This window comes from Saccharopolyspora sp. ID03-671, from assembly GCF_045278815.1.
In the GTDB taxonomy this organism is placed as follows: domain Bacteria; phylum Actinomycetota; class Actinomycetes; order Mycobacteriales; family Pseudonocardiaceae; genus Saccharopolyspora; species Saccharopolyspora ipomoeae.
This window is the reverse complement of record NZ_CP134054.1, coordinates 3,549,778-3,606,735: the sequence shown is the minus strand read 5'-3', so window position 1 is coordinate 3,606,735 and position 56,958 is coordinate 3,549,778. Positions and strand designations below refer to the sequence as shown.

At 71.2% G+C, this 56,958-nt stretch carries 50 protein-coding genes, 1 tRNA gene and 3 pseudogenes (1 of these 54 only partly in view); 27 read left to right on the top strand and 27 right to left on the bottom strand.

Features of this window, described 5'->3' with window-relative positions; translation table 11 throughout:
- Positions 1–147 precede the first annotated feature (147 nt).
- The 6 genes from REH65_RS16510 (at position 148) to REH65_RS16485 (ending at position 6,221) form a co-directional block, all read left to right on the top strand.
- Complete coding sequence (locus REH65_RS16510) at positions 148–1,800, top strand: ABC transporter substrate-binding protein (protein ID WP_406688226.1); 1,653 nt, start codon at positions 148–150, stop codon at positions 1,798–1,800.
- An 82-nt stretch (positions 1,801–1,882) separates the two neighbouring features.
- Positions 1,883–2,893, top strand: a complete 1,011-nt coding sequence (locus REH65_RS16505; protein ID WP_281458639.1) for an ABC transporter permease — start codon at positions 1,883–1,885, stop codon at positions 2,891–2,893.
- A gap of 6 nt (positions 2,894–2,899) precedes the next feature.
- Entirely contained in the window at positions 2,900–3,832 is a 933-nt protein-coding gene (locus REH65_RS16500; RefSeq protein WP_406688225.1) for an ABC transporter permease, read from the top strand.
- Positions 3,833–3,844: 12 nt separating this feature from the next.
- Positions 3,845–4,843, top strand: a complete 999-nt coding sequence (locus tag REH65_RS16495) for an ABC transporter ATP-binding protein (protein WP_406688224.1) — start codon at positions 3,845–3,847, stop codon at positions 4,841–4,843.
- 70 nt (positions 4,844–4,913) lie between these two features.
- Positions 4,914–5,963 carry an ABC transporter ATP-binding protein gene (locus tag REH65_RS16490; protein ID WP_406688223.1) on the top strand — a complete coding sequence of 350 codons (1,050 nt, stop codon included), beginning with the start codon at positions 4,914–4,916 and terminating at the stop codon, positions 5,961–5,963.
- Positions 5,964–6,041: 78 nt separating this feature from the next.
- A complete protein-coding gene (locus REH65_RS16485) occupies positions 6,042–6,221 on the top strand; it encodes a hypothetical protein (protein ID WP_281458643.1) in 180 nt (59 codons plus the stop codon).
- 5 nt (positions 6,222–6,226) lie between these two features.
- On the opposite strand, the gene REH65_RS16480 is transcribed toward REH65_RS16485, so the two are convergent.
- The gene (locus tag REH65_RS16480; protein ID WP_281458644.1) at positions 6,227–7,126 is read right to left on the bottom strand and encodes an EamA family transporter; all 900 of its coding nucleotides are present in this window, start codon (positions 7,124–7,126) and stop codon (positions 6,227–6,229) included.
- Between the two features lie 72 nt (positions 7,127–7,198).
- Here REH65_RS16480 and REH65_RS16475 point away from each other — a divergent pair, with 72 nt between their 5' ends.
- The gene (locus tag REH65_RS16475) at positions 7,199–8,143 is read left to right on the top strand and encodes a LysR family transcriptional regulator (RefSeq protein WP_406688222.1); all 945 of its coding nucleotides are present in this window, start codon (positions 7,199–7,201) and stop codon (positions 8,141–8,143) included.
- Here the strand turns inward: REH65_RS16475 and REH65_RS16470 are convergent.
- Entirely contained in the window at positions 8,133–9,791 is a 1,659-nt protein-coding gene (locus REH65_RS16470; RefSeq protein WP_406688221.1) for a hypothetical protein, read from the bottom strand. The genes REH65_RS16475 and REH65_RS16470 overlap by 11 nt on opposite strands.
- A complete protein-coding gene (locus REH65_RS16465) occupies positions 9,788–9,997 on the bottom strand; it encodes a hypothetical protein (protein WP_281458647.1) in 210 nt (69 codons plus the stop codon). Before REH65_RS16465 ends, REH65_RS16470 begins: the two co-directional genes overlap by 4 nt.
- A gap of 659 nt (positions 9,998–10,656) precedes the next feature.
- On the opposite strand from REH65_RS16465, the gene REH65_RS16460 reads away from it, so the two are divergent.
- Positions 10,657–11,289, top strand: a complete 633-nt coding sequence (locus REH65_RS16460) for a DedA family protein (protein ID WP_406688220.1) — start codon at positions 10,657–10,659, stop codon at positions 11,287–11,289.
- A 52-nt stretch (positions 11,290–11,341) separates the two neighbouring features.
- Here the strand turns inward: REH65_RS16460 and leuA are convergent, their stop codons facing one another.
- Positions 11,342–13,135 carry a 2-isopropylmalate synthase gene (gene leuA / locus REH65_RS16455; RefSeq protein ID WP_281458649.1) on the bottom strand — a complete coding sequence of 598 codons (1,794 nt, stop codon included), beginning with the start codon at positions 13,133–13,135 and terminating at the stop codon, positions 11,342–11,344.
- Between the two features lie 252 nt (positions 13,136–13,387).
- On the opposite strand from leuA, the gene REH65_RS16450 reads away from it, so the two are divergent.
- Entirely contained in the window at positions 13,388–13,738 is a 351-nt protein-coding gene (locus REH65_RS16450; protein WP_406688219.1) for a hypothetical protein, read from the top strand.
- Between the two features lie 375 nt (positions 13,739–14,113).
- Positions 14,114–15,916 carry an FUSC family protein gene (locus tag REH65_RS16445; RefSeq protein WP_406688218.1) on the top strand — a complete coding sequence of 601 codons (1,803 nt, stop codon included), beginning with the start codon at positions 14,114–14,116 and terminating at the stop codon, positions 15,914–15,916.
- A gap of 11 nt (positions 15,917–15,927) precedes the next feature.
- Here REH65_RS16445 and REH65_RS16440 read toward each other — a convergent pair whose 3' ends face one another.
- The 5 genes and pseudogenes from REH65_RS16440 to REH65_RS16420 form a co-directional block, all read right to left on the bottom strand.
- A complete protein-coding gene (locus REH65_RS16440; protein WP_406688217.1) occupies positions 15,928–17,022 on the bottom strand; it encodes an aminotransferase class V-fold PLP-dependent enzyme in 1,095 nt (364 codons plus the stop codon).
- A gap of 214 nt (positions 17,023–17,236) precedes the next feature.
- Positions 17,237–17,860, bottom strand: a complete 624-nt coding sequence (locus REH65_RS16435; protein WP_406688216.1) for a permease prefix domain 1-containing protein — start codon at positions 17,858–17,860, stop codon at positions 17,237–17,239.
- A complete protein-coding gene (locus REH65_RS16430) occupies positions 17,857–18,189 on the bottom strand; it encodes a PadR family transcriptional regulator (protein WP_406688215.1) in 333 nt (110 codons plus the stop codon). The genes REH65_RS16435 and REH65_RS16430 overlap by 4 nt, the downstream gene beginning before the upstream one ends.
- Before the next feature lie 131 nt (positions 18,190–18,320).
- A pseudogene (locus REH65_RS16425) lies at positions 18,321–18,913 on the bottom strand (nitroreductase family protein).
- Between the two features lie 28 nt (positions 18,914–18,941).
- Positions 18,942–20,054: a hypothetical protein gene (locus REH65_RS16420; protein ID WP_406688214.1), complete on the bottom strand. Its 1,113-nt coding sequence runs from the start codon at positions 20,052–20,054 to the stop codon at positions 18,942–18,944.
- A gap of 404 nt (positions 20,055–20,458) precedes the next feature.
- Here REH65_RS16420 and REH65_RS16415 point away from each other — a divergent pair, with 404 nt between their 5' ends.
- The 4 genes and pseudogenes from REH65_RS16415 (at position 20,459) to REH65_RS16400 (ending at position 24,679) form a co-directional block, all read left to right on the top strand.
- The gene (locus REH65_RS16415; protein WP_281458656.1) at positions 20,459–21,724 is read left to right on the top strand and encodes an aspartate kinase; all 1,266 of its coding nucleotides are present in this window, start codon (positions 20,459–20,461) and stop codon (positions 21,722–21,724) included.
- Positions 21,724–22,793, top strand: a pseudogene (locus tag REH65_RS16410) (aspartate-semialdehyde dehydrogenase). Before REH65_RS16415 ends, REH65_RS16410 begins: the two are co-directional and overlap by 1 nt.
- 102 nt (positions 22,794–22,895) lie before the next feature.
- Positions 22,896–23,135, top strand: a complete 240-nt coding sequence (locus REH65_RS16405) for a Uma2 family endonuclease (protein WP_406688213.1) — start codon at positions 22,896–22,898, stop codon at positions 23,133–23,135.
- Positions 23,136–23,191: 56 nt separating this feature from the next.
- A complete protein-coding gene (locus REH65_RS16400) occupies positions 23,192–24,679 on the top strand; it encodes a gluconokinase (protein ID WP_406688212.1) in 1,488 nt (495 codons plus the stop codon).
- A 31-nt stretch (positions 24,680–24,710) separates the two neighbouring features.
- Here the strand turns inward: REH65_RS16400 and REH65_RS16395 are convergent, their stop codons facing one another.
- From REH65_RS16395 to REH65_RS16385, 3 genes are all read right to left on the bottom strand, one after another.
- Positions 24,711–26,792 (bottom strand): dynamin family protein, encoded by a 2,082-nt coding sequence (locus REH65_RS16395; protein ID WP_406688211.1) that lies wholly within the window; start codon positions 26,790–26,792, stop codon positions 24,711–24,713.
- Positions 26,789–28,609, bottom strand: coding sequence for a dynamin family protein (locus REH65_RS16390; RefSeq protein ID WP_406688210.1), 1,821 nt, complete (start codon positions 28,607–28,609; stop codon positions 26,789–26,791). The genes REH65_RS16395 and REH65_RS16390 overlap by 4 nt, the downstream gene beginning before the upstream one ends.
- 165 nt (positions 28,610–28,774) lie before the next feature.
- Positions 28,775–30,787 (bottom strand): IniB N-terminal domain-containing protein, encoded by a 2,013-nt coding sequence (locus tag REH65_RS16385; RefSeq protein ID WP_406688209.1) that lies wholly within the window; start codon positions 30,785–30,787, stop codon positions 28,775–28,777.
- 297 nt (positions 30,788–31,084) lie between these two features.
- Between REH65_RS16385 and REH65_RS16380 the strand changes: the two genes are divergently transcribed.
- Positions 31,085–32,440 (top strand): Hsp70 family protein, encoded by a 1,356-nt coding sequence (locus tag REH65_RS16380; protein WP_406688208.1) that lies wholly within the window; start codon positions 31,085–31,087, stop codon positions 32,438–32,440.
- A gap of 148 nt (positions 32,441–32,588) precedes the next feature.
- Positions 32,589–35,060 carry a LuxR C-terminal-related transcriptional regulator gene (locus REH65_RS16375; protein ID WP_406688207.1) on the top strand — a complete coding sequence of 824 codons (2,472 nt, stop codon included), beginning with the start codon at positions 32,589–32,591 and terminating at the stop codon, positions 35,058–35,060.
- Between the two features lie 87 nt (positions 35,061–35,147).
- Here the strand turns inward: REH65_RS16375 and REH65_RS16370 are convergent, their stop codons facing one another.
- Positions 35,148–36,215, bottom strand: coding sequence for an alpha/beta hydrolase (locus REH65_RS16370; protein ID WP_406688206.1), 1,068 nt, complete (start codon positions 36,213–36,215; stop codon positions 35,148–35,150).
- Between the two features lie 161 nt (positions 36,216–36,376).
- On the opposite strand from REH65_RS16370, the gene REH65_RS16365 reads away from it, so the two are divergent.
- Together REH65_RS16365 and REH65_RS16360 are read left to right on the top strand one after the other, a co-directional pair.
- Positions 36,377–36,934, top strand: a complete 558-nt coding sequence (locus REH65_RS16365; RefSeq protein WP_281458667.1) for an NAD(P)H-dependent oxidoreductase — start codon at positions 36,377–36,379, stop codon at positions 36,932–36,934.
- Positions 36,935–37,012: 78 nt separating this feature from the next.
- Positions 37,013–37,555, top strand: coding sequence for a Dps family protein (locus tag REH65_RS16360; protein ID WP_406688205.1), 543 nt, complete (start codon positions 37,013–37,015; stop codon positions 37,553–37,555).
- Positions 37,556–37,615: 60 nt separating this feature from the next.
- Here the strand turns inward: REH65_RS16360 and REH65_RS16355 are convergent, their stop codons facing one another.
- Positions 37,616–38,683, bottom strand: coding sequence for an NADH:flavin oxidoreductase/NADH oxidase (locus REH65_RS16355; protein ID WP_406693182.1), 1,068 nt, complete (start codon positions 38,681–38,683; stop codon positions 37,616–37,618).
- A gap of 424 nt (positions 38,684–39,107) precedes the next feature.
- Here REH65_RS16355 and REH65_RS16350 point away from each other — a divergent pair, with 424 nt between their 5' ends.
- Positions 39,108–40,931 carry an ABC transporter ATP-binding protein gene (locus tag REH65_RS16350; protein ID WP_406688204.1) on the top strand — a complete coding sequence of 608 codons (1,824 nt, stop codon included), beginning with the start codon at positions 39,108–39,110 and terminating at the stop codon, positions 40,929–40,931.
- Positions 40,932–41,029: 98 nt separating this feature from the next.
- On the opposite strand, the gene REH65_RS16345 is transcribed toward REH65_RS16350, so the two are convergent.
- Together REH65_RS16345 and REH65_RS16340 are read right to left on the bottom strand one after the other, a co-directional pair.
- A complete protein-coding gene (locus REH65_RS16345; RefSeq protein ID WP_406688203.1) occupies positions 41,030–42,862 on the bottom strand; it encodes a prolyl oligopeptidase family serine peptidase in 1,833 nt (610 codons plus the stop codon).
- A 46-nt stretch (positions 42,863–42,908) separates the two neighbouring features.
- Entirely contained in the window at positions 42,909–43,442 is a 534-nt protein-coding gene (locus tag REH65_RS16340; RefSeq protein WP_406693054.1) for a CGNR zinc finger domain-containing protein, read from the bottom strand.
- A 141-nt stretch (positions 43,443–43,583) separates the two neighbouring features.
- Here REH65_RS16340 and REH65_RS16335 point away from each other — a divergent pair, with 141 nt between their 5' ends.
- Positions 43,584–44,495: an EamA family transporter gene (locus REH65_RS16335; protein WP_406693053.1), complete on the top strand. Its 912-nt coding sequence runs from the start codon at positions 43,584–43,586 to the stop codon at positions 44,493–44,495.
- Here REH65_RS16335 and REH65_RS16330 read toward each other — a convergent pair whose 3' ends face one another.
- The 3 genes and pseudogenes from REH65_RS16330 to REH65_RS16320 form a co-directional block, all read right to left on the bottom strand.
- A complete protein-coding gene (locus tag REH65_RS16330) occupies positions 44,496–44,702 on the bottom strand; it encodes a DUF1203 domain-containing protein (protein ID WP_406693181.1) in 207 nt (68 codons plus the stop codon).
- 5 nt (positions 44,703–44,707) lie between these two features.
- Positions 44,708–44,944, bottom strand: a pseudogene (locus REH65_RS16325) (DUF1203 domain-containing protein); the annotation flags it as partial.
- A 44-nt stretch (positions 44,945–44,988) separates the two neighbouring features.
- A complete protein-coding gene (locus REH65_RS16320) occupies positions 44,989–45,495 on the bottom strand; it encodes a TspO/MBR family protein (protein ID WP_406693052.1) in 507 nt (168 codons plus the stop codon).
- A gap of 168 nt (positions 45,496–45,663) precedes the next feature.
- Between REH65_RS16320 and REH65_RS16315 the strand changes: the two genes are divergently transcribed.
- Positions 45,664–45,831, top strand: coding sequence for a hypothetical protein (locus REH65_RS16315; protein WP_406693051.1), 168 nt, complete (start codon positions 45,664–45,666; stop codon positions 45,829–45,831).
- Between the two features lie 70 nt (positions 45,832–45,901).
- Positions 45,902–46,495 (top strand): GrpB family protein, encoded by a 594-nt coding sequence (locus REH65_RS16310; protein ID WP_406693050.1) that lies wholly within the window; start codon positions 45,902–45,904, stop codon positions 46,493–46,495.
- Positions 46,496–46,566: 71 nt separating this feature from the next.
- Here REH65_RS16310 and REH65_RS16305 read toward each other — a convergent pair whose 3' ends face one another.
- The 4 genes from REH65_RS16305 to REH65_RS16290 all read right to left on the bottom strand — a co-directional run bounded on the left by REH65_RS16305 (position 46,567) and on the right by REH65_RS16290 (position 48,790).
- On the bottom strand, positions 46,567–46,752 hold the full coding sequence (locus tag REH65_RS16305) for a hypothetical protein (protein WP_281458680.1): 186 nt from the start codon (positions 46,750–46,752) through the stop codon (positions 46,567–46,569).
- Positions 46,753–47,032: 280 nt separating this feature from the next.
- On the bottom strand, positions 47,033–47,236 hold the full coding sequence (locus REH65_RS16300) for a cold-shock protein (RefSeq protein WP_406693049.1): 204 nt from the start codon (positions 47,234–47,236) through the stop codon (positions 47,033–47,035).
- Between the two features lie 467 nt (positions 47,237–47,703).
- A tRNA-Pro gene (locus REH65_RS16295) sits at positions 47,704–47,777 on the bottom strand.
- Positions 47,778–47,827: 50 nt separating this feature from the next.
- The gene (locus tag REH65_RS16290; RefSeq protein WP_281458683.1) at positions 47,828–48,790 is read right to left on the bottom strand and encodes a metallophosphoesterase; all 963 of its coding nucleotides are present in this window, start codon (positions 48,788–48,790) and stop codon (positions 47,828–47,830) included.
- Positions 48,791–48,859: 69 nt separating this feature from the next.
- Between REH65_RS16290 and REH65_RS16285 the strand changes: the two genes are divergently transcribed.
- Entirely contained in the window at positions 48,860–49,330 is a 471-nt protein-coding gene (locus REH65_RS16285; RefSeq protein WP_406693048.1) for a GatB/YqeY domain-containing protein, read from the top strand.
- Positions 49,331–49,365: 35 nt separating this feature from the next.
- On the opposite strand, the gene REH65_RS16280 is transcribed toward REH65_RS16285, so the two are convergent.
- Positions 49,366–50,151, bottom strand: coding sequence for a siderophore-interacting protein (locus REH65_RS16280; RefSeq protein WP_406693047.1), 786 nt, complete (start codon positions 50,149–50,151; stop codon positions 49,366–49,368).
- A gap of 42 nt (positions 50,152–50,193) precedes the next feature.
- A complete protein-coding gene (locus REH65_RS16275) occupies positions 50,194–52,437 on the bottom strand; it encodes a transglycosylase domain-containing protein (protein WP_406693046.1) in 2,244 nt (747 codons plus the stop codon).
- Between the two features lie 425 nt (positions 52,438–52,862).
- Between REH65_RS16275 and REH65_RS16270 the strand changes: the two genes are divergently transcribed.
- Positions 52,863–53,162, top strand: coding sequence for a WhiB family transcriptional regulator (locus tag REH65_RS16270; RefSeq protein WP_093422866.1), 300 nt, complete (start codon positions 52,863–52,865; stop codon positions 53,160–53,162).
- A 65-nt stretch (positions 53,163–53,227) separates the two neighbouring features.
- Here the strand turns inward: REH65_RS16270 and REH65_RS16265 are convergent, their stop codons facing one another.
- Positions 53,228–54,367 (bottom strand): ArsA family ATPase, encoded by a 1,140-nt coding sequence (locus REH65_RS16265; RefSeq protein ID WP_406693045.1) that lies wholly within the window; start codon positions 54,365–54,367, stop codon positions 53,228–53,230.
- Entirely contained in the window at positions 54,364–55,365 is a 1,002-nt protein-coding gene (locus REH65_RS16260; RefSeq protein WP_406693044.1) for an ArsA-related P-loop ATPase, read from the bottom strand. Before REH65_RS16260 ends, REH65_RS16265 begins: the two co-directional genes overlap by 4 nt.
- A gap of 118 nt (positions 55,366–55,483) precedes the next feature.
- Here REH65_RS16260 and REH65_RS16255 point away from each other — a divergent pair, with 118 nt between their 5' ends.
- From REH65_RS16255 to REH65_RS16245, 3 genes are all read left to right on the top strand, one after another.
- Positions 55,484–55,642: a DUF4177 domain-containing protein gene (locus REH65_RS16255; RefSeq protein WP_132623662.1), complete on the top strand. Its 159-nt coding sequence runs from the start codon at positions 55,484–55,486 to the stop codon at positions 55,640–55,642.
- A gap of 1 nt (position 55,643) precedes the next feature.
- A complete protein-coding gene (locus tag REH65_RS16250; protein ID WP_281458689.1) occupies positions 55,644–56,102 on the top strand; it encodes a RidA family protein in 459 nt (152 codons plus the stop codon).
- 346 nt (positions 56,103–56,448) lie between these two features.
- Positions 56,449–56,958, top strand: the 5' portion of a protein-coding gene (locus tag REH65_RS16245; protein ID WP_281458690.1) for a hypothetical protein. 105 nt of this gene lie beyond the right edge of the window; only the first 510 of its 615 coding nucleotides appear in the window; its start codon is at positions 56,449–56,451; its stop codon lies beyond the right edge, outside the window.

Sequence of the window (56,958 nt, the reverse complement as noted above, 5' to 3'; positions counted from 1 at the left end):
GCCTAAGTAGCGAGATCGTAACCTTGAATGTTCCATTCCCCTCCTTTCGAGGGTTACTCTCACGGAACTCTGCTGCCTATGGACACAAACGGGTGGGTAAATCCAATGAGTAGAGCTCCATCGGCGCGACGCGGCGGAACCCGCGGAATGCGTCGGATCCTCACGGTCGGCATCGCGTTGACGACGGCTGCGTCGCTGGCGGGCTGCGCGCAATCCGAGCGCGGCGCCGGAGGCGGCGAAGGCGGCACCCTCACCTTCGGCGCGGCGGGTGCCCCGGACCTGTTCGACCCTTTCTACGCCTCCGACGGGGAGACCTTCCGCGTCACCCGGCAGATGATGGACGGCCTGGTCGGCTTCAAGCCGGGCTCGGTCGAGGTCGAACCGGCGCTGGCCGAGAGCTGGGAGCACTCCCCGGACGGCAAGACCTGGACGTTCAAGCTGCGCAGCGGCGTGAAGTTCCACGACGGCACGGACTTCAACTCCGACGCGGTCTGCAAGAACTTCCAGCGCTGGTACAACCAGACCGGGGCCGGGCAGAACAACGCGCTGTCCTACTACTGGATCGAGAACTTCGGCGGCTTCGCCGACGGCAAGGCCCCCTCGCTGTTCCAGAACTGCGAGAACCCGGACCCGACGACCGCGGTCGTGCACCTGACCCGCGCGACGTCGAAGTTCCCCGACCTGCTGGGGCTCCCGTCGTTCAGCATGCAGTCGCCGACGGCGATGGACCAGTACAAGGCCAACGACGTCCAGGCCCAGGGCGACAGCTTCGTCTACCCGGAGTACGCCAAGGCCCACCCGACCGGCACCGGCGCGTTCAAGTTCGACTCGTACGACCAGTCCAACGGCACCATCAAGCTGGTCCGCAACGACCAGTACTGGGGCGAGAAGGCCAAGGTCAACGAGCTGATCTTCCGGATCATCCCGGACGAGACGGTCCGCAAGCAGGAGCTCGAATCCGGGTCGATCGACGCCTACGACTTCCCGAACGCCGCCGACCTCAAGGCGCTGCGCGACGCGGGCAACAAGGTCGAGGTCCGCGACCCGTTCAACATCATGTACCTGGGCATCACCCAGAAGAACAACCCGGCGCTGCAGAACCTGAAGGTGCGGCAGGCGCTGGCGCACGCGGTGGACCGGGAGACGCTGGTCAAGGCCAACCTGCCGGAAGGCGCCTCGGTCGCGACCCAGTTCTACCCGGACAACGTCGACGGCTACGCGCCCGACGTGCAGCAGTACCCGCACGACCCGGCGAAGGCCAAGCAGCTGCTCGCCGAGGCGGGCGCGTCGAACCTGACGCTGAACTTCTACTGGCCGACCGAGGTCACCCGGCCCTACATGCCGGACCCGCAGGGCATCTACAACGCCCTCGCCGAGGACCTGCGCGAAGCCGGCATCACCGTCAACCCGGTGAGCAAGCCGTGGAACGGCGGCTACATCGACGACGTCGACAACGCCAAGGCCGACATCTTCCTGCTCGGCTGGACCGGTGACTACAACACGCCGGACAACTTCATCGGCACCTTCTTCGGCACCCCGACCAACCGCTTCTACACGGCGGGTTCGCCGTGGGGCGTGCAGCTGGCGGACCAGCTGAAGGCGGCCGACTCGCAACCGGACGAGGCCAAGCGCACCACGATGTACCAGGACATCAACCGCAAGCTGATGTCGGAGTACCTGCCCGCGGTTCCGCTGTCGCACTCGCCGCCGGCGATCGTGACCAGCCCGCGCGTGCAGGGCCTGGTGACGTCCCCGCTGACCGCCGAAGAGTTCGCCTCGGTGAGCGTCTCCGATCAGTGATCACTCCCAGCGTCGCGCGCGAGACCGGCGAGGTCTCGCGCGCGACGCTGCGGATCGCTGACTTGAACACGGGGGTTTTCGCGTGCTCCGCTTCACTGTCCGACGGCTGGCGCAGCTGGTGCTGGTCGTCTTCGTCCTGTCGATGCTGCTGTTCGCCTGGCTGCGGATGCTGCCGGGCGGGCCGGTGTCGGCCCTGCTGGGCGACCGCGCCACACCGGCCGCGCGGGCGCAGCTCGAGAAGGACCTCGGGCTGGACCAGCCGATCTTCGTGCAGTACTTCAAGTTCCTGGGCCGTGCCGTCACCGGCGATTTCGGCACGTCGACCGGGGTGCAGCGCGGTGACTCCGCGCTGGAGGTGTTCCTGACCCGCTTCCCGGCGACGCTGGAGCTGTCCGTGCTGGCGCTGGTGCTCGCGGTCGCCATCGGCATCCCGATGGGATATCTGGCGGCCCGCAAGCGCGGGGGCTGGCTGGACAACCTGAGCATCACCTGGTCGCTGGTGGGCGTCGCGGTGCCGGTGTTCTTCCTGGCGTTCCTGCTGAAGTTCGTCTTCGCCATCGAGCTCGGCGCGCTGCCCGCGTCCGGGCGGCAGGACTCGGCGATCAACGCCACCCGGGTCACCGGCTTCTACATCCTCGACGGGCTGCTGACCCGCGAGTGGGACGCCTCCTGGAACGCGTTCGTGCACCTCATCCTGCCCGCGATCGCGCTGTCGACGATCCCGTTCGCGGTGATCTTCCGGATCACCCGGGCCGCGGTGCTCGACGTGATGGACGAGGACTACGTGCGCACCGCGCGCGCGAAGGGCCTGGGCCAGATGGTGATCCGGCGCCGCCACATCCTGCACAACGCCATGCTGCCGGTGGTCACCACGATCGGCCTGCAGACGGGAGCGCTGCTGGCGGGGGCGGTGCTGACCGAGCGGGTGTTCAACATCGCCGGCATCGGCCAAGCCGTGGCGATCGGCTTCGAGCGCAAGGACTTCCCGGTGCTGCAGGTGGTGATCCTGGCGTCGGCGATGGTCTACGTGCTGGTCAACCTGGTCGTCGACCTCTCGTACGCGTTGATCGACCCCCGACTGCGGACACGGTGAGGGACGATGGTGCTGAACACGCAGCGCAAGGACAAGCTCGACGCGCTGGCGGACACGGCCTCCGACGCCGGGGTCAGCCTCGCCGCGTCCGCGTGGCGACGACTGCGCCGCAACCCGGTCTTCATCGTCGGCGCGCTCGTCATCGCGGGGTTCGTGCTGCTGGCCCTGCTGGCTCCGCTGCTCGCCCCGCACGACCCGGCGCAACGCCTGCTGGAATCCCAGGTCTCGCGCGCGGAGAACGCGATTCCCCCGGCGCAGCCCGGTTTTCCGCTCGGCGGTGACCAGTACGGTCGCGACCTGCTGTCCCGGTTGCTGCTCGGTTCGCAGCAGACGCTGCTGGTGGCGGTGCTGGCCACGGTCATCGGGCTCGGCGGCGGGCTGGTGCTCGGCCTGCTCGCGGGTGCGTTCGGCGGCTGGGTGGACGCGGTGGTGATGCGCATCGCCGACGTGATGCTGTCGGTGCCGTCGCTGCTGCTGGCGGTGTCGATCGGCGCGCTGTTCGCCGAGCAGACCCAGTTCACCGTGATCCTGGCGGTGGCGATCGTGCAGATCCCCATCTTCGGGCGCCTGCTGCGCGGCACGATGCTGGCGCAGCGGGCCAGCGACCACGTGCTGGCGGCGCGGGCGCTCGGGGTGAAGGAGAGCGCGATCGTGTTCCGGCACATGCTGCCCAACGCGCTGGGGCCGGTGATCGTGCAGGCCACGCTGGTGCTGGCGGTGGCGATCATCGACGCGGCGGCGCTGTCCTTCCTGGGTCTGGGCGCGGCTGACGACTCGGTGCCGGAGTGGGGCCAGATGCTCGGCGGCGCGCAGGACATCATCGACTCGCATCCGCAGCTGGCGTTCTGGCCCGCGGGGTGCATCATCCTGGTCGCCTTCGGGTTCACGCTGGTCGGCGAGTCGCTGCGCGACGCGCTCGACCCGAAGCGGCGCCGGTGAGGGGAGAAGGCAATGGCACTGCTGGAAGTTCGCGACCTCTCCGTGGTCTTCGCCCGCAAGGGCGAGCCGCCGGTGACCGCCGTGGACGGGATCTCCTTCGACGTCGAGCCGGGCAGGACCGTGGGCCTGGTCGGCGAGTCCGGCTGCGGCAAGTCGGTGACCTCGCTGGCGATCATGGGTCTGCTGCCGGCGCGCGGCGCGGAGGTGTCGGGGTCGGTGACCTTCGACGGCACGGATCTGCTGACGCTGCCGAAGAAGGAGCTCGACGCCCGGCGCGGCAAGGACCTGAGCATGGTGTTCCAGGACCCGCTGACCTCGCTGAACCCGGTGGTGCCCATCGGGTTGCAGGTCTCCGAGGTCATCGAGCGGCACCGGGGTCTGCCCCGCAAGGAGGCGATGCCGGAGGCTGAGGAGCTGCTGCGCAAGGTCGGCATCCCGGACCCGGGGCGGCGGTTGAAGGAGTACCCGCACCAGCTCTCGGGCGGGATGCGGCAGCGGGCGCTGATCGCGATGGCGCTGGCCTGCAAGCCGCGGCTGCTCATCGCCGACGAGCCGACGACGGCGCTGGACGTGACGATCCAGGCGCAGATCCTGCAGCTGCTCTCGGACCTGGTGGCCGAGACCGACACCGCGCTGATCATGATCACGCACGATCTCGGCGTGGTGGCGGGGTTGTGCGACGAGGTGAACGTGCTCTACGCCGGTCGCGTGGTGGAGCGCGCGGCGCGGCACGAGCTGTTCGCCCGCCCCAAGCACCCCTACACCTCGGGCCTGCTGTCCTCCATCCCTCGGCTGGATTCGCCTCGCGGGCAACGGCTTTCGCCGATCGCCGGGTCGGTGTCCGACAACATCCCGTGGGACACCGGGTGCGCGTTCTGCCCGCGCTGCCCGAACGCGATCCAGGTGTGCGAGCAGGAGACCCCGGAGGTGAGCATCGACGCGGGGGCGAGGCTCCTGCGCTGCCACAACCCGGTCCGCGAGCCGATCTCGAACAGCGTGGAGGCGTCATGAGCGACAATCTCTCCCCCGGCGCTCGTGCAAGCCGACCGGGTGCGGGTGTCCCGCGGAACACGGAGGCGTCATGAGCGAGGACGTGCTCGTCGATCTCGACGACGTGCAGGTGCACTTCCCCATCAAGAAGGGGGTCGTGCTCGACCGGACCGTGGGGCACGTGTACGCCGTCGACGGCGTCTCGCTGACGATCCACCGCGGTGAGACCTACGGTCTCGTCGGCGAATCCGGTTGCGGGAAGTCGACGTTGGGGCGCGCGGTGCTGCGGCTGGAGAAGCCGACCGGCGGGAAGGTCGTCTTCGACGGCACCGACCTGTCCGGCATGAAGGGCGAGAAGCTGCGCACCATGCGACGGCGGATGCAGATGGTGTTCCAGGACCCGCTGTCCTCGCTCGACCCGCGCCAGTCCGTCGAATCGCTGCTGGTGGAAGGCATGCGGGCGCACGGCCTGGCGGGGGACAAGGCGGCGACCGACGAGCGGCTGCGGGAACTGCTGGACGCGGTCGGCCTGCCGCCGACCGCGCTGCGCAAGTACCCGCACGAGTTCTCCGGAGGCCAGCGCCAGCGCATCGGGATCGCCCGGGCGCTGTCCGTCGGCCCGGACCTGGTCGTCGCCGACGAGCCGGTGTCTGCGCTGGACGTGTCGGTGCAGGCGCAGGTGCTCAACCTGCTGGAGGACCTGCAGGAGGAGTTCGGGCTGACCTACCTGGTCATCGCGCACGACCTCGCCGTGGTGCGGCACATCGCCGACCGGGTCGGCGTGATGTACCTGGGCGGCATCGTCGAGGAGTCCACATCGGACTCGCTCTACGCGCAGCCGCTGCACCCGTACTCCAAGGCGCTGCTGTCGGCGGTGCCGGTGCCGGACCCGCGGGTCGAGGACGGCCGCGAGCAGATCCTGCTCACCGGCGACCTGCCCTCGCCCGCGAACCCGCCGTCGGGCTGCCGCTTCCACACCCGCTGCCCGTGGCGGCAGGCGGAGCGCTGCGACACCGAGCGCCCGGCGCTGCGCGAGCTCGAACCGGGGCACCGGGTCGCCTGCCACTTCGCCGAGCAGATCCGCGACGGCGAGATCCAGCCGCACGCGGTGTCACCTGAAGAGGCCGTCGCCACGGCCTGAGAACCAGGGGTTTCCCGCGAACCGTTTCCCCCGCGGCCGACGTCCACTTAGGATGCTCCGCTGGGGAAGGGAGGTCCCGTGGTGCGGTACAGCAGCGCGCTCCGCTGTTCGGCCTGCGAGCAGCGGGCGATCCTGGAGCGAGCCGTGGCGGCCAAGCTGGTCGCCGAGTCCCACCAGGCGCTGGTGCTCTACGACTGCCCGGTCGGCAACGGCGTCCACGTCAGGAACCCGGGGTTCGAGAAGAGCCCCACGGCCTGAGGGCCTCACACCGGCACGGGTTCCGGTTCCGGTCGTCGCCGGGCGATCCGCATGCTGCCCAGCAGCACCCCGGCGACGACCACCGCGCCCGCGGCGAGCTCGAACGGGTGCGGCCGCTCGCCGAGGAGCAGCCACGCCGTGCTGAACCCGACCACCGGCACCAGCAGCGAGAACGGAGCGACCGTGCTGGCCGGGTAGCGGCCGAGCAGCGTCGTCCACAGCCCCGATCCGATGATCGTGGACAGCAGCGACGTGTAGGCGAGGCCGCTGAGCGCGGCGAGCCCGGTGGGGGAGTCGAGCACGCCGGCGAGCGCGCTCCAGCCGGTCGTCGGCCCCTCGAACAGCGCGGAGGCGGCGAACATCGGGACCGGCGGGACGATCGAGATCCACAGCGACAGGTGCAGCGGGTTCGGCGCCTCTGCCTTGCGGCTGCACAGGTTGCCCAGCGCCCACGAGAACGCGCCGCACAGGGTGATCAGCATCGGCAGCAGCGTCGCGGTCTGCGCGCGGTGGAAGCCGATGGCGATCATGCCCAGCACGGCGGTGGTGATGCCCAGCACCTGGACCGGTGTGAGCTTCTCCCGCAGCAGCAGCGCGCCGAGCAGCACGGTGAACGGCGCCGAGCTCTGCTGCACCAGCGAGGCGAGGCCGGTGGGCATGCCGATCTTCATCGCGACGAACAGGAACGCGAACTGCAGGGTCCCGAAGAACAGGCCGTAGCCGATCAGCCAGCGCCACTCGACCCGCGGGAACGGGATGAAGAACAGGATCGGCAGCAGCACCGCGAAGCGCAGTCCGGCGAAGAAGAACGGCGGGAAGTGCCCCAGCCCCTGGTCCAGCGCGATGAAGTTGCCACCCCAGAGGACTGCGACGACCACCGCCAGCAGGCGATCTCGTGCGGTCATACCGATCAGCCTGCGGTCGGCGTCTGTGAAGCACAAGCAACACTATCCGCAAGTACTCTGTAGGATTCCTCTATGGACGTTCGCAGGCTGAGACTCCTGCGGGAGCTGGCCGATCGCGGCACGGTCACCGCCGTCGCCCAGGCCCTGTCCTACACGCCGTCGTCGGTGTCGCAGCAGATCCGGGCGCTGCAGGCCGAGGTAGGGGTGCGGTTGACCGAACCGGCCGGCCGCGGCCTGCGCCTCACCGACGCGGGCCGGGCGCTCGCCGCGCGCGCCGACGAGGTGCTGGCCGCCCTGGACCGGGCGGAGGCCGAGCTGGACACCTACCGCTCCACGCCGCGCGGCGTCGTGCGCGTGGCGATGTTCCCGTCGGGAGCGTTCCTGCTGCTCTCGGGCCTGCTGCGGCGGCTCGCCGAGCACCCGAAGGTGCGGCTGGAGGCGCGCGACATCGACATGACGCCGTCCGAGGTGACCCGCTTGACGGCGGATTTCGACCTCGTGGTCACGCACCGGGACGACCAGGCGGAGCCGCACGACGGCGAGCGGGTGGCGGTCACGCCGCTGCTGCGCGAGCCGCTGGACGTGGCGATGCCGCCGGGACATCCGCTGGCGGGTCGCGAGCGCGTCGAGCTCACCGAGCTGGTCGGGGAGCCGTGGCTGAGCGTGGACATCGGGTTCCCGGTCGACGACGTGCTGCGCTCGTTGGCGGTGCGCACCGGGGTGCGGCCGACGGTGGTGCAGCGGATCAACGACTTCCGGGTCACCGAGGCGCTCGTCGCCGCAGGTCATGGCATCGCGCTGCTGCCGCGCTACACGATCGACAGCGCGCAGCTGGTGATGCGCCCGCTGGCCGGGGTGCGCGCGGGCCGCAACATCGAGGTCGTCTCCCGCAAGGGAGCAACCGAGCGCCCCGCGGTCCAACTCGTTCTGGACGCCCTCATCGCGGAAGCGCGCTCCCGGACAGGGGACAGTTCCAGTGAGAACTGTCCGGGCAAAACGGACATGATCACGGGGTGATTCGAGGAAGAACCGTCCCCTGCGGCGGTGCGTTCTCCGCGGCCCAGCGGCAGATCGCGCCCAGCTCCGCCGAGTGCTCGGCGAGGGTGTCGTCGACGACGCTGACGACGGGGAGGTGGCCCTCGCGCGCGACGTCGGGTGGCCTGGGGATGAAGCCCTTCTCGTGGACGCCTGTGCTGCCCGGGCCAGGGGCGCCTTCGGCGAGGTGGCCGGTGGTGCGGGCGTAGCGCGAGAGGACGCGGGGTTTGCGCAGGTCGCGGTCGGTGCCGAACCACTGCTGGCTGAGCGGGAACAGCCCGCTGAGCGCGTCCCACCAGCCCTCGGCGGCCAGCACCAGGCCCGGATGACGCCGGCGCAGCTCGGCGACCAGCAGCCGGTACCCGTCGAACACGTCGTGGCGGGGGTCGTCGAAGTAGTAGCCGACGGTGTCCAGGAACGCCGCGTCCACGCCGAACTCGTCCACGATCGCCGAGATCGACTCCACCAGGTGCGCGCGGAACCCCGGCTCGCCCGGGTTGAGGAACACCTGGTCTCCCTCGCCCGAGCGGTCGGAGTCCCAGTCGGGGCGGTTGAGCAGCTCCGCGTACCGGTCGGTGTCGTTGCGCATCACCGCCCGTTCCCAGTCCGGGTACTGGACGGCGTTGGCGCCGTGCCCGCCGAACATCGGCATCAGCCGGAACCCCAGCTCGCGGGCCGTGCGGACCAGCTCGGCGAACCCCTCGTCGCCGCCGAGATCGGGTCCGGGCCGGTAATTCGGGTAGGCGTAGTAGTAGCGACCCTCCCAGCCGGGCAGGTAGGCGAGCGCGCGATGCGGGTCGATGTGCCGGGCCACGAACCGGAGGGCCTCGCTCATCTGCGCGAACGTGTTGAACACGTAGCCGGTCCAGTGCTGGCCGTGCAGCGTGACGACCAGCGCGACGTCGCGCAGCCAGTCGGGCACGTCGGTCCGCGACTCCCACGGCACCAGCCCGTGCGCCCGCTCGGTGAAGCTCAGGTGCTCGTCCAGGTCGGCGTCGACGTCGGCGTCCGGCCGGAACCGGATCTCCGGGACGCGGCAGGTCGTCTCCCGCGCGGAGGCGGCGGGCACGTGCACCAGCTCCACGATCGGTTCGGGCGAGTGGGCGGGGCGGTTGACGTGCAGCACGTGCCTGCGCACCTGCGGGTCGCGGACGCTGAGCGTCGAGCAGCGCGGCTCCTCGCCGACCGCGACCCACGGCGTCGCCCAGTCCGGGCTCGGGTGCTCCAGCTGGAACCGCTCGTGGTGGAGCTGCGAGCGGCCGGTGTTCGGCGCCCACCAGCCCTCGGCGAGCCGGTCGGCGGGCAGACCGCGCAGCAGCAGCTTGACGGCCTTGATCGGCTCGTCGTGCCGCGCCGTGATAGCCCAGGTCAGGACGCCGCCCTCGGCTCGGACCTCGACGTCGACCGCACCGGCGTCGACGGCCCGCTGCCGGCCCAGCGAGGCGTAGCCGGTGCGCACGCGCACGCGATCGACCTCGACGAGCGGTTCGGCGGGGCGGAGCCCGTAGCCGTTGGTGGTGGTGAACACCTGCACCGACCAGCGCGGCCCAGCGGGCGCGGACCCGGGAGCGGGAGAGGGGAAGAGCGGATCGCGGGGATCGAAGGAGAGATCGGTGTCGATCAGGCTCATCCCGGCACCGCGTAGCCGAGCGCCTTGTCCACCAGGTCGGCCAGGCCCTCGGCCTCGTCGGCCGTGAAGATCAGGGTGTCGCCGGGAGGGAGCACGATGCCGACGCGGTCACCCATGACCAGCACGGTCACGTTCCCGTCGCCGCTCGTCGTGGCGCACTCCAAGCGCCACCGCAGCTGCTCCGTCGGATCTTCGGTCGGCCACATAGCCACATCACTGAACCGTGCAGACCGACGAACATCAAGTTTCGTAGACCGTTCGAGTGAGGCCCCCGGACCGTCAGGCAAGCACCGAAGGTGCTTCCTCAGTACCCCACCTGAGCAACCGGCACCGCCGCGGGTTCTGAGCGCCTTCGTGGCGAGTACGCCGGGACGCCGCGTATTCACGTACTCAAGGAGCGGCGCACGGAGTCCACGAAGGCGCTCAGGTTCCGCTACCCGCACCGCCACGCAAGGCGACCACGATCAGGAGAAAGAAGAAGAAAAGGAGAAGCGGCTTCGGGTGCCCCGACGTGTCCCCCGTCTTCTCCCGGAGGCCGCTTCTCCTGATCCAGTTACCCCAGGGGTGACGCCTGATCCCCTGACATCCCCTCGACGTGCTTCCATCGTGCCGGTTCTTCCCGCTCGGCAATACCGACTTTGGTCGAGTGAATACCCCGATTTAGCGGGTGGTGATCGCGTGTTCCGGGTGGTCCGTGCGGCGCAACCGCCCCTTAGCCCGTTCGGGCAGGTCCTGGTCCGCTGTGTCCTGTTGCCGCTGCTATGCCCGTGACCGGCGATTTTCCGCCACCCCGTGCCCGGCGGCGGTCGGGTTCGGGTCCGTACCCTTGGCGGAAGCCGAACTGCTCCTGTCCCGACCAGAACGGATGTCCATGATCGAGTGGCTGAACACGATCCCCGCCGGGGTGATCTACCTGATCGTTGCCGGGGTCATCGGGCTGGAGAGCGTCGGCATCCCGCTTCCCGGCGAGATCCTGCTGGTCAGCGCGGGTGTGGCTGCATCGCACGGGGTGATCAACCCGGTGCTGCTGGGCACCTTCGCCGCGCTCGGGGCGATCGTGGGCGACTCGATCGGCTACGCCATCGGCAAGCGCTTCGGCCGCCGTCTGCTGACCTGGCTGGGCACCAAGCTGCCCAAGCACTTCGGTCCCAAGCCGCTGGCCCAGGCGGAGGGCCTGTTCGAGCGCTGGGGCGCGTGGACGGTCTTCGGCGGCCGGTTCGTGGCGCTGCTGCGCATCCTGGCCGGACCGCTGGCGGGCAGCCTCGGCATGCCCTACCGCAAGTTCCTGCTGGCCAACGCCACCGGCGGCATCGCGTGGGCGGGGCTGGTGACCGCCCTGTCGTACGCGTTCGGCCTGGTCGCGGGCCAGTGGTTCCACCGCTTCTCGTGGATCGGGCTGGTCATCGCGGTCGCCTTCGCCTGGTGGAGCACCCGCATCATCCAGAAGCGGGTCGAGCGCGCGGAGCGCCAGGAGGAACCGGAACCGGCCCAGAGCTGACAGCAGAACACCCCCGGCGCCGCGAGCGCCGGGGGTGTTTCCGCCAGAGGGGTCAGCGGGAGGCGCGGTTGGCGGCCGAGACGACCGCCTGCAGCATCGCCGCGATGGTGGAGGTGTCCACGCCGACGCCCCAGAAGACGTCGTCGCCCACCGCGCACTCCAGGTAGGCCGCCGCGCGCGCGTCGTCGCCCGCGGTCAGCGCGTGCTGGTGGTAGTCCAGGACCCGGATGTCGTAGCCGACGGTGGTCAGCGCGTCGACGAACGCCGAGACGGGACCGTTGCCGCGCCCGGTGATCTGCCGCTCGTCGCCGTCCACCACGACCGTGGCCGTGATCGTCTCGTTCCCGGCCTCACCGGAGGAGCTCTGCCGGACCAGCTTCAGCGGCGCGGTGGCCTCCAGGTACTCGGCGGAGAACGCCGTCCACATCGCGGCCGGGCTGACCTCGCCGCCCTCGTCGTCGGTGTGGCTCTGCACCGCCTTGGAGAACTCGATCTGCAGCTTGCGCGGCAGCTCCAGCTGGTGCTCGGTCTTCATCACGTACGCCACGCCGCCCTTGCCGGACTGCGAGTTGACCCGGATGACGGCCTCGTAGCTGCGGCCCACGTCCTTGGGGTCGATCGGCAGGTACGGGACCTCCCACGGGTGCTCGTCGACGTTGACCCCGGCCTTGTCGGCCTCGGCGCGCAGCGCGTTCAGGCCCTTGTTGATGGCGTCCTGGTGGCTGCCGGAGAACGCGGTGTAGACGAGCTCGCCGCCCCACGGGTGCCGCTCGGCGACCGGCAGCTGGTTGCAGTGCTCGACGGTGCGCTTGACGTAGTCGATGTCGGAGAAGTCGATCTGCGGGTCGATGCCCTGGCTGAACAGGTTCATGCCCAGCGCGACCAGGTCGACGTTGCCGGTGCGCTCGCCGTTGCCGAACAGGCAGCCCTCGATGCGGTCGGCGCCGGCCTGGTAGCCCAGCTCAGCGGCGGCGATGCCGGTGCCGCGGTCGTTGTGCGGGTGCAGCGACAGGATCACCGAGTCGCGTCGGGCCAGGTTGCGGTGCATCCACTCGATGGAGTCGGCGTAGACGTTCGGGGTGGCCATCTCCACGGTCGCGGGCAGGTTCAGGATGACCGGTTTCTCCGGGGTGGGCTGCCAGATCTCGGTGACCGCGTCGCAGACCTCGACGGCGTAGGACAGCTCGGTGCCGGTGTAGGACTCCGGCGAGTACTGGAAGCGGAAGTCGGTGTCCGGGTACTTGCCCGCCAGCTCCAGGGCCAGCTCGGCGCCCATCTTCGCGATCTTCTTGATGCCCTCCTGCTCCTCGCGGAACACCACGCGGCGCTGCAGGATCGACGTCGAGTTGTAGATGTGCACGATGGCCTTCTGGGCGCCTTCGAGGGCCTGGAAGGTGCGCTCGATCAGCTCCGGGCGGCACTGGGTCAGCACCTGGATCCGCACGTCGGAGGGGATGGCGCCGTCCTCGATGATCTCGCGGACGAAGTCGAAGTCGGTCTGGCTGGCGGCCGGGAAGCCGACCTCGATCTCCTTGAAGCCCATCTGCACCAGCAGCTCGAACATGCGGCGCTTGCGCGCGGGCGACATCGGGTCGATCAGCGCCTGGTTCCCGTCGCGCAGGTCGACGGCGCACCACAGCGGGGCCTGGGTGATCCGCTTGTCCGGCCAGGTGCGGTCGGGCAGGGATACGTCCTCGACCAGCTCGTGGAACGGCTTGTAGCGGTGGAAGGGCATCGAACTGCCCTGCTGCGGGTTCCACGACGGCTGTCCGGCGGGCGCGGGCTTGGCGGGTTTGCGCACTCGTCCGGCGAAGGGGGCCTGCGCGTCGGGGGTGTTGCTGCTCATCAGAGGGGTTCTCCTGGTCGCTTACCGGTTCACGGACTTGAGGTGAGACCGGCGCGTTCGTACCCCGCGACGAGGGGCCGGTCTAGGAGACCCCGTCGCGGCGGCGAAGCAGGAGAACGCGAGCCACGGACCCAGGCTAACCGCATCAGGGGCCCGCAGTGCAAGCGGCCGTTCCAGATGCTGGGAGGCCCGTGGCGCGCCCCGCGTGAATGACCCTCCCGGATCGGCCCGGTCTCGTGCCACACTGATCTCGTGACCGAGGACGTTCGTGCGGGTGCCCACGAGGGCGGTGTGCGGCGCGCTGACCTGCGACGCGGGTGGGGGCGCTTCGTCGACGTGCTGATCCAGGTGGTCCGCTGGGCGGGCCTGGTGTGCGCGGCGCTGCTGGCGATCCATGTGATCCTCACCATCGGCAGCGCGAATCCGGACAACGGGATCACCCGTTTCGTGGCCTCCGCGGCCGATCCCCTCGCGCTCGGGTTCCAGGACCTGTTCACCCCGGCCGACCCGCAGCTGGCGGTCCTGCTCAACTACGGCATCGCCGCGGTCTTCTGGCTCGTCGTCACCTCCCTCGCCACCAAGATCCTCGCCGCGCTGCGCTGAGGCCGGGGGAAGTTTTCATGAAAACTTCCCTCCCCACGAGGCCACCACCAAGACGAAGTTTTCATGAAAACTGTCCCCTCCCCAACGAGGCAAAGTCCGAAGTGGACGTTCTCGGGGAGGTTCCTGACCTCGTGGGTCACCTCTCGAAAAGGAAGTTTTCATGAAAACTGCGCACGTCGACGAGGTGTCGTTCGAAGGGGAGGTTTTCATGAAAACCTCCCTCGTCCACGGACGTCGGGGGTGGGTGTGACCGACACCGTCGTGTGATCCCGGTGGTGGAATCAGGGTCGTGATCGCCGGAGCTGGGAGGATCGGGCGTGTACCCCCGGTCGCTCGGCGTGGAGCGCAGGCCACGGCGACCCGAAGGGATGACGGTTGAGCACCGGCGCGCTCCCGAGACTCGAAGCACCACCGTGGTTGCGGCACATGCTGCGCCCGATCGCCATCCCCACCGACTGGACCCGCGTGGCCGTCGCCGCCGCGGGCGTCGGAACACCGCAGGTGCTCGGCCTGGTCACGGGGGCCGTCGACGCGGCCGTGGTGGCCTCCGTCGGGGCGCTGTGCGCGAGCTTCTCCGACGTCACCGGCTCCTACCGGTTCCGGCTGCGGCGACTGGTGATCGCCGCGGTGCTCGGGGCGATCGGCTTCGCCGCCGGAGCCGCCGCGCCCGGCCCGCTGTGGGCGATGGTCGCCGTGCTGGCCGTGTCGGTCCCGTCGGTGCTGAGCAGCAGGCTGGGGGAGCTGTGGGCCTCCGGCGGCGCGCACATGCTGACCTTCTGCGTGGTCGCCACCGGCCAGCGCTCGGCGGTGCTGCCGGTGCCCGAGCAGGTCGGCTGGTTCCTCGCCGGGGAACTGCTGGTCGTGGCCCTGGCGGCGGCGACGTGGCCGCTGCGCGGCACGGCTCCCGCCCGGGGCGCGGTCGCCGACGTCTTCACCGCGATCCTGCGGATGCTCGGGCCGGGTGACGCGGTCGCCGCCCGCCGGCACCTGACCCGGGCTCTCAACACCTCGCACGACGTGCTCATCGGCGGTGCGTCGATGTCGCGCAGCCGCGTGCGCGACCGCCTCCACCTGGTCCACCTGCGCGCGACCCCGGTGGTGGAGGCGGCGGTGTCGGTCGCGCACGCCGGCCTGACCCCGCCGCCGCGCACCCGCGAGGCCCTGGCCGAGCTCGCCCGCTGCGTCCGCACCGGCGACACCCCACCCCGGTTCCAGCCCGGTGAGCACGATTCCGCGCTGCTCGCGGCGCTGGACGAGGGCATCGCCGAGCTCGTCGACGCCCTCCGCGAGGTCAAGCGCCAGCAGGCACCCGGCGCGCCGAGGCGGCGGCCGAGCATCGGCGCCACCACCTGGTTGCTGGCGCTGCGGATGCTGCTGTGCCTGGCGCTGGCGGAGGGGTTCGGGTTGGTCGCGGGCCTGGACCAGACGTACTGGATCGCGCTGACGGTCGCGCTGGTGCTGCGCCCGAACTCGGGTTCGGTGTTCGCCCGGACCGTGCTGCGCGCGCTCGGCACGATCCTCGGCGTGCTGGTGGCGTGGGCGCTGCTGGCGCTGCTGCCCGCGGGCTGGCTGCTGGTGCCGTTCATCATCGCCCTCGCGGGCAAGCTCCCGGTGGCGCTGAGCAGGCACTACGGGTTGTTCAGCGCGGTGGTGACGGCGCTGGTGCTGCTGCAGATGAGCCAGCAGCAGCAGTTCTACCCGGCGGCGAGGTTGCTGGACACCTTCGTCGGCTGCGCGATCGTGCTGGTCGTGGGGTTCGCGCTGCGCGGGATGCGCACCGGCCCGTCGCTGCGGGACGGTGTCGCCGACGCGGTCGAGTCGGTCGCCGACTACGTGTCGCGGTCGCTGGCGGGCGCCGAGCACGGCCGGTCCGCGCTGCGCCGCCGCACCTACCGGCAGCTCGCCGACCTGCGGTCCCGACTGCAGCAGCTGCTGATGAACCCGACCCATCACGGGGAGGCCGAGGCGTGGTGGCCGACGATCGCCGTCCTGGAGCGGGTCGTCGACGCCGCCACCGAGCGAGCGGTCCGGGCGGGCGAGGCCGATCTGCAGCAGGCGCAGCTGCTGGTCTCCGAGATGCGCACGCTCAACCGCAGGCTGCGCGCCGACCCCGAGGTCGCCCCGGACGCGTTGCGCGCCGACCTCGACGCGATCCACCGGCACCTCGCCACCGCGTGACGAGGAGCGGCTCAGCGGATCTCGTGGAGGGTGGCGTGGAGGCGCTCCGCCGCTTGCCAGACGTCGACGTAGGACAGCCAGGCGGGGGCGAAGTTGAACCGCAGCAGGTCCGGTTCGGCGTACTCGACCAGCACGCTGCGGTCCGACAGCAGGTCGGCGATGCGCTGCGCCTGCTCGTGCCGGAGGCACACCTGCGCCCGGCGCCGGGCGTCGGGCGTGCGCACCTCGACCGCTGCGTCGGCGCAGAACTCGCCGACCCGCTCCAGGAACAGCTCCACCAGGCCGGTGGTCTTCGCCGCGAGCGCGCTCGCCGGGACGCCGTCGAGGATGGCCAGCACGTCGCGCAGCTCGGTCGCCGCGAGCGTCGCGGCCGGTCCGGCGAAGCCCTCCGCCAGCGGGTGCCGCAGACCCCCGGTCGGCGAGGGTTCGTGGTGCCGCTCGGCGACGAAGCCGAACGACGGTGCGGTCGTGCTCCCACCCAGGTACTTGTGCCCGCAGCCGATCGCGAAGTCCGCGTCCCAGCGGTGCAGGTCGACGTCCAGCGCTCCGGCCGAGTGGCTGAGGTCCCACAGCGTCAGCGCGCCGCCGCGGTGGATCTCGGCGGTGATCGGTTCAGCGTCGCGGGCAGCGCCGGAGCGCAGGTCCGCGTGCGAGAGGGCGACCATCGCGACCTGGTCGAGGTCCAGCGCGTCCAGGCCGTCGACGCCGTCGATCAGCTGCAGCCGTCCGCCGATGTGGTCGGCGGCGGACTGGGCGAGGCAGCGGTCGGTGGCGAAGCAGTCGCGGCCCACGGCCAGGACCGGCCGCCCGGGGCGCAGCTTCGCGGCCGCGACCAGGGCCTTGAACAGGTTGATCGAGGTCGACTCGGCGACGGTGAGCTCGCCGGCGGCCGCACCGACCAGCGGGGCCAGCGCGTCGGCCGCCAGCCGCGCCTCGCGCCGCCAGTCCGATTCGCCGGAGGGGCGACCGCTGCGCGGTTCCCAGCGGTGCTGGACGAACCGGCGCAGTCGCGCGGGTGAGGTGCGGGGCATCGGGCCGCCGCTGTGGCCGTCCACGCGGATGACTCCGGGGACGAGGTCGTAGCGCAGGCGCAGTCCAGCGAGCACGTCGGCGTCATCAAGCGCTTCCGCGGTCGTTCTGATACTCGTCCACACGAGTGAAGTCATACCGCATCAACGAACCGCATGTAACCGAAGCGGTGATCAATTGCGGAAAATTGCACGGGGTCGTAATGCGACTGGGGGATTGATCTGGTCCGATCACCAACGCAGCGGACATCGACGCCGAACCGCGCGCCAATTCTGGGAATTCACCGGTCGCTCATTCGACTTGCGCCGCGCACTCCCGGCACACCTTGGCCGAGTACGCCAGCGCGAAGTGCGCCGCGACGGTGCCCGCGGCGAGGAGCAGCAGCAGCGGCCAGTTCTCGGCCGGCGGCAGCGTCGTGGCCAGGGCGATCGACGCCAGCGGCATCGCGATGCTGGCGGCGGTGCCGGTCCAGCCCAGCACCAGCGGCAACCTGCCGGGCACCGCGAGACGGCGGGTGATGACCAGCACCGCGCAGCCCACGACCGCGGCGGTCCCGGCGACGGCGGCGAGCAGCTGCGCGGTCTGCGACGTCGGGACGCTCTGGTCGCGGCCGATCGTGGAGGCCAGCCGCCAGCCGCCGAGCAGCACCGGCACGGTCACCAGCAGCGCGAACGCGGTGTGCCGGGTCTGGGCGACGGTGAGCTCCCGCTGGCAGCTGGGCGCGACCTCGGCGGGCGTGCCGAACTCGCGCACCGCGTCCTGCACGGCCTGCTCCGGCGGCAGGCCCGCGTCGGTGCGCGCGGTGACGGTGTCCGTGAGCCCGTCGCGGATCTCCTGGACCATGCGGGCCTTGACCCGCGCGGGTCCGCGCAGCTCCGCGGCGAGCTCGTCGACGTAGGTCTCGATGGCGTTCACGCTGGGCTCCCTGGGTTGAGCACGGCGCCGATCGCGGCGGTGAACGCCCGCCAGCCGGCCCGCTCTCCGGCCAGACTGCGCCGCCCGGCGTCGGTGAGCCGGTAGCAACGCCGACGCCGCCGCTGTCCGACCGCTTCCCAGTTGCTGGCGAGCAGGCCGAGGCGTTCGAGGCGCTTGAGCGCGGGGTAGATCGTCCCGGTGCGCAGTTCGAGCGCGCCGCCGCTGCGGTTCATGACCGAGGTGATGATCGCGTAGCCGTGCAGCGGGCCGGGTTCGAGCACGGCGAGCAGCAGTCCGTCCAGGTGCCCTCGCACCGCGTCCGCCTTCATGCGACTCACCATATCGGGTGACCAGGTCGTGTCAGGAGGCCTTGTGGTGCGGCTGACCTCGAACGATCCCGAACGCGCTGTCCGAGGGGCGGGGAAGTTTTCATGAAAACCTCCCCTCCCCACGGACGTCGTCAGAACAGGGACGTGCCCCAGGAGTCGGTGAACACGAGGTCGGCCAGGGGATGCCGGAGGCGGGGCCGGAGCTCCTTCTCGACGAGCCGGTCCGGCATGCCGTCGAGGTCGCCGAGATCGCCGATGGCGATCGCGACCAGCGGCTCGAAGTCGTCCGGGATCGCGAACTCCACGCGGGCCGCCTCCCGGTCGAACCCCGCCATCTGGTGGGCGTGCAGACCCTCAGCGACCGCCTGCAGGACCAGGTTCTCGGTGGCCAGGCCGAGCCCGTACTCGCCGTAGGGCATCGGCTCGCCCTCGTCGTTGACCGACTGCGCCACGCCGATGGCCAGCGCGGCCGCGTCGCCGGCCCAGCTCTTGTTGCCGCGGGACAGCGTGCCGTGGATGCGGTCGAAGGTCGGCTCGCCGCGGCGCGCGGCGATGAACCGCGCGCGGGCTGCGTGTTGCCCCACGACGGGGCCCAGCGGGCCGCCTCGAACAGCGCGGTGAACTGCTCGTCGCCGATGGTCGCCGACGGGTTCAGCGCGCGCGGGCTCCAGCGCTCCGCCAGCAGCGGGTGCAGCGGGACGGAGGAGTCCGCCGTCTTGTCCAGTTCGGTCACCGAAACCTCCCGAAGGTGCTCAGATGGCGTACTGCCAGGCGGTCAGCGAGTAGGCCCCCAGCCAGGAGCCGAAGAAGACCAGCAGCAGCGCCGTCGTCACGGCGGTGGCCGGACGCCGCTTGCTCAGCCCGATCGCGACCGGGATGAGCAGCGGGAACGCCGGCAACATCAACCGCACCTTGGAGTACATCAGGCCGTCCGAGCCCAGGTCCAGCACCAGCACGGCCGCGGCGAACAGCACCAGCGGCCACGGCAGCCGGTGCCACACGCACAGCGCGAGCAGGACCAGGGCGGTCAGGACCACCCAGACGGTGAACGTCTCGAACACCGACTTGTCCTCGGTGAGCGCCTCGACGACGAACTTCGCGGTCGTCGCGCCGCCGTCGAAGGCCGAGGACCAGCCGCGCGCCTGGAGTTCGAAGTAGCCGTTGAGCTTGCCGGTCTGCGCGCCGACCCAGCCGATGTAGGCGATCATGCCGAGCGGCGCGAGCAGCATCGCCAGCCACGGCCGCCAGGAGTCCCGGCGCTGCACGATCGAGATCACCGCGGCCAGTCCGATCACCCCGACCAGCGCCGCTGCGGTGGGCCGGATCAGCCCGGCCGCCGCGCAGCACAGCCCGGCCAGCGGCCAGTTGCGCTCGACGACGCCGATCAGCGCCCAGATCGACAGCGCGCAGAACAGCGCTTCGGAGTAGGCCATCGACAGCACCACCGACATGGGTGCCGCCGCGAACAGCACGACCAGCAGCAGACCCACCCGCCGGGAGCCGCCGAGCCGCTCACCCAGCCGCGCCAGCCCGTAGGCGGCGACGACGCCGCAGACCAGGCTCGCGGTGATCGCCGCGCCGATGGTCGACACCCCGGGGATCACCGCGATGGCCATGATGAGCAGGGGATATCCGGGGAAGAACGCGAGCGGCGTCTCCGGGTACCGGTGTCCGAACCCGTCGACCATGCTCGGGTTCACGCCGCCGTAACCGTGGGCGGCGATCTCGGTGTACCACTGCCCGTCCCACGAGTTCAGGTTGTCCAGCAGCGACTCGTCGTGGACCGCCGACAACCAGGCCAGGACCAGCAGTCCCACCAGTCGGATTGCGAGGTAGACCACAGCCGGGGTCAGCGCGATGATCATCCGGCGTTGCTGCGGTGTGCCCAGCCGCGCTCCGCCGCTCGGGCGGAATGTCCGCTGTTTCCGCTGGGTAGCCGCAGTGTTTCCGGTATCCCCCAGGGGTGGTTCCAGCGCGCCCTGCGTGGTGGACAACCCTACGCTCCGCTCTTGTCGACAATCGCGTCCCACAGACTAGACGTGACGTTCGTGATTGGGGTTCACCCCCGGTGGTCGGTAGGCTAGTCCGGCAGCGGAGCGACCTGGTAGAAGGCCGTTTCGGCCGGGATCGGCCGACGCTGCCTCCGCCCGGTCGCGGGGCGGAGCGCACCTGCGAAACCGGGTGCGCCACTGCTCTCCGTCCACCCGGTGTCAGTGCGGGGAAACCCCGTGCCCGGGACGGCCGCAGCGGTCGAGGAGGTTTGTTTCACGTGGCGCTCGTCGTCCAGAAGTACGGCGGTTCCTCACTCGAGAGTGCTGATCGCATCAAACGGGTCGCCGAACGCATCGTCGAGACCCGCAAAGCGGGCAACGACGTCGTGGTCGTCTGCTCCGCGATGGGTGACACCACTGACGAGCTGCTCGACCTCGCCAAACAGGTCAACCCGGCACCGCCGGAGCGGGAACTCGACATGCTGCTGACCGCGGGAGAGCGAATCTCCAACGCGCTGGTCGCGATGGCGGTCGAGTCGCTCGGCGTGGAAGCCCAGTCGTTCACCGGCTCGCAGGCCGGCATGATCACCACATCGGCGCACCAGAACGCGCGGATCGTCGACGTGACCCCGGGGCGCATCCAGGAAGCCCTGGCCGAGGGCCAGGTGGCGCTCGTCGCCGGTTTCCAGGGCGTCTCGCAGGACACCAAGGACATCACCACGCTCGGCCGCGGTGGTTCGGACACGACCGCGGTCGCGGTGGCCGCGGCGATGAACGCCGACGTGTGCGAGATCTACACCGACGTCGACGGCGTCTACACGGCGGATCCGCGCATCGTGCCCGACGCGAAGCACCTGGAGCACATCACCTACGAGGAGATGCTCGAGATGGCCGCCACCGGCGCGAAGGTGCTGCACCTGCGCGCGGTGGAGTACGCCCGCCGCTACGGCGTGCCGCTGCACGTCCGCTCGTCTTACTCGCCCAAGCCCGGCACGACAGTGTCCGGTTCAGTGGAGGACCTTTCCGTGGAACAGGCGATGATCACCGGCGTCTCGCACGACCGGTCGGAGGCCAAGGTCACCGTGCGCGGTGTGCCGGACAACCCGGGCGTCGCGGGCCGCATCTTCCGCGTGGTCGCCGACGCCGAGATCGACATCGACATGGTGCTGCAGAACGTCTCCGGCACCGCGTCCGGCAAGACCGACATCACCTTCACGGTGGCCCGCAGCAACGGCGCGGTGGCCGTGGCCGAGCTGGAGAAGATCTCCGCTGAGGTCGGCTTCGAGGAGGTCGTCTACGACGACCAGGTCGGCAAGGTCTCGCTGGTCGGCGCGGGCATGCGCTCGCACCCGGGCGTGACGGCGACCTTCTGCGAGGCGCTGTTCAACGCCGGGGTCAACATCGACATCATCAACACCTCGGAGATCCGCATCTCGGTGCTGATCCAGGACACCCAGCTCGACACCGCCGTGCGCGCGCTGCACGAGGCCTTCGAGCTCGGTGGCGACGAGGAAGCGGTCGTGTACGCGGGGAGTGGTCGTTGATGAGTGCAGCGCAGGTGGCTCCCACCTTGGCCATCGTCGGCGCCACCGGTGCCGTCGGCACGGTCATGATCGACATCATCAACAACCGCGACTCGGTGCCGTGGGGTGAGATCCGGCTGATCGCCTCCGCGCGCTCGGCGGGCAAGAAGATCACCTTGCGCGGCGAGGACCGCACCGTGGTCGAGCTGGCCCCGGAGGCGTTCGACGGCGTGGACATCGCGCTGTTCGACGTGCCGGACGAGATCTCCGCCGAGTGGGCCCCGGTGGCCGCTTCGCGCGGTGCCGTCGCGGTCGACAACTCCGGTGCCTTCCGGATGGACCCCGAGGTGCCGCTGGTGGTGCCCGAGGTCAACCCGGAGAAGGTGCACGAGCGCCCCAAGGGCATCATCGCCAACCCGAACTGCACCACGCTGTCGATGATGGCGGCGCTGGGCGCGCTGCACCGCGAGTTCGGCCTGCGCGAACTGGTCGTCTCCTCCTACCAGGCCGCTTCCGGCGCTGGTCAGGAAGGCATCGACCGGCTCTACGCGGAGCTGGAGGCGGTGGCGGGCAAGGAGCTCGGCGTCCGCGGCGGCGACGTCGCCGAGGCCCTGGCCGCGGCCGGGCTGTCCGCCGAGACCCCGTTCAAGGCGCCGCTGGCGCTCAACGTGGTGCCGTGGGCGGGTTCCCGCAAGGACGACGGCTGGACCTCCGAGGAGCTCAAGGTCCGCAACGAGTCCCGCAAGATCCTGGGCATCCCGGAGCTGCGCGTCTCGGCGACCTGCGTCCGCGTGCCGGTGCTGACCACGCACTCGCTGGCGGTGCACGCCACCTTCGAGCGCGAGGTGTCGGTGGAGCAGGCGCACAAGGTCTTCTCCGACCAGCCCACGATCGTGCTGCAGGACGACCACGACAACGGCGTGTTCCCGACCCCGGCGGCCGTCGTCGGCGGCGACCCGACCTACGTCGGTCGCGTCCGCCAGGCGCTGGACTTCCCGAACACGCTGGACTTCTTCGTCTGCGGCGACAACCTCCGCAAGGGCGCGGCCCTCAACACACCTACGAGATCGCCGAAACCCTCGCCAAGTGATCTGATCAGGCACTCAAGGGCGTCCGCTCCTTCCCCGGAGGGAGCGGACGCCCTTATTTTCGCCTGCACATCTATGCCGAGGACGTTCTGCTCGCCGTCGAGGTGGTGCCGCCGCTTGACGGCGTCGCCGCCAAGCGCACCGAGTACGCCGAGGCGGGGATTCCCCACTACTGGGTTCTCGACATCAGCGCGCAGCCGAGGCTCACCGCGCATCGACTCGTCGACGGTGTGTACCAGGAGATCTTCAACGGCACGGGTGTGTTCATGACCGAGCAGCCCTTCGACCTGCGGATCGATCTCGATTCGCTCCGCAAGCGGAGCAGGTGGTCTGAAGCGGAGTGATCCTGGGCACCATGCCTGGGCTGATCCGGTGGTTCGGGGGCGGATAGGTTCGTGGCATGAGTTCTGTCCCGGTCGTGCTGGGTGTCGATCTCGGCACCACTGCTACCAAGGTCGTCGCCGCAGGCACCGATGCTCGGGTCCTGCACACCAGCGAGCGCGGGTACCCGCTGCGAACCGATGAGCCGGGCGAGGCCACCCAGGACGCCGCGGAGGTGCTGCGGGCCGCGATCGAGGCGCTGGCCGACTGCGCGGCGTGGGCGCGCGAGCAGGGGCACGAGGTCGCCGGGCTGTCGTTCAGCAGCGCGATGCACACCCTCGTCGGACTCGACTCCCGGGGCGAACCGGCGACGCGGGCCTTCAACTGGGCCGACACCCGGGCCTCCGAGGTCGCCGCGCGGCTGCGCGCCGAGCCCGAGACGTCGTCCGCGCTGCACCGCGCGACCGGAACTCCCGTGCACACCCAGTCGGTCATGGTGAAGCTGGCCTGGCTGACCTCGGGCGGAGCCGAGAGCGGCGGCGTTGACAGCGGCCGGGTCGAGCGCTGGTGCGCGCTCAAGGACTACGTCGTCACGGCCTTCACCGGCGAGTTCGTCACCGAGCACTCGCTGAGCTCCGGCAGCGGGCTGCAGGACATGCGCACGCTGCGCTGGCACGAACCCGCGCTGGAGGTCGCCGGCATCCGCGCCGAGCAGCTGCCCGAGCTCCGCGAGCCGACGGCGATCGTCCCGCTCGGGACGCGGGTCGCCGAGACCGTCGGGCTCCCGGCCGGACTCCCCGTCGTGCTCGGCGGGGGCGACGGGCCGCTGGCGAACCTGGGCGTGGGCGCGGTGGCGCCGGGCGTGGCCGCGCTGTCGCTGGGCACCAGCGGCGCGCTGCGGGTGACCCGCGACGAGCCGGGCGTGGACGACCGCTGCCGCACCTTCAGCTACGCGCTGGCCGACGGTCTGTGGGTGATCGGCGGCGCGGTCAGCAACGGCGGTGTCGTCGGCCAGTGGGCCGCGGAGGCGTTCGGCGTGGACGTCGCCGACCTGCTCGACGAGGCCGCCGCGGTCCCGGCCGGTGCGGACGGGCTGATGGCCCTGCCGTACCTGCTCGGCGAGCGCGCTCCCTGGTGGGAACCGGGCCTGACCGGCGCTCTCCTCGGTCTGCGCCGCTCGCACGGCCGCGCCGAGATGACCCGCGCGGTGATCGAGGGAGTCGCCCAGCAGCTCGCCCTCGTCCGCGACGCGGTCATCGACACCGGCGCCGAGGTCCGCGCCGTCCGCGCCACCGGCGGCGGTTTCCGCAGCCGGGTCTGGGCCGAGACCATCGCCTCCGCCCTGAACATGGACCTCGACCTCGCCGAAGGAAGCGGCGGTTCAGGTCTCGGCGCGGTCCTCCTGGCGTGGCGCGCCCTCGGCGAGATCGACTCCCTCGCCCACGCGGCCGAACTCGTCACCGTCGACTCCCGGGCCACCCCGGACCCGGCGGCGGCCGACGTCCTCGCCCGACGCCGCCCCCTCGTCGACCAACTCCACCAAACCCTCCGAGACCTCCACCTGTAGCCCTCGGCCTGGCGGGAACCCCGCCGTGAGGTCAGCCTCGGGAGTGGCGGCCTGACGGGGTGGGGTCGACGTAGTGGCGGGACTCGTCGGGGTCCGGTTTGGCGTGGCTGCCGGTCGGTTGGTTGACGCTGGAGCGGGAGCGGTTCGGGGTCTCGCCCGGCTCCGGGGCGCGACGTCGGCCGCCGGTGCTGGTGCCGACCTCGCGCAGGGCCCGGCGGCCCGTCGGGTGGTCGTGCTGCTGCAGGAACTGGGTGGCGGGGGTGCGGTTGGGGTCGTCGGCGCTGCGGGACGGCGTGGACGACTCGTCCTGGCGGGCTCGTTCGGCTTCGGCGGCCCGCCTGGCCTGCTCGGCTTCGGCCGCTTGCCGGGCTCGTTCCGCTTCCGCGGCTTGGCGGGCCTGCTCGGCTTGCCTGGCCTGCTCGGCCTCGGCCGCTTGGCGAGCGCGCTCGGCCTCCGCGGCCTGGCGGGCCTGCTCCGCTTCCGCGGCTTGGCGGGCCTGCTCGGCCTCCGCTGCGCGCCGCGCCTGCTCGACCTCGGCGGCCTGGCGGGCTCGTTCCGCCTCGGCCTGGGCTTGCGCCTGCGCGGCCTGCTGGGCCTGGGCCTGCTGCTGGGCCTGCGCGGCCTGCTGCTGGGCCCGGTTCGGTTGTTGGCCCTGGTTCTGGATCTGGTGCAGGATCACGCGCTCCGCGCTGCGGAGCACCGTGCGGACGGCGTCGCGGTGGGCGCGGTCCAGCAGCGGGTTGACGGACTGCTCGCGCCAGCGGGACAGGGTCGCGGTCGCCTCGTCGGCGAGGTCGTTGGTCAGGGCGTTCTCGTCCAGGCCGAGCCGGGCGTGCGGCGAGTGCCCCGAGGCGCCCAGCAGGCGCTTGGCCTCGGCCTGCAGCGGGCGGGAGAACCGGATCTGACCGGAGTCCAGCGCGGACAGCGTGCGCAGCTCGTTCCACTCGTGGGCGTTGCTGAGCACCCGCTCGAACTCGCCGAGCAGCTGCTGCACGCCGGGACGCGGGTTGGCGCGCAGCACCATGTCCACCGCCAGCAGCGCGGACCTGGCGCGCAGCGCGTCCTGGCGCTCCACGAACTGCGAGTGCAGCGTCTCCTGCAAGGTGTTGAGCCCGCTGGTCTCCAGCAGCTCCTGCTGCAGCTGCTGGGCCGTGGACGCGCCGCCGCGCAGCAGGTCCAGCGATCGGGCGATGCCGTAGTGGCCGAAGCGCTCCAGCAGCCGCTGCCGGATCTCCGACGGCACCGCCTCCAGCCCGGCCTTGATGAACCGCTCCGCCGACAGCAGCAGCGTGTCCCGGTCCGTGTCGGACAGCCGCGCCAGGTAGGCGAGGATCTTGAAGTCGTCCTCGGTCATCGTCGACGCGGCCTGCCCGAGCAGGCCCACGACCGGGATGAAGTGCTGCGCGAAGGAGCTCAGCGTCGGGTCGGTGCGGTAGCGCTCGGCGATCCGCTCGGCCGCGACCAGCGCGTCCGAGCCGCCGTCGCCGGTCTCGTCGGCCCGGGAGAACGCGACGATGGTGTTGATCGGCACGCTGCGCGCGGTCTGCAGCTCGTTCACCGACTGGAGGAACTGCAGGTCCGTCTGCCGCGGGTAGCGGGTCAGGTAGAGCACGGCGTCGGACTCGGAGAGGATCTGCGCGAGCGCGGACCGCCCGGTCTCCTGCACCGCCGCCGAGGCCACGCCGGGCGTCTCGATCAGCGTGATCGCCTGCAGCCCCGGGGTGGGGGACTCGATGACCAGCCGCGAGACCTCGTCCGGCCGCCAGTGCTGCAGGTCCCGGATCGTCGCCGAGTCCAACGTGGACACGGGGACGTTCTGCACCGCGCCGTGCGGCGTGTGCACCAGGATCTTCGGTTCCGGCCCGTACTGGTAGAACGTCGTGACCTGGGTGCGCTCCTCGGCGTCGGTCGGCGCCAGGTCGGTGCCGATCAGCGCGTTGATCAGCGTCGACTTGCCCGACTTCACCCGCCCGCTGACCGCGATCCGCAGCGGCTGGTCGAGCCGCTCCAGCCGGTCCCGCAACCACGTCGAGGTGCGCGGGTCGTCGCGGTAGAACGTCATCGTGCGCAGCAGCAGGCCCTTGGCCCGCTCCAGGAGTACCTCGGTGCTCATGCGGCGGTGATCCGGTTCTGCGTGAGCTGGGTGACCCGGCGGCGAAGCACCGTGATCTCCTCCAGCTTCTGCTTGATCTCCCGGGCGCGCTGGTCGCGGTCGACCGCGCTGCGCTCGGCGGAGCGCTTGATCGCCTGGATGGACTGGCTGATCTCCATCTGGGCGTCCTCGGTGATCCGGGTGAAGTGCTTGTGCAGCGCCTTGTGGATCGCGCGGATGGTGTCCTTCGAGTCCTTGTTGACCTGGAAGATCACCTGCTCGATGTGCCGCTGCACGTTGCTCTTGGCCTCGGTCTGGCGGCGGCGCAGCCGCATGTCCTTCTCTTCCTTGAGGCTCTTGGTGCCCAGCAGCACGCCCGCCGAGATCGACACGACGTTCATCAGCGGCAGCCCGGCCATCGTGGTGATCAGGCCGAACATGAGCACGCCGCCGTAGGAACCGCGCAGACCCGTCAGGACCTGGTCGAAGTTCTTGTAGTCGGCACCGGTCGGCAGCTTCGGCTGGGGCACGTCGTCGAACGGCTCCGGCATCAGCACGGGGTTGAGCTCGGGCGGGCGGCTCATCTGCTGCGGCGGCATCTGCTCGGCCACCATCTCGGCGAGCCGCTGCTGCCGCTGCTCCAGCCAGCCGAAGGTCTCGGTGATGGCGTCGGTGAGCCGCGCCTGCAGCCAGCGGGTGAAGTCCTCCCAGATCGGCAGCGGGTCGGCGACCTCGAAGATCTCGTTGACCTCGTGCAGCACCGCCCAGGTGCGCTCGCGGAAGTCGTACTCGATGTCGGTGAACAGCTCGGAGATGCCGTCGTTGAGGGTCTTCTGCCAGTGCCCGGAGATCCGCCGCAGGTCCTCGGCCCGGCGCTGCGCGGTCTCCAGCTCGACCAGCGTCTCGGCGGCGGTGCGCGGGTTCTGCGCGGCGAGCTCGGCGCGCAGCGAGTCGTTGATCTGGGTCAGCGCCTCGGAGACGTTGTGCGCCACCAGCCTTCGGGTGAACTGCTCGTGCTGGCCGGCGAGCTCGGTCTGCAGGAACTCCAGCAGCTGCGGGAACCCGGACTCGGCGTTGAGGTTGGTGTTGCGGGCCTGCATGGCGCGCATCCGGATGTCGGCCGAGACCGGGAACAGCTTCGCGGAGATGCCCGCGTTGCTGAGGTGCTTGCGGTTGACCTCCAGGACCTTCCGCCAGTGCGGGGTCCGGTCGATCTTGGGCATGACGAGCGCGATGTTCGGGCACAGCGCGGTCGCCTGCTTGAGGAACGCGAGCTCGTTGGTCGTCAGCTCCTGCGTCGAATCGGACACCATCAGGAGGGCGTCCGCCTCGGCGACTACGGAGAGTGTCGTCGAGGTGAGGAAAGATGAGACGCTCCCCACACCCGGGGTGTCCATGAGCGCGAGGCCGTTCTGGAGCACCGCTCGGGGGATGCCGATCTCGCCTCGCGTCACCGGGCGGCCGTTCGCGGCGGCGCGCTCCATGTGCTCGCGGACCTGGTCGATCGGCACCGGAGTGCGGTCCAGGGCGATCGGGCCCTGCGCGGGTTCCTGCTCGATGAGCAGCGCGGTCGGCTCGTCCGCGTAGCGCACGAGCGTCGGCACGGTCGTCGTCACGTCGTCGCCCGAGGGGCACACGGGGGCGTTCACGATGGCGTTGACCAGCGCTGATTTGCCCTGCTTGGACTCGCCGACGACCAGCACGAGCTGGGTCGGGTCGAGCACCCTGGTTCTGATCTGGCGCAGGCGTCCATGCAGATCGGCGCGCTGCTGCTCGGCACATTCGGCAGTAGCGCGGTCGATCAGTTCCACCAACGCCGTCTCGATCACGGCGGCCATTGTGTCGTGCCGCGGCTGAGAGAGAAACCCAATCGGTTGAACTCGCATCGTTATCGAGCACTCGGCGTGTTGCAAGAGTGCGCGAATTTTCCGGAAAGTGAAGAATGCCGGACTCCGCTCAGTGAGCGAAGCCCGGCATTCTCAAGGCTCAGTCGCGGAGAGCGATCAGAGCAGGCCGTCCAGCGGCAGCGCGTCGGTGGCGGTGTGCACCACGTCCTCGACCGGCTCGCCGACGACCGGGCCCGCGACCGGCAGGTCGCTCGGGGCCGGCAGGTGCGAGACCACGTCGCCGACCGGGGCCAGCGGAGCGGCGTCGCCCAGCGGCAGGGCGGAGGTGACGTCCTCGACCGGCAGCGCGTCGGTCGGCAGCGCCGAGCTCAGGTCGTCGACCGGCAGCGCGGTGACGTCGCCACCGGCAACGGTGTCGGTCACGGTGCTGGCCAGGTCGCCGGCGACCGGGACGTTGGCCACCGCGTCGGTGACCGTGCCCGCGACGTCGCCGAAGGCCTCGGAGCCGACCGGGACGTTGTTGACCAGGTCGCCGCCCGCGGCACCCGCGGCCACGTCGCCCACGACCGGGACGTTGCCCAGCGCGCCGGTGGCGGTGTCGGCGACCTCGCCGACGACCGGGACGTTGGAGACGGCACCGGCCGGGTCGCCGCCCGCCAGGTCGCCCAGGGCGTCGCCCACGACCGGCACGTTGGCGCCGGCGTCGGTCAGGGTGCCGGCCACGCCGGTCACGTCGCCCGAGGTCACGTCGCCGACGACGTCGCCCACGACCGGGACGGAGCCGACGGTGTTGGTGGCGGTGGAGAGCACGTCGCCCACGACCGGGACGCCGGCCACGATGCCCAGCGGGTCACCGCTGGTGGCGGCGCCGCCCACGGCGCCGGCCAGGTCGCCCACGACCGGGACGTCGGAGACGGCACCGGTGAGGTTGCCCGCGATGCCCGAGGCGTCGCCGCCCGCGACCGAGCCGGCCACGTCGCCCACGACCGGGACGTCGCCCAGCGCGCCGGTGGCGGTCTCGGCCACGTCGCCCACGACCGGCAGGCCGGCGGCGGTGTCGGTCAGGTTGCCGGCGATGCCGGTCACGTCGCCCGAGGTGACCGAGCCGACGACGTCGCCGACGACCGGGGCCTCGGAGACGGTGCTGGTCAGGTCGCCCGCGACACCGGTGACGTCACCGGAGGTCACGTTGCCGACCACGTCGCCGACGACCGGGGCCTCGGAGACGGTGCTGGTCAGGTCGCCCGCGATGCCGGTCACGTCGCCCGAGGTGACGTTGCCGACGACGTCGCCCACGACCGGGGCGTCGCCCACGGCCTGGGTCACGTTGGCGGCCACGTCGCCCACGACCGGGGCGTTCGAGACGGTGTTGGTGAGGTCACCGGCGACGCCGGTGACGTCGCCCGAGGTGACGTTGGAGACGACGTCGCCGACGACCGGGGCGTTGGAGACCACGTCGGCCACGTTGCCCGAGGCCACGTCGCCGACCACGTTGGTGACGTCGCCGTGGATCAGCGAACCGGTGCCGGAAACGACGTCCAGCGAGCCGTCGAACACGTGGGTGGCCGTGCTGGTGACCGAGCCGACGGTCGAGGACAGGTCGAGGCTGTCGCCACCGATGTTCACGGTGTTGCCCGAGAGCACGTTGTTGTCGTGCACGTTGAACACGTTGTGCGAGTCGGTGTCGTTGTGCTCGATGTCGACGTCGCCGTGGCTCGGAGCGGGGGCCGGGGTCGGCAGCTGGGCGTCGACGTCGCCGCCCTTGCCGAAGTCGTCAGAGGGGGTGTTCTGCAGCATGCTGAGTTCTTCCTGCTCGTGTGGATGTGCGGGATGCAGTTCACTGATCGCGACATGCTGGTTGCTCGCGGCGAATTGCTCGACGCTGCTCGAGAGCGAGCGGTCGTACGCGTTGACCACCTCGACCGGCGCGTAGTCGAGGACCAGCGACGTTGCTTGCAAAACGTCCGTCGCGCTCATTTCCCCGAGTCCGACCTGATCCAGCGTGGCTTGCGGATCAGCGTCGAAGGCCGACCGCGCGGCCGGATCGCTGACGAGGCGCGTGAGGAACTCGTGCAGCGTCGGTTCCGCGGGCAGGCCGGAGTTGGCGTGCGTCCCGGGGTCGGAGATGGGGGACTCGGCCTGACCGGAGGGGTGCTGAGGGTTCGCCATCGTCGGACCTCCCGATGCTCAGCGGTACTCGGCTAGGTGGACCGAGTGAGGTCGTGCCGTCCCTCACTCCTGTGTTGATCACCGTAGGGATGACCCGCCCCCTAGCCATCGGGTACGACTCCTAGTCATCGAGATCTCTATTAGGGGATCAGTTGGGTGCTCCATTGGGGGCTACCTAGGGGAGTCCGAAGCCGCTCCGTGACTGGGTGCCGCTAAATTGTGTGCACCCCAGCCGGAGTGCTGTCCCACGATCGGGGACCCTGGCACTCGTTCAAGTCGGTGACACGAAGGGATTGCATGCCTTACGTCCTGGGCGTTCACCTGGGCGCGACGGTGACGACCGCCGCCACGGCCAGGCGCAACGGTGGCCGCTGGGCGGCCACGGTTCCCGTGCCCCTCGCGGGCAACGGCCCGGTGGTGCCGACCGTGCTGTGCCGGGTCCAGGACGGGTCGTTCGTCGCCGGGGAGGCCGCCGCCCGCCAGGAGATCAGCCACCACGAGTGGGTCGCGCGCGGCTTCACCAGCAGGCTCGGCGACGACCTGCCGCTGGTGGTCGGCAGCGAGTTCGTCCCGGCCCAGCGCCTGGTCGCCGCCATGATCGAGTGGGTCTCCGACGCCGCGACCCAGCGGCAGGGGCACCCGCCCGAGCACATCGCCATCGCCCACAGCGCCGCCTGGGGGCCGCACCGGATCCACCTCGTGCAGCAGGCGCTGTCCCAGCTCGGGATCACCGACGTGACGATGATCCCCGAACCGACCGCCGTCGCCCTCGACTACGCGAGCAAGCAGCGGGTGGACGACCAGCATCCGCTCGTGGTCGCCAACGTCGGCGGCAGCGGCTTCGACGCGACCGCGCTGCGCCGCCGCCACCCCACCTTCGACGTCGTCGGCTCGCCGCTGGACACCGACCACCCCTCCGGCCAGGACCTCGACGACGCGCTGTTCGAGCTGATCCGCGAGCAGTTCTCCGCCCAGCTCGCCGCCCTGGACGCCTCCGACGTCAACCACCGCGCGGCGCTGGCCAAGCTGCGCGCCGAGTGCGTGCGCGCCAAGGAGGCCCTGTCGCACCAGCCCGGGGTATCGATGTGGGTGGACCTGCCGGGCGTGCGCACCGAGTTCGGGCTCTCGCGGGCCCGCTACGAGCAGCTGGCCCGGCCGCACCTGGAGCGCGTGCCGGAGCTGATCTCGCAGGCCGTGCAGTCGGCCTCGCTACGCCCGGACGACGTCGAGACGGTGCTGCTCGCGGGTGGTGTCGCGCGCACGCCGCTGCTCAAGCAGCTGGTCGCCGAGCGGCTGGGAACCCCGCCGCTGGTCGACGTGGCGCCCGAGCTGACCGCCGCGAGCGGTGCCGCGCTGGCCGCGCAGCAGGTGCTGTCGACCCACACCGACCGGGGTTCGGTGGCCGAGACCAGCGTGCTCATGGCGGTCGAGGGCTTCGACTCCCTCGATGACATCGATGACGAACCCGAACCCGTCGAACGCCCGCCGATCGAGGTCGAGCCGATGCCGATCGAGCCGCCCGACGAGGCGCGGGCCAAGCGCATGAAGATCATCAAGCTCGTGGTGGCGGCGGTGCTCATCGCCGTCGGCATCGTGATCACCTTCATGACCAAGGACCACTCGATCACCGGCGTGATGGACCTGCTCAAGTAGCTCCGGACCTCCGGAGGGGCTTTTTCGTTAACGGAACGGCATACCGCGCAACGCGATTCCACCCCGGCACCGTCAGCCAACTGATCACCCGACCGGACGACCCGGCAGCACCGCCAGACCCAGCAACCGGAAGACGAGGAAGGCAGGCGTGAACCACTCGACGACCTCCCGCGCCGCCCTGGTCCCGGACGGGCACGCGAGCGGACTGCGGTCGGCCATCGAATCCTCCCCGGGCTCGCCGATCGCCGTCGGCATCCAGGGCGCGGGCGGATTCGGCAAGACCGCCCTGCTCGAAGCGATCGCCGCGACCTACCGCGAGGCCGGCGTGCCGGTGCTGGGCGTCCGGGAGCTCGACCGCGCCGACGAGGGCGCGGTGCTGGTCGACGACGCGCACCGGCTCGACGACGACCTGCTGCTGCGGCTCGCCGAACTCGCCCGCCGTCCCGGGACGCGGCTGCTGGTCGCCTACCGGCCGGGCCCGCGCAGCACCGCGCTCGGCGAGCTCATCGGCGAGCTCGGCGCCCCGGTGCTGCTCGCGGCCCTGGGAGTGGAGGAGATCGCCGAGCGGGCCGAGGGCGGCGCGCAGGACTGGGCGCTGGACTGGGTCGGCTGGGTGCAGACCCAGACCGGCGGCGTCCCGCGCTACGTCGCCCGGCTGCTCGCCGAGGCCGAACCCGGACGCGCCGCGTTCCCCGCCCGGACCCTGGACCACTTCCAGCACGACCTGGACCAGCTCGGCGAGACCGGCTGGGAGTGCGCGACGGCGATGGCCATCGGCGCCACCCCGCACCCGGACCTGCTCGCGGCCGTCGTCGGCACCGACAGCGCGGTGACCGCCGCCGTGCTCGCGGCGATGCGCTCCGGCGCGATGCTCGGCGCCGAGGACGCGCTGCTGCCGATCGTGCGCGCCGCGGTCCTGCGGTTGACGTCGTGGGAACGGCGGCTGCGCATCACGCGAAGACTGGTGGAACTCCAGATGTCCCGGGGCGGCCCGGTGCTGCCGCTGGTCGCGCCGCTGCTGGAGGCGCCGATGGCGCTGCTGCCGGAAGCGACGCTGGCGAAGGCGTTCGAGCGCGCCGGGGACGAGGCCGTGCAGGTCGCCCCGCACCTGGCCGGGAAGCTGCTGGCCGCCGCGGTGTCCGCCGGTGTCGACGCCGCGTCGGTGGTGGCGCGGCAGGCTCGCGCGGCCGCCGTCGCCGGCGACCTCGACGAGGCGCTGCGGCTCGCCGACCGGGTGATCGTCGACGAGACCGCGCCGGACCGGGAACTGGGCGTGCAGGTCGCTGCGGGCGTGCTGGCGCACCGGGGTCTGCTGGAGCGCTCCGCGGAGCTGTGCCGCTGGTCGTCGACCGCGCTGCGCTGGCCCGGCGACAAGGCGTTCGCGGCGGTCGGTCTCATCGGCGCGGGCCGGTTGGGCGAGGCCGAGGAGCTGCTCCGCTCCGGAGACGACGCGGGCCCGCCGACGTCGATGACCGGCGCCGCCGCGCAGCTCGCGGTGGGCGTGCACGAGTCCGTCGTCGGATCGGCGTCGACCGCGCTGTCCACGCTGGTGCGCGCGGCCTCGCTGGCGGAACCGCTGGGGCGCGGCGTGCTGGTGCCCGACACGCCGGCGGCGGTGGCCGCGCTGGTGGCGCTGCACTGCGGGGAGCTCGACGTCGCCCAGTCCACCTTGGACAGAGCGGTGGAGACCGGGACCGGCGGCGCGCTGCTGCACAACCGGCACCGGCTGCTGGCGGCCTGGCTGCCGCTGGTCAAGGGCGACACCGTCACCGCCCGCGCGAAGCTGCCCGACGCCTCCGAGATGGCCGCCCGCGACCGGCTGATGGCCACCGCGATCGAGGCGGGCATTGCCAGCCGCGACAACGACATGACGGCGCTGGCCAACGCCCGCGCTCAGGCCCGCCAGGTCGCCGCCGAGCACTCGGTGGACCTGTTCTCGCTGCTGCCGCTGGGCGAGCTGGTGGTGGCCGCGGCCCGGCTGCGCGACCAGGAGTGGATCACCCCGTACCTGGACGAGGCCGGTGCGCTGCTGGACCGGCTCGGCAACCCGCCGCTGTGGACGGCGATGCTGCTGTGGAAGCGGCTGCAGGCCGCCATCGTGCTGGAGGAGACCGCCTCCGCCGGGGACTTCGCCGACCGGCTCGACGCGCTGGCGCACCACAACGCGCTGGCGGGCGCGATGGCCGAGGCCGCCCGGATGTGGCTGCGGGTCCTGGGCGGCGAGGTCGACCAGGACGAGGTCGAGCGCATCGCCCGCGGCCTGCACGGCGCGGGCCTGGCCTGGGACGGCGCCCGCCTCGCCGGGCAGGCCGCCCTCCGCACCCACGACCGCCGCGCGATGCTCGCGCTGCTGGAGTGCGCCCGCGCGCTGCAGGGCAAACCGCCGCGCCCGCGCGCGGTCAAGACCAGCGGCGCGGACTCCGAGCTCCTCTCCGAGCGGGAGAAGGAGGTCGCGGAGCTGGTGGTCTCCGGGCTGACCTACAAGCAGGTCGGCAAGCGGCTGTTCATCTCCGCCAAGACCGTCGAGCACCACATCAGCCGGATCAAGCAGCGCCTCGGCACGACGAACCGCGAGGAGCTCCTCACCCGCCTACGCGAACTGCTCGCCACCCCGGAGTGACCCACCGCCCGCGCCGGACCCGGCGGGGTGGGCACGATTTCAATGGAGATCGGGTTCCCGACTTCCATTGAAATCGTGCTGATCGCCTCACGCCTTGCGCAGGTCGAGCACCGCGCGGACGTTGCCGACGACCTCGTACAGCGCCTCCTCGAAGCGGTGGCCGACCGGGCGGATGCTGGCGAACCCGTGGATCAGGTCCGGGAACCGCCGCGCCACCACCGGGACGCCCGCGTCCGCCAAGGTCTGGGCGTAGGCCTCGCCCTCGTCGCGCAGCGGGTCGAACCCGCAGGTCACGACGACCGCCGTGGGCAGGTCGGCGTGATCGTCGGCGAGCAGCACCGACAGCCTCGGGTCGGGCAGCGTGGCCTCGTCGGGCGAGTACTGCTCCATGAACCAGGTCATGTCGTGGTCGGTGAGCAGGAAGCCGTTGCCGAACAGCTCCCGCGAGCGGCGCCGCCGGGTCGCGTCCACCGCCGGGTACAGCAGCAGCTGCAGCAGCGGCTTCTGCGCACCCGATCGGGTCGTCTGCAGCGCGACGGCGGCGGCGAGGTTGCCGCCCGCCGAGTCGCCGCCGACGGCGATCGCGTCGCCGGAGGAGCCCAGCTCGGCGGCGTTGTCCACGGCGTAGGCGTAGGCGGCCATCGCGTCGTCGAGCGCGGCGGGGAAGGGGTGCTCGGGCGCCAGCCGGTAGTCCACCGACAGCACCCGGATCCCGGCGTTCTTGGCGAGGAACCGGCACAGGTCGTCGTGGCTGTCCAGGTCGCCGATCACCCAGCCGCCACCGTGGTAGAAGACCAGCAGCGGGCCGGTCTCGGTGAGCTCCTTGGGGCGGTAGAGCCGCGCGGGCAGATCGCCGTGCGGGCTCGGGATGGTCCGCTCGGCGACCACTACGCCGGGCAGCGGAGCGCGCGAGGTGATCTTCGTCGCGTGCGTCATGCCGGCGCGGGCCTTCGCGGCGGTCGCCGCGGACAGGCCGGTCTGGCCGGTGATCTTCTGCAGCTTGAGGAGCAGCTGCGCGTCGAGTGCGAGTTCCTGGTCGTCCAGCCGGACCGGTGGGCCCGCGATGAGCCTGCGCAGGGGCTGGGGAAGTGCGTACACGGCGCGCATCGCCGCGCCTTCCAGTGCGGGCTGCAGCGCTTCGACGACGTTGGGCATGAGCCTGGCCTTCCCGGGAAGGTGGTGGTGGTGTCTTATGTTACCCGCAGGTAGCCAAGTGTCCCGTCGACCTTGACCTCCAGCGGACTCGAGGTCCTAGCGTGACCCCGCACAGCACAACGGGGGCGACAGATCCCAGGTTCGGGTGAAAGGATCGGCACATGACGGTGACCGTGGTGGGGATCGGTGGCTCGGTCCGCCCCGACTCGCAGTCCGAGCGCGTGCTGCACGCCGCGCTGGAGGGAGCCCGCGAGGCGGGGGCGAAGGTCCGGGCGATCACCGGGGCCGACCTGGACCTGCCGTTCTACGACCCGCACGTGACCGAGCGCTCCGCCAACGCCGCCGAGCTCGTCGAGGCGCTGCGCACCGCCGACGGCGTGCTGATCGCCTCGCCCGGCTACCACGGCACGGTGTCCGGCCTGGTCAAGAACGCCCTCGACTACGTCGAGGACCTGCGCGGCGACGCCCGGCCGTACCTCGACGGGCGCGCCGTCGGCTGCATCGGCACCGCCTACGGCTGGCAGGCCACCGTCACCACGCTGCAGGCCCTGCGCTCGGTCGTGCACGCGCTGCGCGGCTGGCCCACCCCGCTGGGCGGCGCGGTGAACTCCGCCGAGACGCGCTTCGACGCCGACGGCGGCTGCGAGGACGAGAAGGTCGCCGCCACGTTGCGCACCATCGGGCGACAGGTCGTGGAGTTCGCCGAACGGCGGGTGTGACCGCCCGACGTGCGCGGGTACCTCCTGGGCAGCACCCTGAACCGGGTCTGCACGTTCTCGAGGAGGTTGTGCGAGCTCATGGCCCAGAAGAGTGCCCCCAAGACCACGAAGAAGACCGCAGCGACGAAGAAGAGTTCGGCGTCGAAGAACACGGGCCCGATCACCGGCCCGCTCGGCGACGCCGACCGCGAGATCACCGGTGAGGTCCTGCAGGACACCCTGCTCGACCTGATCGACCTGCACCTGGTCGCCAAGCAGGCGCACTGGAACGTCGTGGGCAGGTTCTTCCGCGACGTGCACCTGCAGCTCGACGAGCTGGTCACGGCGGCCCGGGGCTACGCCGATGACGTCGCCGAGCGCTCCGTGGCGATCGGAGTCTCCCCGGACGGCCGTGCCGCCACGGTCGCGAAGGGCTCGGGAATCCCGGACTTCCCCGCGGACTGGCGCACCGACAAGCAGGTGATCGAGTCGATCGTCGACGCCCTCGCCGAGGTCATCACCCGCCTCCGCAAGCGCATCGACGAGACCGACAAGACCGACCTGGTCAGCCAGGACCTCCTGATCGCCATCGCCAGCGACCTGGAGAAGTCCCACTGGATGTGGCAGGCGCAACTCGCCTGACCCACCCCGCCGTCGAAAACCCCGGTTCTCATCGCGTGAGAACCGGGGTTTTCGACGTGATCAGCGGGCGCGTTCGTACTGGACGGGCCAGAGCGTGTCGGCGCGGAGGCGATCGGCGGCGTGCAGCGGCCAGTGCGGGTCGCGCAGCAGTTCGCGGCCGAGCAGGACCGCGTCCGCCGAACCCGAGGCCACGATCTCCTCGGCCTGCTCCGGGGCGGTGATCAGGCCGACCGAGGCGGTGGGGACCTCGGCGTCGAGCTTGATCTGCCGCGCGAACGGGACCTGGTAGCCGGAGCGCACCGGGATCTGGGCGTCCGGGATGGCGCCGCCGGTGGAGGCGTCGATGAGGTCGACGCCGCGCTCGGCGAGCAGGCGGGACAGGCGCACCGAGTCGTCGCCGGTCCAGCCGCCCTCGGCCCAGTCGGTCGCCGACAGGCGGGCGAACAGCGGCTTGCCCTCCGGCCACGCCGCGCGCACCGCGTCGGTGATCTCCAGCAGCACCCGGACGCGGCTCTCGAAGTCACCGCCGTAGGCATCGGTCCGGTCGTTGACCAGCGGCGAGTAGAACTGGTGCGCCAGGTAGCCGTGCGCGAAGTGCAGCTCGACGACGTCGAAGTCGGCCTCGTCGGCGCGGCGCGCGGCGGCGGCGAACTGCTCCGGCAGCGCGGCGATCTCCTCGGCGGTCAGCGCGCGCGGGGCCGCCAGGTCGCCGAAGGCGTTGTCGGTGGAGCTGACGGTCTGCCAGCCGCCCTCGGAGGCGTCGACGGTGGTGCCGCCGTTCCAGGGCTGGCTGGTGGAGGCCTTGCGGCCGGCGTGCGCGAGCTGGATGCCGGTCGCGGCGCCCTGGGCGTGCACGAAGTCGTTGATCCGGCGCCAGGCGGCGACCTGATCGTCGTTGTAGAGGCCGGTGTCCTGCGGGGTGATGCGGCCTTCCGGCACCACGCCCGAGGCCTCGGCGATGACCAGACCGGCGCCGCCGATGGCGAACTGGCCCAGGTGGACCAGGTGCCAGTCGTTGGGCACGCCGTCGGTGGCCGAGTACTGGCACATGGGCGAGACCCACACGCGGTTGCGGACGGTCAGATCACGCAGCTTGATCGGTTCAAACAGATGGCTCACACCCACCATGACGACCGCGCGGAACGAGATATTCCGCCGCTCCGGAGGGGCGTCGCTCACAGCGCCGCTCTCGCAGAGCTGGGAGCCGGGTGGGGTGAAAGCGCGCTCTTCGCCCGATAAGTCCGCCCGCGCGTTCAGCGAACGTCCAGCCGATTCTGCGGCTCTTCACGTCGAATTCCCCCCTGGCGCGCTCATTAAGTTGAGTGGTGTCCGCCGGAAATCGGCGGAGCGATTCAGAACCGATCGATGGAGGAAAAGAAAATGGGTTTCCCGATTCCCTTCCCCGGTAACGGCCACCCGCGTCCGCACTTCCCGGAGCGCCCGCAGCAGCCGCAGCCCGCTCCGGCCCCGCGCCGCTGACGACGCGGGACTCCGACGCCTCGGGCCCGGCGGTGGACCCCTCCGCCGCCGGGCCCGCTCCCGGGAGGACGAGATGACGACGGGTGAGCTCTTCCGCCGGTTCTGGCCCTACCTGCGGCAGGAACGCGCAGGTCTGGCCGGTGCCGCGGCGTTGCTGGTGCTCGCGGCGGTCGCCGACACCGCGGCGATCTGGATGTTCATGGTCCTCACCGACGAGGCCCTGGCGACCGGCGACATCAACGCGTTCTGGGCGCCCGCCGCGTCCTGGTTGGGCATCGCGGCCCTCGGCGCGGTGGCGACGTTCTGCGGCGGATATCTCGCCGCCGGAATTGCGGAGAGATTCCTCCTCCGATTGCGCGGAGCGCTGTACGGGCACGTGCAGGAATTGCCGCCGCACTTCTTCGCGAGAAGAGCGGGAGGAGATCTCGTCGCGCGCTTTTCCGGCGATGTGGAAGCCGTGGAGAGGTTCGTCGCGTCCGGCGTTCTGGAAACCGCGACCGCCGTGGTCGGGGTCGTCCTCTACGCGGGCGCGGCGCTGTACCTGCGCTGGGACCTGGCGCTGCTGTCGTTCGCCCTGGCGCCCGCGTTCTGGCTGGTCGCGCGCAAGTTCTCGGCCCGGATCCGGACGGTGTCGACCGAGGAGCGCGCGGCCAACGGCGCGATCAGCACCGCGGTCGCCGAAGGGCTCACCAACGTCGAGCTCGTGCAGGCGTACAACCAGCAGGAACGGCAGTCGCAGAAGCTCCACGAGCAGTCCTACCGCTGGTTCCGCGCGAAGCTCGCCCAGGCGCGGCTGACCGCGCTGTACCCGCCGCTGGTCACCGTCGTCGAGACGGTGTGCGTCCTGCTGGTGATCGGCGTCGGCATCTGGGAGATCGCCGCGCAGCGCATCAGCATCGGCGGCCTGATGGCCTTCGCCGCCTACATCGGCTACCTCTACCCGCCGCTGCAGAACCTCGGTCAGATCACCATGACCGTCACCGCCGCCCGCGCCGCGGGAGAGCGGCTGGTGGAGCTGCTCGACGAGCGCCCGTCCGTCGCCGACGCGGGCCGGGGCCGGTTGGTGCCCGGTCGCCGCCGGGGAATCCGGTTCGAGCGCGTCTGTTTCACCTACCCCGGTGCCGACCGGCCCGCGCTGACCGGCCTCGATCTGGAGGTCCGGCCGGGCGAGTTCGCGATGGTCACCGGGCCCAGCGGGGCGGGCAAGTCCACGCTGGCCAAGCTGCTGCTGCGGTTCTACGCCCCGGCGTCCGGGCGCATCACGCTCGACGGCGCGGACCTGTCCGATCTGGGCGTGCGGGCGCTGCGCGACGAGATCGCCCTGGTGCCGCAGGAAGCGGCGGTCTTCCACGGCACGGTCGCCGACAACATCGCCTTCGGCGCGCCCTCGGCCACCCGCGCGGAGGTCGTCGCGGCCGCCCGCGAGGCCGACGCGGACGAGTTCGTCCGCGCCCTGCCCGACGGCTACGAGACCGAGCTGGGGGAGCGCGGCGCGCTGCTCTCCGGCGGTCAGCGGCGCCGGATCACCCTCGCCCGCGCCATCCTGCGCGGCGCGTCGGTGCTGGTCCTCGACGAACCCACCAACGGCCTCGACGCGGCCTCGGCCAAGCGCGTCCTGGAACCGCTGCGCCGCCTGGCCCGGACCCGCACGACCTTGCTGATCAGCCACGACCTCGACCTGGCCGCCGAAGCCGACCGCGTGGTGGTCGTCGACGGCGGCCGCGTCGTCGACCAAGGCCCGCCCGCGCACCTACCGCCCGGAGGCGGCGTTGACGCCGACCCACGGGGGAGGAGCGTCGCGAGCCCGCCGCCCCGCCACTTCTCCGGGCAGCTGTTCGCCCCCGACGACACCCCCACGGTCCGCCTCCCAGCGCTCCCCCTGAGCTTCCGCCGCTAGGGCGCGCAGAGGTCACCAGGTGACGGTTTCAGCCATAACTGTCCCGACATTTCGGGCATAACCCCCGGGCGATTCGGGCTAAAACCGTCCCCGGCCGCTCATCCCAGCCCGACGGCCCGCCGGGCGAAGTGGATCTCGGTCGCGACCTGGCGCAGCGTCTCGGCGACGACCAGCGAGCCGTGGCCCGCGTCGTAGCGGTAGAACTCGAACGGGATCTCCCGCTCGCCCAACCGGTCCAGGTAGTTGAGGATCTGCTGGATCGGGCAGCGCGGGTCGTTGTCACCGGCCAGCACCAGCACCGGGGCGCGGACCTGGTCGATGTAGGTGATCGGCGAGGCCTTCTCGTAGACCGCCGGGATCTCCTCCGGGGAGCCGCCGAACAGCGCGCGGTCGTAGGCGCGCAGCGGCTCCATCTCGTCGGCGAACGCCGAGACGTAGTCGGCGACCGGCACCCCGGCGACACCGCCGGCCCAGCGCTCCGGCTGGGTCCCCAGCGCGAGGAGCGTCAGGTAGCCGCCCCAGGAAGCACCCGCGACGACGCTCAGCGCGGGCGTGGTCAGCCCGGTCTCGATGGCCCAGTCGTGGACCCGCGCGACGTCCTCCAGCTCGGTGGTGCCGGGCCTGCCCTCGATGGCGTCCCGCCACGCCGAGCCGTAACCGGTCGAGCCCCGGTAGTTGATCTCCACCACGGCGAACCCGGCGTCCAGCCAGGCCGCCCGGTAGGCGGAGAACCGGTCCTCGTCGGCCGCGTGCGGACCGCCGTGCAGGTTGAACACCGTCGGCACCGGCCCGTCCCCGGCGCCGTCGGGCCGCGCGACCAGCGCGTGCACGGTGTCGTTCGGGCCGTGGGGGATCTCCACGAACACGTCGCTGACCGGCTGCGATTCCGGCGGGCGCTCGCCGGGCGGGGTCAGCAGCACCTGGTCGTCGCCGGTGGCCGACACGGTCCGCACCAGCGACGGCGTCGCCGCCGAGGACCACACGTACTCGACCGCGTGATCCGGGCGCACGGCCGCTCCGGCCACGGTGCCCGGGGGAGTGGCGAGCTCGGTGAGCTCGCCGGAGCCCAGGTCGTAGCGGTGCATGGTGGTGCGCGCGTGCTGGGTGTGGGCGATCAGCAGCGCCTTGCCGTCCGGGTACCAGTCGGCGGAGACCTCACCGGGCAGGTCCAGCGAGATCTCGGTCTCGGTGTCGGCGAGGACGTCCCAGACCAGCAGCTCCTCCTTGCCGCGCCGCTCGTGCAGCACCAGCAGCCGCGGGTCGCCGGTGACGGGCGCGAACGCCAGCGCGTCCAGGGACTTGCCCGGGCCGTCCCACTTCTCGGCGACCTCGGAGCCGTCCACCCGCAGCACCCGCAGCGCCGGGTGGCGGGAGTCGCCGTGCTCGGAGTGGGAGAGGACCAGCATCGTCTCGTCCCAGGACATCGCGGCCAGCCCGCCGTCCTGCTCGTGCTGGTAGAGCACCTCGGGCTCGCCGTCGCGCACCACCCACACGGTCACGCCGTCGTCGGTGGACATGCCGAGCCCGGTCACCGAGCTGCCCAGCTCCAGCCCCGCCGGGTAGCCGGGGTGGGTGCCGGGAACGGCGGGTGCGGTCTCACCGGTCTCGAACGGCTGGACCACCCAGCTGCCGAACTCGTCGCCGTCGGTGTCGTCGAACCACCAGATCTGCTCGCCGTCGACCGACAACGTCCCGTGGAACGTCCCCTGTGGACGGTCGGTGACCTGGCGGTGCTTGTCGCTGTCGCGGTCCCAGGCGTAGATCTCCCAGGTGCCGCTGAAGTTCGACACGTACAGGCTGCGCTGCGGCGCGTCCCGAGCCCAGTCGGGCAACGACACGCGCGGCGCGGTGAACCGCGCTCGCCACCGGCTCTCGCGCTCCGGGTCCTCGAACAGGGCAGTGGGGATCTTCGCCTCGGGGTAGGTGCTCACGCCCCCGATACTGCCCGATCGCCCCACCGGACGCCCGCACCCGCCCTCACCGCGACTTGCGGGCCCGGTAGGCGGCGACGGCGTTGCGGTTGGCGCAGGCCGTGGTGCAGAAGCGGCGGGAGCGGTTGCGGGTGAGGTCGAGGACGACTCCCTCGCAGGTCTCGTCGGCGCACAGCGACAGCCGCGACATCTCGTCCAGCCGGACCACGTCGACCATCGCCATCGCGACCTCGACGATGACCCGCCGGGCGAGCGGCGCGTCGGCGTCGATGGCGTGCAGGTGCCAGTCCTCGTCGCCGTGCCGCACCAGCTGGGGGAGCGCGCCGGCCTCGGTGAGCATGTCGTTGACCAGGCCCGCCGCGCGGTCGCGGTCGGTGGTCAGCAGGTCGCGCAGGACTGGCCGCAGCGCGCGGAGCTCCGCCAGCTCGGCCTCGTCGCGGTCGCGGCGGCCGGTGTAGCGGTGCTCGGCGTACCAGGCGTCGACGGCCTGGACGGTGGTCAGCGCGTCGGGATCTCCGGCGCTGTTGACGAGAGCGACGCCCGCCTGCAGCGCCTCCTCCGTGTCATGGCCAAAAATCATGTTGACATATTACACTTCCGCTCCATAGCGTCATTTGTCATGACGCGATTAGCAAATGACAGCGCTGGTGAAGGCGTTCCGCCCGGGGCTGGTGAAGGCGTTCCGCCCGGGGCCGGTGCAGTCGCTCCGTCCGCTCCCGGCGTGCGCGTTCTGCCGGGGATCGGCAGCGGGCTGCTGCTCGCGCTGCTCTCGGCGGCTTCGTTCGGCATGGCGGGTGCGCTGGCGCGCGGTCTGCTCGAAGCCGGGTGGAGCCCGGGCGCGGTGGTGCTGGTCCGGCTCAGCGTCGGCGCGCTGACCCTGGCCCCGTTCGCGCTGATCGCGTTGCGCGGCCGCTGGTCGCTGCTGCGCACCCAGGCCCGCCCGGTGCTGATCTACGGCGCGCTCGGCATGGCCGGCACGCAGTTCTGCTACTTCTCGGCCGTGAGCACGATGGACGTGGCTCCGGCGCTGCTCATCGAGTTCACCGCCCCGGTGGCGATCGTCGGCTGGCTGTGGCTGCGGAAGGGGCAACGCCCCCGTCGTCTGACGCTGGTGGGCGCGGCGTCGGCGATCGCGGGGTTGGTGTTCGCCCTGGACCTGGCCTCGGGCGCGGACGTGGCGTGGACCGGAGCGGCGTGGGCGTTCGCGGCGATGATCGGCAACGCCGCGTACTTCCTGGTCTCGGGTGAGACGGAGGGCGCGCTGCCCCCGATCACCCTGGCGGGCGCCGGCCTGGTCCTGTCGGCGGCCATCCTCGCGGCCCTGGGCGCGGTCGGAATCCTGCCCATGCACGCCACTTTCACGACGGCGACCTACGCGATCGGCGAAACCCCTTGGTGGGCACCGCTGATCGCCCTCGGTGTCCTCTCCGCCGCCGTCGCCTACGTGACGGGCACGGCCGCCACCCGCCGCCTCGGTTCCCGCCTCGCGTCCTTCGTCGCCCTCACCGAAGTCCTCGCCAGCGCCCTCTTCGCCTGGGCCCTGCTCGACCAGCGACCGGGCCCAGCGGTCGTCCTCGGCGGTCTCCTCATCATCACCGGGGTGGTCCTCGTCCGCCTCGGCGACCGCCCCTGATCAGCGCCGGCACACCTCGAACAGGAAGCACCCGAACTCCACCGCCCGAACGGGCACGGCCGCCACGGCCGGATCCATGAGCAGGTCCGAAGCGGTCCGCTCGGCGAGCTCGGTGTTCCCGTCCAGCAGCCAGCCACCCAGGATCCGGCCTTCGGCGGAGTAGGCGCGCAGCACCCGCCGAGCGCCTCGGACCCCTGCAACGGCCAGCCCGCGCCGTCCGGGCCGTTGCAGGGGTCCGCGTGGATGAACACCGGGCCGACCTCGTCGTAGGCGCCGGGCGTCGCACCGGTTTTCGCGGCCCAGTGCCGCAACGGCGCGTAGCTCACCAAGGCGACCCGCTCGCCAGGCCGGATCCGCCGCAGGCAGCACCGCAGCCGTCCACCGCCCTCGTCGTCGACGAACGGTTCTCGCTGTCGGCTCGCGTCGTCGACCTCGCGCAGCTGGGACATCACCGGGGCTCGGCATCACTCGCGAGTCCATGCCTCGATGGTCGTCAACGGGAGCGCGCGGTGCCGGCGGAATCGGCCCCAGCAGTCGGCGGTCGGGGGTTGCGGCGGGCGATGTCCGCGGAGAGCGCGGTGGCGAACGCGCACCAACCCGCGTAGGGCACCAGGGCGGCTCCGGCCGGGGCATCGACCCGCGCTGTTCGTCGCAGCAGGTCGAGCGAGCTCGCCGTCAGGATTCCGGCTTCGACCGCCGCCCACCGGGGACTTCGGGCGCCCCAGAACACCCAGGTCCACCCGGCGTTGAGCAGCAGGTTCGCGGCGAGGGCCGGGACGTAACCCGATCTCCGGGGAAGCCGGGACAGCGCTGCTGCGGAGGCCACGGCGATGTCGGCGTACAAGGCCGTCCACACCGGTCCGAACACCGGCGGCGGTGGCTGCCAGCGAGGCTTGCGCAATCCACGGAACCAGCGGGAATCCGACTCGACCGCGACCGCGCCGACGACGGCCGTCGCAACGACCGCCGCGCCCGTGCCTGCCAGCGTCCTCCAGCGCATGCCCCGATTGTCGCCCCGCCGAGCGGCCGCCGCTCGCGAGTCTCGCCGACCGGGTCGTTCCGGCATCGGGCGGATGTCGGATCATCTCCCGCGAGGATCTCGCTGAGCGAGTCCGGCTCAGCCCGTTCGGCCGCCGCGGGTCTCACGCGGCGCGGAGAGGAGAGCATCGTGCCCGCACCAGCACGACGGATCAGCGGATGGTTATCCCTGGCGGTCGTCGGCTACTTCATCGTGAGCGCTCCCGCCCAAGCAGCCCAGTTCACCCGAGACCTCCTCTGCCGCCTCGAAGACCTGGCCCACAACGGGATCGTCTTCCTGACCAACCTCACCACCTGAAGCACCGACCCGGCCCCGGCGGCTGGACGGAGTACCGCCGCAATCCGCGCGCCGTTGCTAGCGTCGCCGCATGCCACCTGCTGTCATCGTCGCGCACGACCCGGCCTGGTCGGCCCGAGCCCAGCAGTTCCTCCGCGAGCTGCGCTCCGCGTTCGCCCCTCTCGACGGGGCTGACGAGTTCACCTACGAGCACATCGGCTCGACCGCAGTGCCTGGCCTCGGTGCGAAGCCGATCGTGGACTTGCAGGTCCGGATGCCGTCCTTGCCGAGCCTGGCCGAACTCGCCGAGCTGCTCGCGCCGACGCCCTTCGTGCCCGCGCCCGGCGCACGGCCGGATTCCCCGGGTGTCTACGCGGACATCCCGCGGCCGGGGGATTCCGAGGACGCCGCGCTTTACGAGAAGCGGCTCTTCCACGCTCCCGCCGAGGAGGCCGTCCTCCACATCCGGAGGTCCGATTCCCCGTTCGCCCAGTTCGTCCTGGACTTCCGGGACTGGCTGCGGCACCACCCGGACCAGGCGCGTCGCTACGAGCAGATCAAGCGCGCCCTCGCCGAGCAGCACGCAGCCGCATCGGACTACGACGACTACACCCGGGCCAAATCAGCCTTCTTGGACGAGATCCAGCCGCAACTGCGTGGCTGGGCCCGGAACCGGTCGTCCTGATCGGCTCGCAGCTCGGAAGACGGTCTCCGGCTCGCCGGAGCGGACCAGAACGGGGTCGTCAGCGGTTCGGGTCAGGCCGCATCGGGGGTGAACGGGGTGCGCAGCGGACGCAGGGTTTCCTCGTCCTGGTGCACCCGCGGGCGGCGGGGTTCCGGGGCGGTGCGGTCCGAAACCGGCTCGCGGAACGCCACCGGGGCGACCGGCGGAGCGTTGCGCTCGGAGCGGTTCTCGGGGCGTACGGGTGTGGAGACGTTCATGTGAAGTCCTCTCGGGGCGCTGCGAAAGCGGTGGCGCCCAGGTAATCGGGAAAGTGCGGCTGCGAGGCCGCGGGATCGGGGTTCCGGGAACCCTGCGCGTGGGAACGCGTTCGGCTCGACCGGAAGGGAAGCGCCGCGCGCCCCGGAAGGGCGTCTTCACGGCGGCGGGTGGTGCATCGGTTTCGAGGTCTCGACCGCGTCGAAGCGGGAGCTGTGCCGGCGAAACCGCGGTCCCCGGCCCGCGCGCGAGGCGCGGGCCGGGACGGTGCTCAGCGGATCGTCAGGCCACGCGCACGGAGTCGGCCTGCGGGCCCTTGGGGCCCTGGCTGACGTCGTAGGTGACCTTCTGGTCCTCGTCGAGGCTGCGGAAACCGGCAGCGTCGATGGCCGAGTAGTGGACGAACACGTCCGGACCACCGTCGTCGGGCGCGATGAAGCCGAAGCCCTTCTCCGAGTTGAACCACTTCACGGTTCCGTTGCTCATGTCTTCTCCTCCAGGAGCTGGGGTATGACGAGCGACCGCACTTCGCGGAGGCCCGGGCCGGGGGAATCTCAGACGGCGGCTAACTCCAGCTACGACCAAAGAAAGAAGCTCGCCCGCATCAACATCCTGCGAGCATGCGCAAAACACGAACCCAGAAATACAACGACCACCACTCACCCTACACGTCCCACGAGCCAGGACCAGGGCGTCGACCCACCCATCGCCCATCCGGGCAGGCGCATAAGGCCGTGGGTGCCGGACGGCGGGAATGGTGCTGAGGCCGGTGCGGCGGAACGGAAGGCGTACCGTGTTGTATACGCGGTCTCCCCGCTGGCCGAGGCGACGAAGGTTGTGGGAGAGGGAGGACCAAGATCGTCTTCCTATTCTTCTCCCAGCGGCGCTTCCGGGCATGGGAAAAGGGCCTGGTCTGAACTCCTCGCGGAGTCCTGACCAGGCCCTTTGCCTTGTCGGGGTGGCGGGATTTGAACCCACGACCTCTTCGACCCGAACGAAGCGCGCTCCCAAGCTGCGCCACACCCCGATCTCCAGCTCTGAGGCATCTCGGGTGCTCGCCTCAGCGCTGGATATAGCTTAGCGGATGCCTTCTCCGGCTCCCCAAGGGGTCCTGGTTTCCGCGTTTTCGCTGGTGGAGGCCGGGTTTTCGGTCCTCGGCAGCAAGGTCAGCAGCGTGGCCTCCGGCGGGCACGCGAAGCGGACCGGGGCGTAGGGCGAGGTGCCGAGGCCCGCCGAGACGTGCAGGTGCATCCGCTCGCCCCACGTGGAGGCGCCGCGGGCGCGGGAGCGATCCAGGTCGCAGTTCGTCGTCAGCGCGCCGTAACCCGGGACGCGCAGCTGGCCGCCGTGGGTGTGCCCGGCCATCACCAGGTCGTAGCCGTCCTCGGCGAAGCAGTCCAGCACGCGCGGCTCGGGGGAGTGCGTGACGCCCAGCTTCAGGCCCGCGTCGGCCGGGGGACGGCCCGCGATCTCCTCGTAGCGGTCCAGGTGCAGGTGCGGGTCGTCCAGGCCCGCGACGTGGATCTTGGTGCCCTTGACGTCGATGTCGTGGTGGCGGTGGGTGGCGTCGAGCCAGCCGCGCTCGGTCATCGCCGCGCGCAGGTCCCGCCACGGCAGCGACTCGCCGTGGACGCGCTTGGTCTTCGCCGACGGCAGCAGGTAGCGGGCCGGGTTCTTCGGCTTCGGGCCGTAGTAGTCGTTGCTGCCGAAGATGAACACGCCCGGCTTGTCCAGCAGCGACCCCATCGCGCGCAGCGCCGCCGGCACCGCCTGCGGGTGCGCCAGGTTGTCGCCGGTGTTGACCACGAAATCCGGGTCGAGGTCGGCGAGCTCGGCGACCCAGCGCTGCTTCGACCGCTGGTTCGGCGTCATGTGCAGGTCGGAGATGTGCAGCACCCGAATCGGGGGTGTGCCCTCGGCCAGGACCGGAACCGTCGCCTGCCGCAACGTCCAGTGCCGTCGTTCGATGGCCGCCGAGTAGGTGAGCGTCGCGGCGCCGACCGCGCCCGCGCTGAGCAGAATCCGCCCGAACTTGTTCACCCTCGCAAGCCTACGTCTCGGCCGGGGTCGGTGGCCCGGCGCCCGCGTGCCTGGCGCGATAATCGACGCATGGCCGAGCTCAAGGAAAAGCTGCGGGCGGACCTGTCCGCCGCGATGAAGCAACGCGACACCGCCGTCACCGGAGTCCTGCGCATGGCGCTGGCCGCCGTCGGCAAGGAGGAGGTGTCCGGCAAGCAGCAGCGGGAGCTCTCCGACGAGGAGGTGCTCAAGGTGCTGGGCAAGGAGGCCAAGAAGCGCGACGAGGCAGCCGAGGCGTTCCGCTCCGCCGGACGGGCCGAGCAGGCCGACACCGAGGCGTCCGAGGCCGAGATCCTGCGCCGCTACCTGCCCCAGCAGCTCTCCGACGACGAGCTGTCCGCGCTGGTCACCGAGGCCATCGCCGAGGTCGAGGCCGAGCTGGGCGAGCGCCCGGGCATGAAGCAGATGGGCCAGGTCATGAAGGCCGCCAACGCCAAGGCCGCCGGCCGCGCCGAAGGCGGCAAGGTCGCGGGCCAGGTCAAGGCCCAACTCCAGGGCTGACTCAGCTCCAGGGCTGACCCGGCCCCGGAGCGGGCTCAGCCCTCGGGCGCGTCCCGGCGCCAGTAGGCGAGGGCGTAGAGGTGTCGGCGGTCCAGGCCGAGCTCGCGCTGGCAGTGCTCGCGCAGGTGGTGGACCGCGTCCGCCTCGGCGCCGATCCACACGTGCGGATCCGGCCCGAGCTCGGCGCCGCGCAGCGCCTCCAGGAGCAGGTCGCTCTGCCCGGCCGGGACGCCGTCGCGCTGCAGCCAGTGCCAGGTGACCTGGGCGGCCGAGTCGATCTCCAGCCGCTCGTCGGCGTCGGCGATCTCCGCGAACACCGTCACCCGGGCCTGCTCCGGCAGCTCCTCGACGATCGCGGCGATCGCCGGCAGCGCCGTCTCGTCGCCGATCAGCACCAGCGGGTCGGCGGTGGTCGGCGGCTGGTAGGCCATGCTCGGGCCCACGGTGACGATCTGATCGCCGGGGGCCGCCGCTGCGGCCCACTCGCTGCCCGGGCCGTCGTGGTCGTGGACCACGAAGTCGATCGCCAGCTCCCGGCGCTGCGCGTCGAACCAGCGGACCGTGTAGGTGCGCTGCCGCGGCTGCTCGTCGCGGGGGAGGGCGAAGACCTCCTCGCGGGTGCGGCCCAGCGGCATCGGCTTGCCCGGCTGCGGCAGGCACAGCTTGATCCGCTGGTCGCTGCCGTTGCTGACGAAGTCGCCGAACTCGTCCCCGCCGAGGACGATCCGCACCACGCGCGGCGTGATCCGCTCGGTCGACCGCACCTCCACCAGGCGGTAGCGGGACCGGGCACGTCGGGTGCTCGCCTGCGCTCTCGTCACGAAGGCGAGTCTAGGAAGCACCCGAACGGCCCGGTCAACCGGTCACTGCCCCGGCGGACCGCCCGGCTGCTGCCCCGGCGGGACGCCCGGTGGCGCGGGTGGTGCCGGTGGCGGTCCGGCGGCGGGCGGCGGTGCCGTCGGCGGTGGCCGCTGCGTCGACGGCGTGGGCACGTAACCGGTGCTCACCGACAGCGTCACCGTCTCGCCGGGCAGCGCGAAGCCGCGCGGCGTCTGACTGGTGACCGTGCCCCGCTTGCGCTGGCTGTTCACCGATCGCTCGGTGACCTTGTAACCGGCCTTCTCCAGCGTTTCCTTGGCCTTGTCGTTGGTCAGGCCGACGACGTTGGGCACCTGGAACTCGTTGCCGCCGTTCTCGTACCGGTCGGTGGTCGGGGGCAGCGGTGCCACCGGCAGGCCCTGGTGGATCACGTTCATCGCGTCGAACCAGGTCCGCGCGGGGACCTTGCCGCCGTAGATGTTGCCGCCGTTGGCCCCGCACAGCCGGGGCGGATCGGTGTCGCAGATGCCCTGCGGCGACGTGCCGTCGCTGAAGGTCAGCACCGAACCGGCGAACTGCGGGGTCGCACCGAGGAACCCGGCCGACTGGTGCGCCTCGGTGGTACCGGTCTTGGACGCCACCGGACGGCTCCAGCCCGCTCCGCTGGCCGCGGCAGCCGCCGTGCCGCCGCCGGTGTCGTCCTTGCTCATGCCTACGGCCATCGCGTTGGCCAGCGGCTCGTCCACGGCCTGCTCGCACGGGTCCTCGGTGATCGACACCGGGTTGCCGTTGCGGTCCTGGATCTGCTCGATCGGCGTCGGCGGGCACCACGTGCCGCCGCTCATGATCGTCGCGCCGACGTTGCTCAGCTCCAGCGGACTCGTCGGGGCGAAGCCGAGCGTGAACGCGCCGATGTTCTTCTGCTTCACGTCCTCGGCCTGGGACAGGCCGCCCGAGCCGTTGGGCGTGACGGGGTTGCCGCTGGAGGTGTTGTGCAGCAGCGTCTGCCGCATCCCCAGCCGGACCGCCATGTCCACCGTCGGGTTCAGCCCGACCCGCTCCTGCAACGCCACGAACGCGGTGTTCGGCGAGGTCGCCAACGCCATCTGCAGCGAGCGCGGACCCGCCGCGACGCCCTCGGCGTTGCCGACCGTGTAGGGCCGGGAACCGTTCTTGTAGACCTGCGAGGTGTAGGAGCCGGGCGACTGGATCGTGTTGTAGATCCCCATCCCCTTCTCCAGCGCCGCCGCGGCGGTGAACACCTTGTAGATCGACCCGGCGCCGAACTTCACGATCCCGCTGGGCAGCGCGTACGACGTCTGCCCCTTCGAGGCGTCGATGCCGAAGTCGCGGTTGGCGACCAGCGCGCGCACCCGGTGCTTGTCCTTGCCGGGTTCGACGACGCTCATCACGTTCGCGATGCCCTTGGTCGTCTTCGGCACGCCGCGCTCGGCGGCGGCCTTGGCGGCGTCCGTGGCGCGCTTGTCCATCGAGGTGCGGATCGTGTAGCCGCCGGTCTTGAGCTGCTCCTCGGTGAACCCGGCGCGCTCCAGGTAGTCGATGACGTAGCGGCAGAAGAACCCGTCGGCCGGGCCCGCGCCGACGCAGCCGTTGGGGATGTTCTGCAACGGCGAGACCAGCCCGAGCGGCGCGTTGCGCGCCTCGGTCGCGGCCTCCGGGGTGATCCGGCGCTGGTCCTCCATCGCCTTGATCACCAGGTTGCGGCGGTCCAGCGCCTCCTGCGGGTTGCTCTCCGGGTTGAGCGCGCTGGGGCTGTTGACCATGCCCGCCAGCAGCGCGGCCTGGGCGATGGTGAGCCTGTCCGGCGTGGTGCCGAAGTAGGTCCGCGCGGCGGCGCTGATGCCGTAGGCCTGGTTGCCGTAGGGCACGACGTTGAGGTAGCGGGTGAGGATCTGCTCCTTGCCGAGCTGCTTCTCCACCTGCAGCGCGATGCGGATCTCCCGCAGCTTGCGGCCCGGGGTCTGCTCGATCGCCTTGGCCTGCTTGACCGGGTCGTCGGCGGCGACGACGTGCACCAGGTAGTTCTTCACGTACTGCTGGGTGAGGGTGGAACCGCCCTGCGCGATCTCGCCGGACATCTGGTTCGTCACGGCGGCGCGCATGGTCCCGGCCCAGTCCACGCCCTGGTGGTCGAAGAACCGCCGGTCCTCGATGGCCACGATCGCCGCCTTCATGGTGTCGGCGATCTGGTCGGGGGCGGCCGGGGTCCGGTCCTGGTTGAACAGGTAGGCGATCGGCCTCCCATCCCTGTCTGTGACCGTAGTCACAAGTGGCGGTTCCTTGGTCATCATGTCCGTGGAAATGCTGTTGACCGCGTCTCCGGCGCGGTTGGAGACCACTCCGAGTGATCCCGCAGCCGGGAAGAGCAATCCCGCGACCAGCACGCCGGCCAGCACACACAGACCGAAAAGCTTCAACAAGCCGTCTCGGGCACGCACTCCGCCAGAGTAAAACGCATACGCGCCGTGACGGAGTGTCACGGCTGAAGTCCGCCCGATGTAGTGAGTGTGAAAGATAACGGGACGACAACCGTCGGTTGGTTGTGGAACCGCTGGGCTCTACAGTCCGTCTACGTCCAGCGACAGCACTGTTGCGGTTCGACTCCCGACGACCCGAACCGCGGCATCCGGTGCCGGGGGGCTCCGGACGAAATACAGTCGCCGACGATCCAGTGAGGAGCTGGGGGAACTCTATGTTCGAGCAGGGGGACTGGCGGGTTAACGCCGCATGTCGAGACCAGAACCCGGATCAATTGTTCGTCCGCGGGGCTGAGCAGCGCAAAGCGCGAATGGTTTGTTTTGGCTGCCCAGTGCGGACGGAGTGCCTCAGCGAGGCGCTCGACAACAAGATCGAATTCGGTGTCTGGGGTGGAATGACCGAACGCGAACGGCGGGCGCTGCTTCGGCGTCGTCCGGATGTTCGTAACTGGCGCGAATTGCTTGAGGCAGCGCGTCAGGATTACACCGATATCACCGAGTTCCAGGTGAGCTGATCCCCGAGAAAAGATCAGGCCGGGCGTGAGCGTGAAAACGTTTATGCCCGGCCTGATTCATCTGATCATTCGCCGGCGAGTCGCCTGCCGATCTCCCGCAACCCGGACAGATCGTGCACATCCGAGGGCAACGCCGCCACCCCGACGAGTGACACGTCCGGGTGCGCTCGGGTGAACCGCGCGAGCATCCGCTTCTCCCGCTCGGCGATCGCGACCCGGTCCGCGTGCACCCGCAGCACCGCTGCCGCCAGCGGGGACGATCCCGCTTCTTCGAGCTCTTCCGCCACCGCCGTGGCCCGCGTGCCGGGCAGGTCGGCGACGACCGGGTGGGTCCGGTTGGCGACCAGGCCGACCAGCGGCATCGACTCCCCGGCGAGCCGCTCCACGAAGTAGGAGGCCTCCCGGAGCGCGTCCGGTTCGGGCGCGGCGACCACCAGGAACGCCGTACCGGGCGAGCGCAGCAACCGGTAGGTCTGCTCGGCGCGCTGCCGGAACCCGCCGAAGGTGGAGTCGAAGGCCTGCACGAAGTTCGCCGCGTCGTTGAGCAGCTGGCCGCCGATGATCGTGGACACGGCCTTGGCGAACATCCCGAACGAGGCCCCGACGATCTTGCGCAGCCCGCGCCCGCCCGCGCGCGCGGGAGAGGACAGCATCTTGATCAGCCGCCCGTCCAGCACGGTCGACAGCCGCTGCGGCGCGTCGAGGAAGTCGAGCGCGGAACGGCTGGGCGGGGTGTCGACGACGATGAGATCCCACTCGCCGGAGGCCGCGAGCTGCCCCAGCTTCTCCATCGCCATGTACTCCTGCGTTCCGGAGAACGAGGTCGAGATGGTCTGGTAGAAGGGGTTGTTCAGGATCTGCTCGGCCCGTTCGGGGCCGGCGTGCATCTGCACCATGTCGTCGAAGGTGCGGCGCATGTCCAGCATCATCGCGTTCAGGTCGCCCGCGGGTTCGAAGCCCTCCAGCCGCACCTGCTTGGGCGTGTTGCCGAGTTCCCGCAGGCCCAGGGCCTGGGCGAGCCGCCGTGCGGGGTCGATGGTGAGCACGACGGTCTTGCGGTCGCGTTCGGCGGCTCGCAGGGCGAGCGCGGCGGCGGTCGTGGTCTTGCCGACGCCGCCGGAGCCGCAGCAGACGACGACGTGCGTGTCGGGGTCGTCCAGCAGCGCGTCGACGTCGACCTGCGCGGGCCGCTGCGGTTCGCTCATCGGGGGCTCCGGATGCCGTGTTCGGTGAAGATCTCGGCGAGCTCGTAGAGCTCGGCGACGTCGATGCCGGCGGTGAGGTCGGGCAGCGACACGGCCGGCAGGTCGGTGGCGGCGAGCTGGTCGCGGGCGGCGTCCTCGGCCCGGTGCCGGATGGCGTGCTCGACGGTTTCGTGGAGGAGCCCGTCGAGCGTGCTGTCGTCGACGGTCAGACCAGCGGATTCGAGGCCGGTGCGCACCCGGTCGGCGTCGACGCGGCCGTCGGCGGCGGAGGCGACGGAGCGCGCGGGCAGCCGCCCGGGCCGGACGCGGTTGAGCACGACGGCGCCGGGGCGCAGGTCGGCGGCGTCGAGCTCTTCGACGGCTTCGAGGGTTTCGCGGACCGGGAGCTCTTCGAGGAGCGTGACGAGGTGGACGACGGTGTCGCTGGAGTGCACCAGGCGCACGACGCCGTCGCTGTGGTCGCGGATCGGCCCGGCCTTGGCGAGATCGGCCATCGCGCGGGTGACGTCGAGGAACTTCACGACCCGGCCGGTGGGCGGGGCGTCGACGACGACGGCGTCGTAGACGTGGCGGCCGCGCTCGTCGGTGCGGCCGACGCACTCCTTGATCTTGCCGGTGAACAGCACGTCCCGGAGCCCGGGCGCGAGCGTGGTGGCGAACTCGATGGCGCCCATCTTGCGCAGGGTCCGCCCGGCGAAGCCGAGGTTGTAGAACATCGACAGGTATTCGAGCAGCGCGGGTTCGGCGTCGATGGCCAGCGCTCGCAGCTCGCCTCCGCCCGGCGCCGCGGCGATCCACTCCTCGGAGTAGGGCAGCGGCGCGCTGTCGAAGAGCTGGGCGATCCCCTGCCGCCCCTCGACCTCGATGAGCAGCACCTTCTTGCCCCCGGTGGCCAGGGCCAGCGCGAGCGCGGCGGCGACCGTCGTCTTGCCGGTCCCGCCCTTGCCGCTGACCACGTGCAACCGCGCCTGGTTGAGCTCCCCGTCCCATGAGGTCACGCGATCAGCGTAAGTCCCCGTTTCCGGAAATGTCTGCGCACTTGTGATCGCGGTCGTCCCGCGACGGACGCACCCGCCACCCACGACGACGACCACCGGAGCAATTAGGCTCCCCACCATGCAGAAGTGGGAGTACGCCACCGTGCCGTTGTTGAGCCACGCGACCAAGCAGATCCTCGACCAGTGGGGCGAGGACGGCTGGGAGCTCGTCGCCGTGCTGCCGGGTCCGACCGGTGAGCAGATGGTGGCCTACTTGAAGCGGCCGAAGGAGGCCTGACATGGGTCGGTGGACGGATCGCCTGGCGGAGCTGGGCATCCCGCTGCCCGAGGTGGTCACCCCGGTGGCGGCCTACGTGCCCGCGGTGCGCACCGGTTCGCTGGTGTTCACGGCCGGCCAGATCCCGATGGTGGCGGGTTCGCCCGCGGGCCTGGGCAAGGTCGGTGCGGAGGTCAGCGCCGAGGAGGCGCAGCAGTACGCCCGGATCTGCGCGCTGAACGCGCTGGCCGCGGTGGACTCGCTGGTCGGCCTGGACTCGATCGTCCGGGTCGTGAAGGTGGTCGGCTTCGTGGCGTCGGCGGAGGGCTTCACCGGTCAGCCCGGTGTGGTCAACGGTGCGTCGGAGCTGCTCGGCGAGGTCTTCGGCGAGGCGGGGCAGCACGCTCGCTCGGCGGTGGGCGTCGCGGAGCTCCCGCTGGGTGTGCCGGTCGAGGTGGAGCTGGTCGTCGAGGTGGAGTGATCTCGGCATTTCGGACCTGGCGCGCGGCGTCTCCCCACGCGGGGTGACGCCGCGTTCTCGTTGCGTGATCGCGGCGTGGTCACCGGAGGAAGAAGCGGTGATTTTTTCGGCGGTGGGGGTCCCTCGATCAACTACGACCAGTACGCTGCGATCATCCTCGGTCTGACGACACCTGATCTGGTGTACCTCAGATGGGGGATGTTGATTCCAACGCGTTGCGTTTGGGTCGTTCAGGGGCTTGTTCGACCCGGTCAGTAGCACCAAAGTTCACCTGGAAGGGTGCAGCTGCGTCGGGGGAGCGGCGGGCTGGGCCCGGAACGCGGAGTACTACGCATGGAGGGGCGCCGTGGCAGTGCGTGAAACCGATCTGCTGTGCCACGAACTGTTGCTTCGGTTGGCCGGCAGGTTGCCCGATCGGCACCTGTGGCGATACCGGGACTGGCTGGCCGGTGGTGCCGCCGAGGTCGTCGCGAGACTGCTGCCCGGCACGCTGGTCCGCGAGCGCATCGCGCTCGACGACGACGAGCACCGGCTGCTCGCGGACGCGCTGCTGCCGCTGGGCGCGGACCCGGCGATGGTCAACGCGGTGCTGCCCGCGGTCGTCGACACCACCCCGCACTACTCGTTCACCACCGAGTCCCCGGCCGCGAACGTCGGCGACTCCGCGGTGCTGGTGCTCGGCGCGACGCTGCGCGGCCGCCCGGGCGTGCGCGAGGTGCGCAACACGTGGCGGCGCCGCGACTCGGGCCCGGCGAAGCTCGTCGTGCTGGTGTCGGCGTCGAGCGACCAGGTCGAGCTGACCGGGGAGATCCAGCGGGTGCTGCGCGCCCTGGGCGACTCCGCTCCGTGCGTCGAG

Coding starts and splice junctions, on each gene's coding strand:
- REH65_RS16250 (WP_281458689.1), top strand. CDS start 55,644: ATGGGTCGGTGGACGGATCGCCTGGCGGAGCTGGGCATCCCGCTGCCC.
- REH65_RS16475 (WP_406688222.1), top strand. CDS start 7,199: ATGGACGTTCGCAGGCTGAGACTCCTGCGGGAGCTGGCCGATCGCGGC.
- REH65_RS16300 (WP_406693049.1), bottom strand. CDS start 47,236: ATGAGCAACGGAACCGTGAAGTGGTTCAACTCGGAGAAGGGCTTCGGC.
- leuA (WP_281458649.1), bottom strand. CDS start 13,135: ATGAGCAGCAACACCCCCGACGCGCAGGCCCCCTTCGCCGGACGAGTG.
- REH65_RS16385 (WP_406688209.1), bottom strand. CDS start 30,787: ATGGCGAACCCTCAGCACCCCTCCGGTCAGGCCGAGTCCCCCATCTCC.
- REH65_RS16365 (WP_281458667.1), top strand. CDS start 36,377: ATGACGGTGACCGTGGTGGGGATCGGTGGCTCGGTCCGCCCCGACTCG.
- REH65_RS16470 (WP_406688221.1), bottom strand. CDS start 9,791: ATGAGCCTGATCGACACCGATCTCTCCTTCGATCCCCGCGATCCGCTC.
- REH65_RS16390 (WP_406688210.1), bottom strand. CDS start 28,609: ATGGCCGCCGTGATCGAGACGGCGTTGGTGGAACTGATCGACCGCGCT.
- REH65_RS16490 (WP_406688223.1), top strand. CDS start 4,914: ATGAGCGAGGACGTGCTCGTCGATCTCGACGACGTGCAGGTGCACTTC.
- REH65_RS16270 (WP_093422866.1), top strand. CDS start 52,863: ATGTTCGAGCAGGGGGACTGGCGGGTTAACGCCGCATGTCGAGACCAG.
- REH65_RS16340 (WP_406693054.1), bottom strand. CDS start 43,442: ATGATTTTTGGCCATGACACGGAGGAGGCGCTGCAGGCGGGCGTCGCT.
- REH65_RS16420 (WP_406688214.1), bottom strand. CDS start 20,054: ATGATCATCGCGCTGACCCCGGCTGTGGTCTACCTCGCAATCCGACTG.
- REH65_RS16285 (WP_406693048.1), top strand. CDS start 48,860: ATGGCCGAGCTCAAGGAAAAGCTGCGGGCGGACCTGTCCGCCGCGATG.
- REH65_RS16305 (WP_281458680.1), bottom strand. CDS start 46,752: ATGAACGTCTCCACACCCGTACGCCCCGAGAACCGCTCCGAGCGCAAC.
- REH65_RS16510 (WP_406688226.1), top strand. CDS start 148: ATGCGTCGGATCCTCACGGTCGGCATCGCGTTGACGACGGCTGCGTCG.
- REH65_RS16320 (WP_406693052.1), bottom strand. CDS start 45,495: ATGCGCTGGAGGACGCTGGCAGGCACGGGCGCGGCGGTCGTTGCGACG.
- REH65_RS16500 (WP_406688225.1), top strand. CDS start 2,900: ATGGTGCTGAACACGCAGCGCAAGGACAAGCTCGACGCGCTGGCGGAC.
- REH65_RS16370 (WP_406688206.1), bottom strand. CDS start 36,215: ATGCCCAACGTCGTCGAAGCGCTGCAGCCCGCACTGGAAGGCGCGGCG.
- REH65_RS16395 (WP_406688211.1), bottom strand. CDS start 26,792: ATGAGCACCGAGGTACTCCTGGAGCGGGCCAAGGGCCTGCTGCTGCGC.
- REH65_RS16465 (WP_281458647.1), bottom strand. CDS start 9,997: ATGTGGCCGACCGAAGATCCGACGGAGCAGCTGCGGTGGCGCTTGGAG.
- REH65_RS16360 (WP_406688205.1), top strand. CDS start 37,013: ATGGCCCAGAAGAGTGCCCCCAAGACCACGAAGAAGACCGCAGCGACG.
- REH65_RS16350 (WP_406688204.1), top strand. CDS start 39,108: ATGACGACGGGTGAGCTCTTCCGCCGGTTCTGGCCCTACCTGCGGCAG.
- REH65_RS16310 (WP_406693050.1), top strand. CDS start 45,902: ATGCCACCTGCTGTCATCGTCGCGCACGACCCGGCCTGGTCGGCCCGA.
- REH65_RS16255 (WP_132623662.1), top strand. CDS start 55,484: ATGCAGAAGTGGGAGTACGCCACCGTGCCGTTGTTGAGCCACGCGACC.
- REH65_RS16265 (WP_406693045.1), bottom strand. CDS start 54,367: ATGAGCGAACCGCAGCGGCCCGCGCAGGTCGACGTCGACGCGCTGCTG.
- REH65_RS16355 (WP_406693182.1), bottom strand. CDS start 38,683: ATGGTGGGTGTGAGCCATCTGTTTGAACCGATCAAGCTGCGTGATCTG.
- REH65_RS16430 (WP_406688215.1), bottom strand. CDS start 18,189: ATGAAGGCGGACGCGGTGCGAGGGCACCTGGACGGACTGCTGCTCGCC.
- REH65_RS16495 (WP_406688224.1), top strand. CDS start 3,845: ATGGCACTGCTGGAAGTTCGCGACCTCTCCGTGGTCTTCGCCCGCAAG.
- REH65_RS16480 (WP_281458644.1), bottom strand. CDS start 7,126: ATGACCGCACGAGATCGCCTGCTGGCGGTGGTCGTCGCAGTCCTCTGG.
- REH65_RS16400 (WP_406688212.1), top strand. CDS start 23,192: ATGAGTTCTGTCCCGGTCGTGCTGGGTGTCGATCTCGGCACCACTGCT.
- REH65_RS16460 (WP_406688220.1), top strand. CDS start 10,657: ATGTCCATGATCGAGTGGCTGAACACGATCCCCGCCGGGGTGATCTAC.
- REH65_RS16380 (WP_406688208.1), top strand. CDS start 31,085: ATGCCTTACGTCCTGGGCGTTCACCTGGGCGCGACGGTGACGACCGCC.